This is a genomic window from Bacillus sp. AFS031507 (assembly GCF_002584635.1).
Taxonomy (GTDB): Bacteria; Bacillota; Bacilli; order Bacillales; family Cytobacillaceae; genus Neobacillus.
The window spans coordinates 230,687-288,357 of record NZ_NUOW01000003.1 but is presented as its reverse complement, the minus strand read 5'-3'; the positions used below and the strand labels follow the sequence as shown (position 1 = coordinate 288,357).

63 protein-coding genes (1 of these 63 cut by a window edge) are annotated in these 57,671 nt (G+C 37.3%); 7 read left to right on the top strand and 56 right to left on the bottom strand.

Annotation, left to right across the window (positions count from 1 at the left end):
• Positions 1-104: 104 nt before the first annotated feature.
• The 4 genes from COE25_RS05350 to COE25_RS05335 form a co-directional block, all read right to left on the bottom strand.
• Positions 105-662 carry an SLOG family protein gene (locus tag COE25_RS05350; RefSeq protein ID WP_098931679.1) on the bottom strand — a complete coding sequence of 186 codons (558 nt, stop codon included), beginning with the start codon at positions 660-662 and terminating at the stop codon, positions 105-107.
• A gap of 130 nt (positions 663-792) precedes the next feature.
• Positions 793-1,182 carry a CotD family spore coat protein gene (locus tag COE25_RS05345; RefSeq protein ID WP_098931677.1) on the bottom strand — a complete coding sequence of 130 codons (390 nt, stop codon included), beginning with the start codon at positions 1,180-1,182 and terminating at the stop codon, positions 793-795.
• Between the two features lie 448 nt (positions 1,183-1,630).
• Positions 1,631-2,887, bottom strand: coding sequence for a ribonuclease H-like domain-containing protein (locus tag COE25_RS05340; RefSeq protein ID WP_088088757.1), 1,257 nt, complete (start codon positions 2,885-2,887; stop codon positions 1,631-1,633).
• A 17-nt stretch (positions 2,888-2,904) separates the two neighbouring features.
• On the bottom strand, positions 2,905-5,181 hold the full coding sequence (locus tag COE25_RS05335; protein ID WP_098931675.1) for a DEAD/DEAH box helicase: 2,277 nt from the start codon (positions 5,179-5,181) through the stop codon (positions 2,905-2,907).
• A 211-nt stretch (positions 5,182-5,392) separates the two neighbouring features.
• Here COE25_RS05335 and COE25_RS05330 point away from each other — a divergent pair, with 211 nt between their 5' ends.
• Positions 5,393-6,091: a Crp/Fnr family transcriptional regulator gene (locus COE25_RS05330; protein ID WP_098931673.1), complete on the top strand. Its 699-nt coding sequence runs from the start codon at positions 5,393-5,395 to the stop codon at positions 6,089-6,091.
• 44 nt (positions 6,092-6,135) lie between these two features.
• Here the strand turns inward: COE25_RS05330 and hcp are convergent, their stop codons facing one another.
• Complete coding sequence (gene hcp / locus COE25_RS05325) at positions 6,136-7,434, bottom strand: hydroxylamine reductase (protein WP_098931671.1); 1,299 nt, start codon at positions 7,432-7,434, stop codon at positions 6,136-6,138.
• Between the two features lie 191 nt (positions 7,435-7,625).
• Here hcp and COE25_RS05320 point away from each other — a divergent pair, with 191 nt between their 5' ends.
• Positions 7,626-8,108: an Hsp20/alpha crystallin family protein gene (locus COE25_RS05320; RefSeq protein WP_088088761.1), complete on the top strand. Its 483-nt coding sequence runs from the start codon at positions 7,626-7,628 to the stop codon at positions 8,106-8,108.
• Between the two features lie 54 nt (positions 8,109-8,162).
• Here COE25_RS05320 and COE25_RS05315 read toward each other — a convergent pair whose 3' ends face one another.
• Positions 8,163-8,726: a YppG family protein gene (locus COE25_RS05315; protein ID WP_180247416.1), complete on the bottom strand. Its 564-nt coding sequence runs from the start codon at positions 8,724-8,726 to the stop codon at positions 8,163-8,165.
• 191 nt (positions 8,727-8,917) lie between these two features.
• Here COE25_RS05315 and yppF point away from each other — a divergent pair, with 191 nt between their 5' ends.
• Positions 8,918-9,127, top strand: coding sequence for a YppF family protein (gene yppF, locus COE25_RS05310; RefSeq protein WP_098931669.1), 210 nt, complete (start codon positions 8,918-8,920; stop codon positions 9,125-9,127).
• A gap of 33 nt (positions 9,128-9,160) precedes the next feature.
• Here yppF and COE25_RS05305 read toward each other — a convergent pair whose 3' ends face one another.
• The 3 genes from COE25_RS05305 to COE25_RS05295 form a co-directional block, all read right to left on the bottom strand.
• The gene (locus tag COE25_RS05305; protein WP_088088764.1) at positions 9,161-9,517 is read right to left on the bottom strand and encodes a DUF1798 family protein; all 357 of its coding nucleotides are present in this window, start codon (positions 9,515-9,517) and stop codon (positions 9,161-9,163) included.
• A 167-nt stretch (positions 9,518-9,684) separates the two neighbouring features.
• Positions 9,685-9,960, bottom strand: a complete 276-nt coding sequence (locus COE25_RS05300; protein ID WP_088088765.1) for a hypothetical protein — start codon at positions 9,958-9,960, stop codon at positions 9,685-9,687.
• Positions 9,961-10,311: 351 nt separating this feature from the next.
• Positions 10,312-11,289: a DUF2515 domain-containing protein gene (locus tag COE25_RS05295; protein WP_098931666.1), complete on the bottom strand. Its 978-nt coding sequence runs from the start codon at positions 11,287-11,289 to the stop codon at positions 10,312-10,314.
• Positions 11,290-11,485: 196 nt separating this feature from the next.
• On the opposite strand from COE25_RS05295, the gene recU reads away from it, so the two are divergent.
• Together recU and COE25_RS05285 are read left to right on the top strand one after the other, a co-directional pair.
• Positions 11,486-12,094, top strand: a complete 609-nt coding sequence (gene recU, locus COE25_RS05290) for a Holliday junction resolvase RecU (protein ID WP_098931664.1) — start codon at positions 11,486-11,488, stop codon at positions 12,092-12,094.
• A gap of 29 nt (positions 12,095-12,123) precedes the next feature.
• A complete protein-coding gene (locus COE25_RS05285; protein WP_098931662.1) occupies positions 12,124-14,781 on the top strand; it encodes a transglycosylase domain-containing protein in 2,658 nt (885 codons plus the stop codon).
• A gap of 24 nt (positions 14,782-14,805) precedes the next feature.
• On the opposite strand, the gene COE25_RS05280 is transcribed toward COE25_RS05285, so the two are convergent.
• From COE25_RS05280 to COE25_RS05195, 18 genes are all read right to left on the bottom strand, one after another.
• The gene (locus tag COE25_RS05280; RefSeq protein ID WP_098931660.1) at positions 14,806-15,168 is read right to left on the bottom strand and encodes a YpoC family protein; all 363 of its coding nucleotides are present in this window, start codon (positions 15,166-15,168) and stop codon (positions 14,806-14,808) included.
• Positions 15,161-15,823 carry an endonuclease III gene (gene nth, locus COE25_RS05275; RefSeq protein ID WP_088088770.1) on the bottom strand — a complete coding sequence of 221 codons (663 nt, stop codon included), beginning with the start codon at positions 15,821-15,823 and terminating at the stop codon, positions 15,161-15,163. The genes COE25_RS05280 and nth overlap by 8 nt, the downstream gene beginning before the upstream one ends.
• Positions 15,824-15,884: 61 nt before the next feature.
• Positions 15,885-16,586, bottom strand: coding sequence for a DnaD domain-containing protein (locus tag COE25_RS05270; RefSeq protein ID WP_179195912.1), 702 nt, complete (start codon positions 16,584-16,586; stop codon positions 15,885-15,887).
• Positions 16,587-16,701: 115 nt separating this feature from the next.
• Positions 16,702-17,898 (bottom strand): pyridoxal phosphate-dependent aminotransferase, encoded by a 1,197-nt coding sequence (locus COE25_RS05265; protein ID WP_098931978.1) that lies wholly within the window; start codon positions 17,896-17,898, stop codon positions 16,702-16,704.
• Positions 17,899-17,931: 33 nt separating this feature from the next.
• The gene (locus COE25_RS05260) at positions 17,932-18,405 is read right to left on the bottom strand and encodes a cell wall elongation regulator TseB-like domain-containing protein (protein ID WP_088088771.1); all 474 of its coding nucleotides are present in this window, start codon (positions 18,403-18,405) and stop codon (positions 17,932-17,934) included.
• A gap of 15 nt (positions 18,406-18,420) precedes the next feature.
• The gene (locus tag COE25_RS05255; protein ID WP_088088772.1) at positions 18,421-18,591 is read right to left on the bottom strand and encodes a YpmA family protein; all 171 of its coding nucleotides are present in this window, start codon (positions 18,589-18,591) and stop codon (positions 18,421-18,423) included.
• Positions 18,592-18,708: 117 nt separating this feature from the next.
• Positions 18,709-19,563 carry a ComEC/Rec2 family competence protein gene (locus COE25_RS05250; RefSeq protein WP_098931657.1) on the bottom strand — a complete coding sequence of 285 codons (855 nt, stop codon included), beginning with the start codon at positions 19,561-19,563 and terminating at the stop codon, positions 18,709-18,711.
• Between the two features lie 78 nt (positions 19,564-19,641).
• A complete protein-coding gene (dinG, locus tag COE25_RS05245; protein ID WP_098931655.1) occupies positions 19,642-22,443 on the bottom strand; it encodes an ATP-dependent DNA helicase DinG in 2,802 nt (933 codons plus the stop codon).
• Between the two features lie 359 nt (positions 22,444-22,802).
• On the bottom strand, positions 22,803-23,186 hold the full coding sequence (panD, locus tag COE25_RS05240) for an aspartate 1-decarboxylase (protein WP_098931653.1): 384 nt from the start codon (positions 23,184-23,186) through the stop codon (positions 22,803-22,805).
• Between the two features lie 29 nt (positions 23,187-23,215).
• Positions 23,216-24,064, bottom strand: coding sequence for a pantoate--beta-alanine ligase (panC, locus tag COE25_RS05235; RefSeq protein ID WP_098931650.1), 849 nt, complete (start codon positions 24,062-24,064; stop codon positions 23,216-23,218).
• Positions 24,061-24,897 carry a 3-methyl-2-oxobutanoate hydroxymethyltransferase gene (gene panB / locus COE25_RS05230; RefSeq protein ID WP_098931648.1) on the bottom strand — a complete coding sequence of 279 codons (837 nt, stop codon included), beginning with the start codon at positions 24,895-24,897 and terminating at the stop codon, positions 24,061-24,063. Before panB ends, panC begins: the two co-directional genes overlap by 4 nt.
• A gap of 241 nt (positions 24,898-25,138) precedes the next feature.
• Complete coding sequence (locus tag COE25_RS05225) at positions 25,139-26,116, bottom strand: biotin--[acetyl-CoA-carboxylase] ligase (protein WP_098931646.1); 978 nt, start codon at positions 26,114-26,116, stop codon at positions 25,139-25,141.
• The gene (locus COE25_RS05220; protein ID WP_098931643.1) at positions 26,101-27,300 is read right to left on the bottom strand and encodes a CCA tRNA nucleotidyltransferase; all 1,200 of its coding nucleotides are present in this window, start codon (positions 27,298-27,300) and stop codon (positions 26,101-26,103) included. The genes COE25_RS05225 and COE25_RS05220 overlap by 16 nt, the downstream gene beginning before the upstream one ends.
• A gap of 11 nt (positions 27,301-27,311) precedes the next feature.
• The gene (gene bshA / locus COE25_RS05215; RefSeq protein WP_088088780.1) at positions 27,312-28,439 is read right to left on the bottom strand and encodes an N-acetyl-alpha-D-glucosaminyl L-malate synthase BshA; all 1,128 of its coding nucleotides are present in this window, start codon (positions 28,437-28,439) and stop codon (positions 27,312-27,314) included.
• A 2-nt stretch (positions 28,440-28,441) separates the two neighbouring features.
• The gene (gene bshB1 / locus COE25_RS05210; protein ID WP_098931641.1) at positions 28,442-29,152 is read right to left on the bottom strand and encodes a bacillithiol biosynthesis deacetylase BshB1; all 711 of its coding nucleotides are present in this window, start codon (positions 29,150-29,152) and stop codon (positions 28,442-28,444) included.
• Positions 29,145-29,561, bottom strand: coding sequence for a methylglyoxal synthase (mgsA, locus tag COE25_RS05205; protein WP_088088782.1), 417 nt, complete (start codon positions 29,559-29,561; stop codon positions 29,145-29,147). Before mgsA ends, bshB1 begins: the two co-directional genes overlap by 8 nt.
• 11 nt (positions 29,562-29,572) lie before the next feature.
• Positions 29,573-30,376, bottom strand: coding sequence for a 4-hydroxy-tetrahydrodipicolinate reductase (dapB, locus tag COE25_RS05200; protein ID WP_098931638.1), 804 nt, complete (start codon positions 30,374-30,376; stop codon positions 29,573-29,575).
• A 5-nt stretch (positions 30,377-30,381) separates the two neighbouring features.
• Positions 30,382-30,726 carry a nucleotide pyrophosphohydrolase gene (locus COE25_RS05195; protein WP_098931636.1) on the bottom strand — a complete coding sequence of 115 codons (345 nt, stop codon included), beginning with the start codon at positions 30,724-30,726 and terminating at the stop codon, positions 30,382-30,384.
• A gap of 196 nt (positions 30,727-30,922) precedes the next feature.
• Here COE25_RS05195 and COE25_RS05190 point away from each other — a divergent pair, with 196 nt between their 5' ends.
• A complete protein-coding gene (locus tag COE25_RS05190; protein ID WP_098931634.1) occupies positions 30,923-31,795 on the top strand; it encodes a YitT family protein in 873 nt (290 codons plus the stop codon).
• 45 nt (positions 31,796-31,840) lie between these two features.
• Here the strand turns inward: COE25_RS05190 and ypjB are convergent, their stop codons facing one another.
• The 28 genes from ypjB to COE25_RS05050 all read right to left on the bottom strand — a co-directional run bounded on the left by ypjB (position 31,841) and on the right by COE25_RS05050 (position 56,641).
• Positions 31,841-32,635: a sporulation protein YpjB gene (ypjB, locus tag COE25_RS05185; protein ID WP_251032678.1), complete on the bottom strand. Its 795-nt coding sequence runs from the start codon at positions 32,633-32,635 to the stop codon at positions 31,841-31,843.
• A 66-nt stretch (positions 32,636-32,701) separates the two neighbouring features.
• Positions 32,702-33,295, bottom strand: coding sequence for a lipoprotein heptaprenylglyceryl N-acetyltransferase LhaT (gene lhaT / locus COE25_RS05180; protein WP_098931632.1), 594 nt, complete (start codon positions 33,293-33,295; stop codon positions 32,702-32,704).
• An 81-nt stretch (positions 33,296-33,376) separates the two neighbouring features.
• On the bottom strand, positions 33,377-34,150 hold the full coding sequence (locus tag COE25_RS05175; protein ID WP_098931629.1) for a menaquinol-cytochrome c reductase cytochrome b/c subunit: 774 nt from the start codon (positions 34,148-34,150) through the stop codon (positions 33,377-33,379).
• Between the two features lie 63 nt (positions 34,151-34,213).
• On the bottom strand, positions 34,214-34,888 hold the full coding sequence (qcrB, locus tag COE25_RS05170) for a menaquinol-cytochrome c reductase cytochrome b subunit (protein ID WP_026563914.1): 675 nt from the start codon (positions 34,886-34,888) through the stop codon (positions 34,214-34,216).
• Positions 34,889-34,890: 2 nt separating this feature from the next.
• Positions 34,891-35,397, bottom strand: a complete 507-nt coding sequence (locus tag COE25_RS05165; protein WP_088088788.1) for a QcrA and Rieske domain-containing protein — start codon at positions 35,395-35,397, stop codon at positions 34,891-34,893.
• A 143-nt stretch (positions 35,398-35,540) separates the two neighbouring features.
• Positions 35,541-36,005 (bottom strand): YpiF family protein, encoded by a 465-nt coding sequence (locus tag COE25_RS05160; RefSeq protein ID WP_098931627.1) that lies wholly within the window; start codon positions 36,003-36,005, stop codon positions 35,541-35,543.
• Between the two features lie 124 nt (positions 36,006-36,129).
• Positions 36,130-36,696, bottom strand: a complete 567-nt coding sequence (locus COE25_RS05155; protein ID WP_098931625.1) for a ReoY family proteolytic degradation factor — start codon at positions 36,694-36,696, stop codon at positions 36,130-36,132.
• Positions 36,697-36,728: 32 nt separating this feature from the next.
• Positions 36,729-37,994, bottom strand: a complete 1,266-nt coding sequence (locus tag COE25_RS05150) for a tetratricopeptide repeat protein (RefSeq protein WP_098931623.1) — start codon at positions 37,992-37,994, stop codon at positions 36,729-36,731.
• Between the two features lie 21 nt (positions 37,995-38,015).
• Positions 38,016-38,918 carry a hypothetical protein gene (locus COE25_RS05145; RefSeq protein ID WP_098931621.1) on the bottom strand — a complete coding sequence of 301 codons (903 nt, stop codon included), beginning with the start codon at positions 38,916-38,918 and terminating at the stop codon, positions 38,016-38,018.
• Positions 38,919-39,058: 140 nt separating this feature from the next.
• Positions 39,059-40,348, bottom strand: coding sequence for a 3-phosphoshikimate 1-carboxyvinyltransferase (gene aroA / locus COE25_RS05140; RefSeq protein ID WP_098931619.1), 1,290 nt, complete (start codon positions 40,346-40,348; stop codon positions 39,059-39,061).
• 27 nt (positions 40,349-40,375) lie between these two features.
• Positions 40,376-41,482, bottom strand: a complete 1,107-nt coding sequence (locus COE25_RS05135; RefSeq protein WP_098931617.1) for a prephenate dehydrogenase — start codon at positions 41,480-41,482, stop codon at positions 40,376-40,378.
• Between the two features lie 27 nt (positions 41,483-41,509).
• Positions 41,510-42,607: a histidinol-phosphate transaminase gene (gene hisC / locus COE25_RS05130; RefSeq protein ID WP_098931615.1), complete on the bottom strand. Its 1,098-nt coding sequence runs from the start codon at positions 42,605-42,607 to the stop codon at positions 41,510-41,512.
• A gap of 54 nt (positions 42,608-42,661) precedes the next feature.
• Entirely contained in the window at positions 42,662-43,033 is a 372-nt protein-coding gene (gene aroH, locus COE25_RS05125) for a chorismate mutase (protein ID WP_098931612.1), read from the bottom strand.
• A 13-nt stretch (positions 43,034-43,046) separates the two neighbouring features.
• On the bottom strand, positions 43,047-44,117 hold the full coding sequence (gene aroB / locus COE25_RS05120; protein ID WP_098931610.1) for a 3-dehydroquinate synthase: 1,071 nt from the start codon (positions 44,115-44,117) through the stop codon (positions 43,047-43,049).
• Complete coding sequence (gene aroC, locus COE25_RS05115) at positions 44,117-45,289, bottom strand: chorismate synthase (protein ID WP_098931976.1); 1,173 nt, start codon at positions 45,287-45,289, stop codon at positions 44,117-44,119. Before aroC ends, aroB begins: the two co-directional genes overlap by 1 nt.
• A 176-nt stretch (positions 45,290-45,465) precedes the next feature.
• A complete protein-coding gene (gene ndk, locus COE25_RS05110; RefSeq protein WP_098931608.1) occupies positions 45,466-45,912 on the bottom strand; it encodes a nucleoside-diphosphate kinase in 447 nt (148 codons plus the stop codon).
• Between the two features lie 99 nt (positions 45,913-46,011).
• On the bottom strand, positions 46,012-46,974 hold the full coding sequence (gene hepT / locus COE25_RS05105) for a heptaprenyl diphosphate synthase component II (protein WP_098931606.1): 963 nt from the start codon (positions 46,972-46,974) through the stop codon (positions 46,012-46,014).
• A gap of 42 nt (positions 46,975-47,016) precedes the next feature.
• The gene (locus COE25_RS05100; RefSeq protein ID WP_098931604.1) at positions 47,017-47,721 is read right to left on the bottom strand and encodes a demethylmenaquinone methyltransferase; all 705 of its coding nucleotides are present in this window, start codon (positions 47,719-47,721) and stop codon (positions 47,017-47,019) included.
• A 7-nt stretch (positions 47,722-47,728) separates the two neighbouring features.
• A complete protein-coding gene (locus COE25_RS05095) occupies positions 47,729-48,550 on the bottom strand; it encodes a heptaprenyl diphosphate synthase component 1 (protein WP_257208696.1) in 822 nt (273 codons plus the stop codon).
• A 213-nt stretch (positions 48,551-48,763) separates the two neighbouring features.
• Positions 48,764-49,000 carry a trp RNA-binding attenuation protein MtrB gene (mtrB, locus tag COE25_RS05090; RefSeq protein ID WP_088088801.1) on the bottom strand — a complete coding sequence of 79 codons (237 nt, stop codon included), beginning with the start codon at positions 48,998-49,000 and terminating at the stop codon, positions 48,764-48,766.
• Between the two features lie 31 nt (positions 49,001-49,031).
• Positions 49,032-49,598, bottom strand: a complete 567-nt coding sequence (gene folE, locus COE25_RS05085) for a GTP cyclohydrolase I FolE (protein ID WP_088088802.1) — start codon at positions 49,596-49,598, stop codon at positions 49,032-49,034.
• Positions 49,599-49,750: 152 nt separating this feature from the next.
• The gene (gene hbs / locus COE25_RS05080) at positions 49,751-50,023 is read right to left on the bottom strand and encodes a non-specific DNA-binding protein Hbs (RefSeq protein WP_024030636.1); all 273 of its coding nucleotides are present in this window, start codon (positions 50,021-50,023) and stop codon (positions 49,751-49,753) included.
• Positions 50,024-50,418: 395 nt separating this feature from the next.
• A complete protein-coding gene (gene spoIVA / locus COE25_RS05075) occupies positions 50,419-51,897 on the bottom strand; it encodes a stage IV sporulation protein A (protein ID WP_098931601.1) in 1,479 nt (492 codons plus the stop codon).
• Between the two features lie 286 nt (positions 51,898-52,183).
• Positions 52,184-52,894, bottom strand: a complete 711-nt coding sequence (locus COE25_RS05070) for a hypothetical protein (RefSeq protein ID WP_098931599.1) — start codon at positions 52,892-52,894, stop codon at positions 52,184-52,186.
• A gap of 34 nt (positions 52,895-52,928) precedes the next feature.
• Positions 52,929-53,114, bottom strand: coding sequence for a DUF2768 domain-containing protein (locus tag COE25_RS05065; RefSeq protein WP_098931597.1), 186 nt, complete (start codon positions 53,112-53,114; stop codon positions 52,929-52,931).
• A 305-nt stretch (positions 53,115-53,419) separates the two neighbouring features.
• The gene (locus COE25_RS05060) at positions 53,420-54,475 is read right to left on the bottom strand and encodes an NAD(P)H-dependent glycerol-3-phosphate dehydrogenase (protein WP_098931595.1); all 1,056 of its coding nucleotides are present in this window, start codon (positions 54,473-54,475) and stop codon (positions 53,420-53,422) included.
• Positions 54,476-54,499: 24 nt separating this feature from the next.
• Positions 54,500-55,810: a ribosome biogenesis GTPase Der gene (gene der / locus COE25_RS05055; RefSeq protein WP_088088807.1), complete on the bottom strand. Its 1,311-nt coding sequence runs from the start codon at positions 55,808-55,810 to the stop codon at positions 54,500-54,502.
• A 222-nt stretch (positions 55,811-56,032) separates the two neighbouring features.
• The gene (locus COE25_RS05050) at positions 56,033-56,641 is read right to left on the bottom strand and encodes a YphA family membrane protein (protein WP_098931593.1); all 609 of its coding nucleotides are present in this window, start codon (positions 56,639-56,641) and stop codon (positions 56,033-56,035) included.
• A 108-nt stretch (positions 56,642-56,749) separates the two neighbouring features.
• Here COE25_RS05050 and COE25_RS05045 point away from each other — a divergent pair, with 108 nt between their 5' ends.
• The gene (locus COE25_RS05045; protein ID WP_088088809.1) at positions 56,750-56,890 is read left to right on the top strand and encodes a YpzI family protein; all 141 of its coding nucleotides are present in this window, start codon (positions 56,750-56,752) and stop codon (positions 56,888-56,890) included.
• 44 nt (positions 56,891-56,934) lie between these two features.
• On the opposite strand, the gene fni is transcribed toward COE25_RS05045, so the two are convergent.
• On the bottom strand, positions 56,935-57,671 hold the 3' portion of the coding sequence (gene fni / locus COE25_RS05040) for a type 2 isopentenyl-diphosphate Delta-isomerase (protein ID WP_098931591.1). The gene runs 322 nt beyond the window's last position; 737 of the gene's 1,059 nt are visible here — the last part of the coding sequence; its start codon lies beyond the right edge, outside the window; the stop codon is at positions 56,935-56,937.

The following is a 57,671-nucleotide window of genomic DNA, read 5'->3' as shown; positions in this document are numbered from 1 at the left end:
TCAAAAATATGTAGTTTTGTCAATTTTCATTTGTTTTGTTAAATTTATGATTTGATAAATCATTTCAATATATGGATTTGTACTTAAAAAAATGACTAATAAAGTTAAAAGTCAGCGAGTTTCATTTGTTCTTCTTCGACAATCATTTGCAAATCATAAAATGTAATCAGCTCAATCGGATATAGATGTTTTTTTTGGTATTCAAGAGCCATTTCATATAGATATTTTGGGCTCCCATCTCTTTCCTGATCGTAAAGGAGGAGGAGTCCCTCACTTTTTTCTATAAAAAATTGATTTTTCAGCTTAAATTGCCACGGTTTTTCATATCCCTTTTTCGTAACAGAATCAATGAAATCAGCTTGTGCTAAAACTGACTCATACCATTCCTGATTATTTTCCTTCCAAGTCGCTTGCTGATCTAAAAATGGCGTTATTACTGCTAGTTTTAAATTTGGAAATTCCATTTGCAATTCAAATACAACCTCAGCTGCCCACAGTTCCACACCTAATTGGCCACTTATCAGCACCCACTCTAGTCCTTCGTCTATCATTGGAATGAGTGATTTTTTAATTGCAGCCTTGAGATATAATACAGATGGATGGTCATTTTTAAAAATTCCTAATTCATAGGGTTTATAACCTGAAATGGCCAGAACTTTCATAAAGAATGTTCTCCTCACCAAGAAATTTTTTTAAAATGGACAAACATTTGAATGAAACGAGCATATCATATTAGTAAATAAAAATTAAAAAACAAGGGCTAAAAAGCCCCTGCAATAAACATTACTCCAATTAACGTCTAGGACCCATAAATGGTCCTGGTGCAAAGCCTGGGCCTCCTGGGCCGAAACCTGGGCCTCCTGGACCGAAACCTGGGCCTCCTGGGCCAAACCCTGGGCCTCCCATTCCTGGTGGTACATTTGGTAAAGCATTAGCTGCTGGCATAGCTACTGGCATGGCGGTTGGTGCACATGGGTTACAGCAATCAATATGCTGATTGCAACAATCCTCAGCACACGATGCTGTATGCGGGCAGTAATGTTTATGTTGATACATATGGTGATTCACCGTTGTTGTGTGGACAGGGTGAATATGGGGAACCACTGTTGTTGAAAACGTATGGTTCACAATTTGTTTAGTCGGATGAATGACTGGCGGCATAAAATTAGTTCCAAGATACATATAATAGTCTCCCTTCAAATAGTTGTTTACATTACAGCCTATGTTGAAGGGATTACTCTTGTACTAATGAAAATACCTATTTTTTTGGTTTAATACGTTCATTGCTATGTTTTCAATATTTATATATGTTCAGATATGCCTAGTTTTGCTCAAAAAAGGGCTGCCCACCCTAGACATATGTTTCATTTATAAAAAAGAATAAAAGCTATCTTTTAAACTCGTAAAAATAACTGCAGTCAAACAAACGACAATAAAAAATAAGAATAAAATCGCTTTATACATGTTACCAGCTCCAAATGTTTTGTTAGTCGTTTTTTTTCTCAATCCAATTTCAAATTTTACCTCTTTCAACTATGATAAACAATATGGAAATGCTGGTTTTTTAAATTAATTTTCACTGATTTTGTGGCAATTAGATGAACTTTACAAAAAACAATAGTCAGACCGGTTATTTTGCATTTTTTCGCTCTATCCGGCTATGACGAAATTTGAGTTGTTCTAAGCTTTTTTGATCTGTAATTTTAGGTGGTTTTTCAAATTGGGATACGATCATAATTGCCTTATGACAATAATCCAACGCAAGTTGATAATCTTTTAGCCTATGTTCATGGATCTTGGCTAGCTCCAGGCATGCATCTAACATCATTGGTTTATCACCCGAATCAACAACATCCGAAAACAATTTCCGTGCTTTTTCCCAGTCGCGTTCTTTTTTATGTTGTATAGCTAAAGCATGCTTTGCTTGATAGGAAGTAAAATCACTTCCATTTGCAAGCTTGGTCAAAACTTTTTCTGCTTCATTTTGTTCTCCTAATGAAGCAAACCAGCGCCCTACCTCAAAGGACTCGGGTCTGGTTTGAGAAGTATCTGTTCCACATAGTTGAAAGGTTATATGTGTATACAAGGTAACAAGCGATAAAATATCAATTTCATTATGTTTTAGAATACCAAGCATTCCATTAGGCTGTTTACTATCAATAAACTCAAAGTAAATCATCGGAGCCAAAAAGCCAGGAATGTCATCTACCCTTTCTACGCCAAGGACCTCTTTCTCCACAACAGCTAACTTTAAACGGTCTAATTTATGCTTCCATAGCCTTCTAGCCGCATGAAATAAATCGAAATGCCCAAACTGCGGCAGCTTTGGCACATGTTCTCTTACGAGCGTATGCCTTGTTTTTACCTGCGGCCAATCAAATGACTTCCCATTATAAGTAACCAGCGTTTTATAATTCACTTTTTCTAGAAAGCTTTGATATAAAGGGACCTCTGCCCCTGGATTCGGTAAAATATGTTGTCTTAAGATAAGGGAATCACCAGAAATGCTCGCATAGCCGAGTAAAAAAATCGTGTTTCCGACCCCACCGCCAAGTCCAGTCGTTTCAGTATCAAAAAAGAATAATTCTTCCGCTTGATGCCCTTCTGCTGATAAAGGATGATTTACGGGCTGTTTGTTCCATATATCTACTGCGGTTAGAAAATCACGAAAACAGTAATGACCATGCTGATATGAGAGTGGATATTTCACTTCTCTGATTAAACAGTAATTTTGATCCATAAAATATGGAAAAACGTTTTCTTGCTCCCATTGTTCCTTGAAAGGAACCTCAATGTTAACCGCTAAAGGAGGAGTACTAATTTTTTCAGATTGAACGCCAACAGAAAGATGTGGTTTTAAACGATTTAATTTATTTTTTAACGACATCGCTAATCTTCCTTCTCCTATATTGAGGGTTTTAAAAAGGCTTCAATAATTTTTAAGGTATCATTTTTTGCTGTATCACTAACGGTGTCTGTACCAATACATGAAGGGCAGCCAAATCCGCATTGACAGCGAGTAATCATTTTCTTTGTTTCCTCAAATACTTCCGACATACCTGTGTGTATTTTCTCGCTTAATCCTATCCCACCTGGGTAGCGATCATAAAAGAAAATGGTTGGCTTTTCGTTATGGTCTGCCTTTACTTGCGGAATGACATGAATATCCTGAGGGTCGGCCATTACGAATAAGGGAGCTATATGGTTTAGTGCATGCGCAGTCCCGACAAGACCCTGTTCGAGTCGCTCATGGCCCATTTCTGATATCGGCTGGTTTAAGGAAATCCAGGCCGCATTTGTATGAAGCTCCTCTTCCGGTAATTGGATCGGTCCAGATCCTATATTTTCGTGGGTTTCGAATTTAATTTTCTTAAAAATTGTGGCCATCGCCCTTACACTAACATCCCCATAACCGAATTCAGCATCATCTTTTGATTCAAGTTTGTCTACTTCCAGTACTTTTAATTGAACCGCTAAATTGGCATCAGTATAATAGTCTACATCGACTTCCCTAACGAACGCCTTTTTCTCTTCCCAATCAAGCTTTTCTACCTGGAATTGAGTCCCTTGATGTAAATAAATTGCTTCATCATGGAGAAGCGTCATCGCTGAAAAACGGTCCATTTCGCCAATTACTTTTACATTCGCAACATCTGACTGATCAACGATAATCACGTTCTCTTGTGATGCAGACCTTAAACTAATGTTATGTGCTGGAAAAGAATCATTCATCCAATACCATTTCCCGCCATTATGATAAAGGACACGTTCTTCTGTTAAATATTCTAGTAGTTCCTCTGTTTCTACACTTCCAAAATGCTCACCCGCTTTAAAAGGGAGTTCATAGGCAGCACATTTCATATGATCGATTAAAATAATTAAATTATCAGGATTAATCCTTGCTGTTTCAGGGCTATTGTTAAAAAAGTAATCCGGATTCTGGATGATGTATTGATCTAGGGGACTGGAGCTTGCTACCATAATGACTAGGGCTTCTCCATGCCTTCTTCCCGCTCTTCCAGCCTGCTGCCATGCGCTGGATATCGTACCAGGGTAGCCTGTCATGATACACACTTGCAACTGCCCAATATCCACTCCTAGTTCAAGAGCATTCGTACTGACCACACCGTATATATCACCTGAACGAAGCCCTTTTTCAATCTTCCTTCGTTCGGTTGGGAGATACCCGCCCCGATAGCCCATTATGGATTTTGCTCCCAACTGATTCTTCACTAATTCCTGCAAATAGGTCAAAATGATTTCAACTCTAACTCTGCTTCTCGCAAAAACGATAGTTTGAATTTTATTTTTTAAAAGTTCACCCGCAATTTTCCGAACCTCAAGTGTGGCACTTCTTCTAATGTTTAATGGTTTGTTTACAATAGGTGGATTATAGAATAGAAAATGCTTTGTACCACTAGGGGCCCCATTATTATCAATCAGGTTCATCTTTTCTTCTGTTAGGGTCTCTGCGAGTTCAAGTGGATTAGCAATGGTTGCTGACGTGCAAATAAATACAGGGTTACTCCCATAATACTTACAAATACGTTTTAATCTTCTAATCACATTGGCCACATGACTGCCAAAAACACCTCGATAGGTATGAAGTTCATCGATGACAACAAATTTAAGGTTTTCAAACAAAGAAACCCATTTGGTATGATGTGGCAGGATGGCTGAATGGAGCATATCTGGATTAGTAATAACCACATGCCCCGCTTGTCTCACTCTTTGACGAATATTTGCAGGTGTATCCCCATCATACGTGTAGCTGTTTATATCTACACCCGCTGCTTGAATTATCTCATTGATTTCACTCTTTTGGTCCTGTGCGAGTGCTTTCGTAGGAAACATATAAAGAGCCCGTGTACTTGGATTAGATAGAATCGATTGCAAAACTGGAAGATTATAGCACAGGGTCTTTCCTGAAGCTGTAGGGGTAACAGCGACGATACTTTTTCCCTCAATAATTTTTTCATAGGCCGATTTTTGATGTGTATAAAGTTGTTCAATTCCCTTGCTCTTTAGAGCAGACTTTAAAATCGGATGAAGGTCTCTTGGCATCGGGACTGTTTGGGCCGGCTTTTCCTCGATGGTGTGCCATGTAACGATATTTCCCTTAAATTGATCATTTATTTTTAAGTCTGACAAAATTTCTTGCAGGCTTTTTCTTAGCCTCATGCTTCCTCACCTCATTACTTCTATTTTAACGAATGAACGTTCGTAACAAAAGAAAAAACGACTTTTTTATTTTTTAAATACCTAGTATTTTTTTCCAATGGTAAGAATAACTTTAAATTCTACTTAAACAATAAATATCAATAACATTAAACTATTACTAGAATTTTTGTTACAATAGATAGTAACGGAATCTATATTTGAAGGTGATTGGATGAAAATTGAAGAAATTAAAAGGGTGCTCGCTGATTTTACCCTTTTTCGTGAATTAAATGATTTTGAAATAACAAAAATCTCTGACATTGCTATTGCTAGGGAATGGAAAAAACATAGTCATGTGTTTCTCCAAGGTGACCCGCTTGAAAATGTCTATTTTATTAATGACGGAAAAATTAAAATTTATAAAAGTGACATTAATGGCAAAGAACAAATCGTCGCCATTGCTAAAAAAGGTGAGATGTTTCCCCATGTAGGGTTTTTCAGAAAAGGCGATTACCCAGCCTATGCAGAAGTACTTGAGTCCTCAACACTTATTGCTGTTCCAATTTCAAAATTTGAAACTGTACTGATTGAAAACCCTGAACTATGTATTAAAGTTTTTAAAGTATTAGGAGAAAAAATCGTTGATTTGCAAAATCGTTTAGAAGAACAGATTCTCAATAACACATACGAACAAATTATTAAACTACTGATTCGGCTCGCCCAGAAGCATGGTAAAGAACAAGAAGATGGTACGATCCTATTAAAATCCGAATTCACGAATAAGGATCTTGCCAATATGATCGGCACGACAAGAGAAACCATAAGCAGGACGCTAACAAAAATGAAAAAAGATGAATTAATAGAAGTAGATGAAGAAGGCAACATGATCGTAGGTGTTGAAATTCTCATGGAAGAAATTAATCTAATCTAAAACACTAAAAACCGCAGCAAATCTATGCTGCGGTTTTATTATACTTATATAATTGAGACCTGTAGCATATCTTCCATGTCTTCTTTAGCTGTTCCAATCAATTTTAGATTAAAGGTGTCCTGAAGGACCTGTAATACCCCCTCAGAGATAAATTCAGGCGGCTTCGGGCCAATGCGGATATCCTGGATCCCTAAGCTAAATAAACCAAGCAAAATAGCAACTGCTTTTTGTTCAAACCAAGATAACACGATGCTGACTGGAAGTTCATTCACTTCACATCCAAATGCATCTGCAAGTGCTAAAGCAATCTTAACAGTTGATCCAGAGTTATTGCATTGACCTAAATCTATATACCGTGGAATATTAGTTCCCGGAACCACACCATAATCCACGTCATTAAAGCGGAATTTCCCACAAGAGGTTGTTAATATAACAGTCTCAGGCGGTAGTGAAGTGGCAAGTTCACGATAATAATTTCCGCCAGGGCCCGGTGCATCACAGCCTGCGATAACAAAGAAACGCTTGATTTTACCGGCTTTGACTGCATCAATTACTTCAGGTGCTAAGCCTAGAACCGTTTCATGATGGAACCCTGTTAACAATGTTTCTTCGGATTCAATTGCTGCTTCAGGAAGCTCTAAAGCTCGGTTAATTAATGGTGTAAAATCATCATTAATAATTTTCTCTACATTTTCAAGACCTGCTACTTCATATGTATACATCCTGTCTGCATATGACCCTTTAATTGGCATTACACAGTTGGTCGTTGCTAGAATCGCTCCAGGGAAATTTTCAAAAAGTCGTCGCTGGTCGTACCAAGCTTTTCCGATATTCCCTTTTAGATGAGTATATTTCTTCAATGCTGGATAGCCGTGTGCAGGTAGCATTTCAGAGTGCGAATAGATATTGATACCCTTTCCCTCTGTTTGCTTTAATAGTTCCTCTAAAGCAAATAAGTTGTGACCTGTAACAATAATACATTTTCCTTCAATTTTGTTTTGGCTGACCCGGATTGGCTCAGGGATGCCTAAACGCTTTGTATGAGCTTCATCTAGCATTTCCATTACGCGGACTGCTGATTGGCCAACTTTCATCGCCATGTCGATATGTTCTTGAACATTAAAATTTGAATTCGTTAAAGTCATATAAAGGGCTTCATGAGTGGTGGCATCGACAAAAGGATCTGTATATCCTAATTGATTAGCATGGGTTCGATAGGCCGCAATTCCTTTTAATGCAAAAATAATCGTGTCTTGTAAGCTAGCAATGGTTTCATCCTTACCACACACACCGATGACATTACAGCCGCCAGATGGAGTTTGTTCACATTGATAACAGAACATTTTAGTTCCTCACTTTCGATTTTATTTCTGCTTTACTATACTAATCGCCCTAAAAATTTAATGTGATTTACATCACATTTAAAGCAACTGTAATAAATCGTTCATAAAATTATTGCCATACGATGACGGCACCTACCCAGTTTATCCAGCATATAATAGCGAGTGAAATATTGGAAAGCGAGGGGAACTTAATGTCATCTAAGGTACCGAGTGATAAGAATGACCCTAAAAAGCCGAAAACAGAAGCTTTTGGCGAGTTAATGAAATCGATGAACGACTTTTTCAATGAAAAACCAATCAAAGGCTTTCTACAATCAATCGATGATTTTTTTAAAAGTCCATTTCCATCTGGATCGAGCTTTCATGTTGACACGATTGAAACAGGTGGGGAATACATCATCTCTGCAGAACTGCCAGGGATAAAAAGAGAGCAAATTCATTTAAACATTTCTGGAAATTATTTAACTATTTCTGTAGAAAATAACGAACTTGAAACCGAGGAAGACGAAATCAATCATTTATATCGACGTAAATACTTACGCCAAAAATCATCAAGAACGGTTTCACTTCCGCATACGATTAATGAAGAGAAAGTGAAAGCATCCTATCGTGATGGTTTATTAAAAATCCGCATTCCACAGGAAAAGGGGAAAATTATTGATATCGAAGACTAAATTCCATTTCCCTTCCATATGAAAAGACGGCTAGTAAAAAAGCCGTCTTTTTTATTACGCTTTAAATATTCCACCAAATCCCTTTACAAGTGATGATACTTGGTTAACAGCATTCATCATTTGACCTGCTGTATTCACCATTTTATTTATATCCACCGATCCATCTTGGGACTTGAAGGAATTCATAAACGTTTGGACTCCTCCTGGCTGTTTTGGGGTTGCACTTTGCTTAGGATAAGGGTTCATCACTGGATAACCATTCATGGGCATATACTGTGGTTTTTGAACTATTTCATCCTGTGGCTGTAAAGGGTTCTGGAATAGGAATTGCGAATCCTTTTGCGAAAATGGCTGGCTATTGTATGGCGTATTTTGAGAAACGTAGCCAGGTTGATAGTTTTGCCCATATTGCTGGTACACTGGCGGGTAATAAGGAATTTGTTGATTGGGTTGTTGGTAAGCGGTCCAATCATAGTTTTGGGGCTGAGCTTGGTAATGGAAGGGTTGATTACTATTAATAAGCTGCTGATTCCTGATCTGACCAACTGGACCTTGCTGCATCATTTGCCCCGAGTATTCATAATTGAGGTAATTAGCCGGCCTTTTTTTGCCAAACATGGGCAAACATCTCCTCCGCTTTTTTATCTACTACACATTATGAAGGAGAGAGAGGAAAGGTGATTCTTTTGAAAAAGAATTATAATGTCAAAATGACGAGAATTTTGTCTGAAGTTTAAATATTTTAAAAACTAGGAATCCCTTATTTTCGTGATACGATAGAAAAAAGGATGAAGGAGGAGCTAATAGATATGGACATTCGCGAATTAAAAAGCAAATTTATTCAAAGTCGGGATTATACACCAGATGATGTTAATACATTAATGGATTTTGCTAAGAAAGCGTATATTCAAAACGATATTAACATTAAAGAATATCGTCTTCTTGTCCGTGAACTTGAAAAACAAGGCGCGGTTATACCTGAAACGGATAATGAAAACTCCCTCATCGAACATTCTTAATAATAATTAAAGAGATGCAGCTGCATCTCTTTTCTATTTTTTAATCTCTTTTAATATTTCCAAGAGGAAAAATTCAACTGTACGATTTGCATTTAAAAATCTCGTTTTGCTAGTTTCCGGGAAAAAGGATTGAATTGACAACTGGTCAATATGTTCAGATGTCGTGTCGATTTGCTTTAAATGAAGATGTTTATGGTCCGTTTCAGACAGCCATTTCTTCATGGCATGTTTCCATTGGTCATTTATTTCCTTAACTTCATTTGCAAATGGCTTAATCACTTCATGAAAATCATGCTTGAGCCCTGACTCCCTTCCCTCTAGATAGTACTTCATGAATAAACTATTATAAGCTAAAAGTTTTTCCGTTAATTGGATAATTTCTTCAGACATTTTTAATAAACCCTTTCTTTAAAAAATGGCTCTGTTATACTTGGCTGTTGATTTCCGCTCCAATCAACTTGTGCCAAAATCAACAATAAGCTTTAACATAGCCTAAAAAATAAAAAGTAGCAAAGATCTTTATGCTACTTTAATCGTTACTATTATTTTATAGGCAATTAATAGCCCAATTCAAGTTGTAAGGCTCTAGACACATGATTTGGATTGGCACAGGCAATCTCTAAATTAGAAATGGAGTTTACTTTATCAATACTCCGTTCAAGTCCCATTAGTTTTTGTTTTGATACGATTAACTTAGCCTGCTCTTTCTTGTCTAAACTTTTGCGCAGGTCTGAGAAGGATGCTCCAAGCACCACTTCCAATTCTTCTAATTGATCGTATATTTCTGACAGCATTGAAATCAACTTTTCCTTATCGGACAATGGCTTATTCATCTATTAAACCCTCCCAGCATTTTCTATTAAGTATAATTATTCTCTTTCTTTTTTCGGCTTCCTTCTACCCTGACAAAACTAGAAGCTATTCGTCAAAGGTAGTGGGAAAATGGCATTTTCCCCCATGTAATTCGACATCGATTAAACCCTGCATGAAAAAATAAAAAAGCGCACAAGCTATTGTTGGAGGTGTTTTTTAATGTCAAAAAATAATAAACAAAACAAAAAGCAGCAAACAGTTCAATCAGATGCAGCAACAAAAACAGGCTACGGTGATAAAAAGCTTGTGGGAGAAAATCGACCTGCCGAATAACAACTAACCAAAGAGCAAGGGACACTTCCCTTGCTTTTTTATTTCCATTTTTTTAGCTGCAAGGTCTTTTGGAGGGCCAACATTAATTGAAGTTGGTTGGATTTAGCAAAGTACCAATCAGTAAGGTGAATGGGGTGACGATGTCGTGCAGGAAGATGCAACCAGGTGGGGGATACTCTGCGTTGCATACTCCAATCCTCATATTTATGTTGATTATGCTTAATAACTGGGAAGCTCACTCGCAAAATCGGGGTTTTCAGGCCAGTTTTTATTTTAAAATATTGTTCATAATCATTTCTTGAACCAGTATGCGGCGTTTTTTCAGCGAATTCATAAAAATATGGAAATAGCCGTGGATGAAAAAGTATGCTAGCTAGTCTTTTACCCAAGTTGATTCTTTTTGAAAGTGATTTGAAACCATTTGCACTTGCCCCATATACTTCTCCCCCACAGGTTGGAAATAGTACACAACTGAAATGAAACCAATCTTGAAAAGAAAAAAGCTTCGATTGGAAAACCTTTTTCTTATATAGAGGGTGATCAATAACCGGTGTTTGAATGACATTTTGTTCATTTATGATTAATGAAGTGGTTAGTCTGTTCTTATCATTTTCTTTCCAATATCGAAACCATTCTTTTTGGATAAACGTAGAAACATGAAAATAAGGGAGTAAATGAAACATTTTTCGATTTAATTTCGTCGAATATTGGTAGACCAATAACTGGGGATAGACATCATGGAAAATCAACCAATTTGCCCGCTCAAATGTAAGGAAAAGCTGCTTTCTCGTCAAGTCCGTTAGTAATTGAGGAAATATTGACCCTTGGAGGTCACACATATTCCACCCCCCATTCCTAGATACCATGCTTGCTAAGAAAGACCAAATGATATCTGGATGTTTTTTAAAAAAAGAAAAGTATGCTTCAGTCCTTGAGATATTATCGACATTTTTTTTATTGGTTTCATCTTGAATTTGACGAATGATTGTTCGTTCCTGTATTGTAAGATGATTCATATTCATCTTCCCTTAAGTTTTTTTAATAGATTATTAGTACTATGATTGAGTTTAAATCCTTTTATGAAAAATGCATCATGTATAAATTTAGCATTCTCAGTACAATTGTTATTAGAGTGTGTATGCAAATGTATTTTATACACCCCTTTCTCGTCAAGATTTGATATGATAAGGAAGAGTTTGAGAGGTGTAAAACGTGAACTTTAACTATCCAAACGGAAAAAGGTATGTACCAAGAGAACAGAACACAGAAAATATCAATAAAAAAAAGAAAAATGGCTCTTATAGTAACAGAGGAATGACACTTGAGGAAGACTTAAATGAGACAAATGAATATTACCGTGCGAGAAAAGTAGCTGTTATTCATAAAAAACCAACGCCGGTCCAAATTGTCCAGGTTGATTATCCGAACCGTAGTGCTGCTGTAATTAAAGAGGCATATTTCAAACTAGCCTCCACCACGGATTATAATGGTGTTTATAAAGGAAAGTATATTGATTTCGAAGCTAAAGAAACACAGAACCCTTCCTCTTTTCCATTAAAGAATTTCCATCAACACCAGATACAGCATATGGAAGAAGTACTGGATCAAGGAGGTATTTGTTTTGTTATCCTTCGTTTTACAAGATATGAGCAGGTTTTTTTACTCGATGCAAAACACTTGTTAACATTTTGGAAACGAATGAATAATGGCGGCAGAAAATCGATAACCAAAGAGGAAGTGGAACAACAAGGACATCAGATCCCACTTGGTTTTCAACCGCGAATTGACTATATTAAAATTATAGATAAGTTTCATAATTGAGAGAAGGCTCGAAAGGAAGGAATATTACCATGTCAGAACAGTACCAATCAAGAGAGGAGCGCCGAAAGAAACTCCAAACCAAAGGTAAACCAAAAACCAAGAAAAAATCCGGTGGATTAATAAAGAAAATTTTTCTAACATTAGTGGCCCTTGGTATTATTGGAATACTTTCGGGAGTGGGGACTTTCGCCTACTTAGTAAAGGATGCTCCCGTACTTGACCCAAAATTATTAAAAGATCCAATCCCTTCGAAGATTTTAGATAAAGATGACAAGTTGATTACTGAAGTAGGTGCAGTTAATCGGGAATATGTAAATTACAAAGACATACCACAAGTAGTTGAAAATGCCATTTTGGCAACCGAGGATTACCGTTTCTACAAACACCATGGTATTGACCCGATTCGATTAGGCGGTGCTGTGTTAGCTAATATCCAACATGGATTTGGTTCTGAAGGTGCCAGCACCATCACACAACAAGTGGTTAAAAACTCATTTTTAACTCCTGAAAAAACCTTAAAGCGGAAAGTCGAAGAAGCCTGGCTCTCTTATCAGCTTGAACAGCAATATACTAAACACCAGATTTTCGAGATGTATGTAAATAAGGTTTATGTTTCTGAAAATAGCCATGGTATTGCAACTGCAGCAAAAATCTTTTATGGAAAAGAATTAAAAGATTTAACATTATCAGAGGCTGCCCAAATTGCTGGGATGCCGCAAAGTCCTAATAATTATAATCCTTTTGATCATCCAGATTTAGCTGAAAAGCGACGAAATATCGTCTTAACATTAATGCATCAGCATGGTTATATTTCAAAACAAGAAATGGAAGATGCGAAAAAGGTTTCTGTTAAATCAACTGTATTAAATGAAAAGCAGCGTCAAGTAAAAGAAAAACCATTTGATTCCTTTGTTGATGCTGTTATTGATGAAGTGAAAGAAACGTCTGATTTTGATATCTTTACAGATGGTTTAACGATCCATACGACTCTGGATCCAGATGCGCAATCATATGTAGAAGACATTCTTAATAAATCAGACATTATTGATTATCCAGATGATGAATTCCAAGCTGGGGTTGCTCTCCTTGATACAAAAACTGGAGAAATTCGGGCAATTGGAGGCGGAAGGAACCAAAAAGTAAAACGTGGGTTTAACTATGCCATCGATACACAACGTCAACCAGGTTCAACAATCAAGCCTGTGCTTGATTATGCTCCCGCGATTGAATATTTAAATTGGGGAACTTTTGAAATGATTGAGGATAAACCAATAACCTATTCATCCGGGAAAAAGTTTGGGAACTGGGACCAAAGCTATAAAGGACCGATGACGATTAGAACAGCACTGCAATTATCACGAAACTCACCAGCGGTTCAGGCTCTACAGCAAGTTGGTCTTGATAAAGCCAAAGACTTTGCAATTGGTTTAGGTATTCCTTTAAAAGAAATTTTTGAATCCTACGCAATTGGCGGTTTTAAAACGGGGGTTTCCCCACTTGAAATGGCTGGTGCCTATAGCGCCTTTGGCAATAATGGCATTTATACAAAACCACATGCTATTAGAAAAATCAAGTTGCGTGATGGAACCTTTATTAGCACGGAACCTGAACCAAAAGTGGTAATGAAAGATTCGACCGCTTTTATGATTACCGATATGTTAAAAAGTGTCCTCTTATCTCCTGGGACAGGAACAAGGGCGAAAGTTCCCGGACTTCCAATCGCCGGTAAAACCGGTACAACGAATTATACTGATGAGGAAATACAAAAATGGGGTATTCCGAGCAGCAGGTCCGTTCCTGATGCCTGGTTTACTGGATATACAACTAATTACACTGCGTCTATTTGGACAGGATACAAAAACCGAAGTACACCCATCAACGCGGTCGGAAATAATCAACGTTTAGCCCAATTAATTTTTAAAAACTTAATGGAACATGTATCAAAGGATATAGATACACCTGACTTTACAATGCCAAACAGCGTTCAAAGTGTAAGTATTGAAAGAGGCTCGATGCCGCCGGTATTGGCAAGTAAATATACCCCTGGAAGTCAAGTTATTACTGAGTATGCTGTGAAGGGACATGCACCTAAGCGTGTCTCCCAAAGGTATGACAAGCTGAATGCTCCAAAAAAACTAAATGCCAAATATGATGAAGTAAATAAAAATATTAACTTAACATGGGATTACAATAATTCCAACAATGCAAATGTTACTTTCTCTGTAACGGTAAATAGCGGGACTGGTCAAAAGCAATATAATCAAGCAGGAACATCTTTAAGCATACCTGCGGTACCTGGTACTAAATATTCTTTCACGATTGTAGCAATCAGTGGTGATCGAACAAGTGACCCAGCAACGGCATCTATTGACATACCACTACCTATTCAAGAAGAAAACCCAGGTAATACCAATCCTGGCAATGGTACAAATCCTGGTAACGGTAACGGCAATGGAAACAATGGGAATGGGAATGGGACCGGTAACGGCAATGGAAATAGTACTGGTACTGGGAATGGCAACGGTACTGGTCCTGGTCCTGGTCCTGGTACTGGCGATGGTAACGGTACGGGTAATGGAACAGGAACTGACAACCAAGATGACGGCGTTACTACTCCACCAGATACCCCAGTCGACAATGGGACAGTAGATGGAGCAAATTCAGGTACATCTACAACATTACCCTAACTAAAATGAATAGTAAAAAAGCGTCTAACCTTTAGGTTTAGACGCTTTTTTTAGTATACTTCTTTTCGAATACAGCTTTTCTTGCTCCACCATTAACTCTGATAACTGGCGATAGGAATGATATAGATTAGGTCTAGACATGATAAACCCTAACCGTTCTTCCACATTAACAGGTTTAAACTCAAATTTATTAGAGTTAAAAGGTTCATCCAGAGTTGCAGGCACTTCATTTGACCAAGCCAAGAACTGAATAAAAATTAGAATTCCCTTTTCCATCAGCACTTTTGCATTTTCATAATCTCGTTCACGAAATAAAGCTTCGAGTTGGACCTTACTATTTTCCCATTCCTTCAGTAGGTTGGAAATGTTCTCAACCTTTTTATCCATTGATAGAAACCTGACCTTTCATCCGCTTTTTGCCCTCCCTACATAGCTCTACTAGTGGGCAGCTTGGACATTGTGGATTTTGGGCTTTACAATGATAGCGGCCGAAAAATATCAAGCGATGATGTGTAACTGACCATTCGTCTTTTGGAATCTTCCTCATTAATGTTTTTTCCACTTCGAGTACAGAATCCTTCCATCGGCAAATCCCTAGACGCTTACTCACTCTTTCAACGTGAGTATCTACTGCTATAGCAGGTACATTAAAAGCAACGGACACAACTACATTTGCTGTTTTCCTGCCCACACCAGGCAGCTTTGTTAACTCATCACGATCCATTGGGATTTCACCTTTATACTCTTCTAATACCATTCGGGAAAGGCTTTGAATGTTTTTAGCTTTATTTCGGTAAAGGCCAATCGAACGAATGTCGTTTTGTAATTCTTCTAGTGAAACCTCAAGATAATCCTCAGGTGTTTTGTATTTTTCAAATAACGATTTAGTCACTTTATTTACGAGCACATCGGTACATTGTGCCGATAAGGCCACAGCAATGACTAGTTCGAATGGATTTGAATGATTTAATTCACAGTGTGCCTCTGGAAACATCACACCCATTTGATCAAGGCAATAACGGATTTGGGTATTATTCAACATTACAATCACCTACTACTATTAAAATGAATAAAACGAGAGATAATTCCCTCGTTAATCAAGACTATTGTTCTAACCAATTGTAAAAGGGCACAGTCGGTTGATGTGTTTCACCCTTCACAGTTCCTTTAGGTGTTTGCTTTTGACGAAATTTAAGTCCATGGGTTTTCGCTTGCTCTATCGTTTTTATCCCATTTTTCTTCCACTCAAAAAGAATTCTATCAATATACCGGAAGTTTAATTTTCCAGACATTACAGCTTCCCGTAAGGCTGCTTTGATAATAATTGGGTCGTGATGATCATCATCCATCCACATGGCTAGGGATTCACATTCAAATGGAGATAACGGTCGGCCAAATTCCTTCTCAAAACAAGTATAAAGGTCGGTTTCGTCAGCCTTCTTATCAATTTCCTTGTTATCTTTATTATTTTTCAAGAAATGTTCGACAAGTCTTTCCCATAAAGGGATGACAGAATACTTTTCATATCGGATGCCTTCGTTCGTATATTCATCGGTAATTTCGATAAAACCTCTTTGGATCAACCTTCTAAGCATTTCATTACATTCCGAAATGGATATCGTCATTCGTGCAGATAACTCATCTGGTGTAGGAAATTCATGCCCCTTTTCTAAAAAGGTTAGTATATTTAATAAAAGAACTAGTTCATATTCATTTAAATTTAGACTGCGGTATTCAGAAAATAATAATGTTGGAACGGTGATATTACCTTCTTGAATCCATGCTAAAAAGTTTGTTTTCATCATTTGGACACCTCCAGTTAAGTATACCATGAACAAATTATCGGAGTAAGAGATTTAGGCATCCATCTTTGGTAACTAAAAGCAAAAAGCCTGCAGACCTTAGCAGACTTTTACGCTTTTAATTATTGACAATGCTTGATTTGGATGTAACAAATTGGTGGATTCTCTCCACTGCTTTTTCCAATAATTCTAAAGAAGTTGCATAGGAAAGTCGAATGTTATCAGGAGTCCCAAATCCTGAACCAGGGATAACAGCGACCTTAGCATCGACCAGCAAGGCTTCAACAAAAGCATCAACATTTTGATATCCTGTCAATTCAGCAGCTTTCTTTACATTTGGATAAAGGTAAAATGCTCCTTGCGGTTTCACACATGTTACACCGGGAATCGCTACTAGTTTATCAAAAATAATTGATAATCTTTTTTCAAATGCCTGGCGCATATCTTCTACTGGCTGTTGAGAGCCATTGTAAGCAGCGATTGCTGCATACTGGGCTGTAGTTGTCGGATTAGATGTACTATGGCTTGCGAGGTTTGTCATCGCCTCAATAATTACTTTATTTCCACCCGCGTACCCGATTCTCCAACCTGTCATCGAATGTGATTTAGAAACACCATTAATTACAATGGTTTGGTCTTTAAGTTCAGGAGAAAGTTGTGCGATCGAAACATGTTTATTTTCCCCATAAACTAGCTTTTCATAAATTTCATCTGAAACAATGAGAATATTTTCCTCAAGACAAACTTTGCCTAACTCATAAAGTTCTTCTGCTGTATACAACACACCCGTTGGATTGCTAGGTGAATTTATTATAACAGCTTTTGTATTTTTCGTAATGGCGCTCTTTAATTGTTCTGGGGTTACTTTAAATTGATTTTGCTCTAATCCTTCGATATACACAGGAACGCCGCCTGCTAATTTGACTTGCTCTGGATAGCTGACCCAATATGGAGTAGGGATTATAACCTCATCACCATCATTTAATAGGACTTGAAATAATGTATAAAGAACGTGTTTAGCTCCATTTCCTACAATGATTTCATTCAGTTTATATGTTAACCCTTGGTCCGCTTCAAATTTCTTAATAATTGCTTTTTTTAATGCAGGTAAGCCTGCTGATGGGGTATACTTCGTATGCCCTTCATTCATGGATTGTGACGCAGCATCTAAAATATATTGTGGAGTATTAAAGTCAGGTTCACCTGCTCCCAAACCGATAACGTCTTCCCCTTGCTCCTTTAATTCCTTTGCTTTTGCAGTAATTGCTAATGTTGTTGAAGGTGTAAGTGCCTTCACTCGATTTGCTAATTCCATTACCATAAATATTTCCTCCATTCTCCATCACATCTATAGGTTTTCGATTTTCTTTAGCCATTCACCTGTGTCAAAGTGAACATAGTAATAATTTATTAAATTATTATTAGAACGATAATATATTTCCCACAAGGGGATATTTTTTTCCATGCCAAGTCGCACTGAAATAACCTTTTTAGGACTTTTTTCTTGTAAAAGTTTCTGAATGGCTTCTTCTTTCGATAACCCATCCTTTGCTTTTTTCACGTAAACTTTTTTACTTTTTTCAGGAATCCAAACGATGATTTTTTCACCTTTTTTATTTTTTCCCTCAATGACATTAACAGTTTCTATGCCATTATATATATGAAAATCCTCAACTTCTTTTATAGATATTTCCTTGTTGGCTAGTGCAACCGCTTTTTTCTCTGCAGCTTTAACAGGATCCACAGATGTGAAATACACTTTTATTAATAAACCAAAAATCACTACTATAAATATTACTATAAATATAATCCACTTTTTCATTAAGCACTCACTTCTTTATGTACGATAAATGGTAAAAATCGCTGTATTTTTATCTTCTTGATCAAGTGCCAGTCCAAACATAAGATCTTTTTGCTTCAAGGTTCGATTAAGGGCATCAACAATTTTATACAAATCCGGACTGTGCTGGATTTTTACTGTTGATAACACTTCAATTTTACTTTCCATCCCTTTTCCTCCAATATTTTCCTATTTCTCTACAATAATTGATAAATCTCAACCATTATTATAACAGGTGGAAGCAAAAAGCGGGTCAGTGATTATATGAATTTTTCTAATTTTTTCTTAGTTATCCTCTTCAACAGGGATCGTTATTACTTCATAGTTTGAATCAGTGAATTTTATCGTGACGGTACCATGTTTTTTGGTAGTATAGATTTCTGACCAAGTTTCATGGAGATCGACAAGAATGTCAGGGTCATGCTCCTCTTCTTCTGGTGCAAATAGAATGGAAATTTGCGGATTTAAATACTGGATTAATTTTTCAGATAAAGAGTCATCCATTGCACAATTAGGAATCTTAAAAACATTAATATTCTCCAAATTCTTCTTCATCAAGGTTTCCTCCGCATGTGGTGTAAATGAAGTCATAAGGAAAATGCGGTGATTAAAAAAATCCAGTGTCAAATCCATGCCCTCATTGGGTTCATTTCCAACAAATTCGACCACTGCAGTCAATTCCGGAAGAATGGTTTTTTTTGTGCCCTCACCCCAGGTGACGACTGCAGGTTTATTTGGTAAGCTTAGTTTATTTGTTATTTGGGTAGATAACTCCGGTGTTGTGATAATTTCTTTAATATTATACTTCGTTATTAGCCTATTCATTTGTTTTTCTGAAAGCTCTAGTTCGTTCTTTGTAAGAATTAGCTTCGAAATTTCCTTCACATCGTAAAGATAAAGCCATCCTTCCAATTCTGCATCCGTCTTTTTCTTACCGGCATTTACCAAGATATTTTCACCATTTGAGCCTTGAATAAGGGTTGAATCACCTTCTGACAGGCCTAAAAAAGTAACAGCAACTTCATGATCCTTAATATTTAAATCAATGTTTTCAATATTATTTAAAGTAGTCGTCTTTGATGCCTCTACCATGAGTGTCGATTGAATGAATATGGCCATTATTAATAGTAAGGTTCTCATGACACACCTCCCATAATATAGGATGTGTTTTTTACCAAATATTATCCAGTATATTAAATAATTGGTCCAACTGATTTATTATAACCAAGAGTCAATAATTTCAGCTAAATCAACCATCTTACCCTTTTTTATAGGAACATTGGGAATTGATTTCAAAAAGGCCTTCCCATACTTGGTCGTTACAATTCTTTTATCAAAAACCACAATAATTCCACGGTCATTTTCCGTACGAATTAACCGACCAAATCCTTGTTTAAATCTAAGGACCGCTTCTGGTAGTGAGTATTCAGAAAAAGCATTACCCCCGCGTTTTTCGATTAACTGACATTTTGCCTCTGTTAAAGGTTCATCAGGGGGGCTAAATGGGAGCCTAACAATTACAAGGCAGGATAAGTCCTCACCAGGTATATCTACCCCTTCCCAGAAACTACTTGTCCCTAGCAATAATGCCTTATCATACCTCTGGAAATTTCTAGTAAGCCTAGTTCGGCTGCCACTGGTTATCCCTTGGGCAATCATTGCATAGTCATGCAAAAAACCACTTTCTTTAATTAGTTCATAAGTTTTCTTTAGCATGTCATAGGCGGTAAATAGAAGCAGCATTCTTCCTTTTGTTGCCTCTGCAATTGTGATGATATGCTCAGTAATTGATATGACATAATCTTCTAACGATACCGTGTTTATTTCTGGTAGGTCTTCTGGTATTAAGAGTTGAACCTGTTGATTATATTCAAATGGCGAAGGAATGTTCAACTGTATCGTTGAAACTGGATCAAGTCCAATTTCCTTCATGATATAGTCAAATGATTTATTCACAGTCAAAGTAGCAGAAGTGATCACTACCGCTTTTTTAAGTTGAAAAAATTGTGCATTTAGTTGGTCGGCCACAGATGCTGGCTGAGCTATAAAGGTTGTAACATTTTGCGGTGAACGAATATCTATTTCAATCCATTTAACATCGTTCGTTTTTTTAATAAAGGAATGAATAACCGTGTCCCTTAATTCCGATAGATCATTTAGAAAGGATTGAATTTCTTCCATTTTATTTTCTTGGGAACGTGTTAACAAATTACTTTCCCTTTTGATCCATTCGAGTCGTTCAATAATGACTGAATGAAGATCCTTAAGTAAAAAGGCAAACCTTTCTGCACTGTGTACAAGTGCCTTTTTTTCTTTTACCTCGTCTTGAAGAGAAAAGCGCACCTTGGCACGGTTAATTCCTCTTTTATTTGTAAGCTTGGCTTTTGCAAAAATAGCAATCAATTGAAAAAATTCGTCTGTTTCAAAAGCAAGGTCAACATTTATTTGATTTAACTTAGTTGCAGGTGTAATCACCTCAGGTTTCCTTGGTACAGAAGCAACTAGCTTCTCCAATTCATAAAAAAGCTGTTTTTGTTCTAAAACACCAAATTGCCCCAATAAGAGCCGGGTGGATAAGTAATCTAATGTATGACCAAAAAACTGACTTGCTACTTTTTCAAAATGATGTCCTTCATCAATGATAGCAAAAGAAAAATCGGGCAAAATTGTGCCTTCTCCTTTAATATCACTTAATAGCAAAGAGTGATTGGTAATAATAATATCGGCAGTTTGCACATTTCTTTTGGCCTTCAAATAAAAATCTCTTTCTTGCCAAGCTTGGTTCTGCATAAACATAGCGGGTTCGTTCTTAATTTTATTCCAGAATATTTGCCCGCCGCTTGATAGGTTTAACTCATCCCGATCCCCTGTTTCTGTTTCAATCAGCCAAACAAGAATTTGCATTTTGGTTAACCCTGTATCGTAATTATCATTATCATCTGCAAGTGTCTGATTAAACTTTTCTAAACTAATATAATGATTCCTCCCCTTGAGGAGCACAGAATTAAGCTTAAAGGGCAAAATTTTATCTAAGATTGGGATTTCATTTTTTAAGATTTGTTCTTGTAACTGAATGGTATGCGTGCTCACTACAATAGGAAGCTCTTTTTGCCTTGAAAAGTAGGCAATCGGCAGCAGGTACCCAAGTGATTTTCCGACACCGGTTCCAGCTTCAATCAATGTATGGTTTTCATTTTGAAAGGATTGATACACAGTATCCATCATGTTAAATTGGCCTGTCCTCTTCTCAAAGGCTGCAAAGGCTTGTTTTACTAACTCGGTTTTTTCATCCTCACTTGCAGGATATTGATATTCTTTACCTTTATTCATCTTTCCTGACTGCTCAGGAAGCCTTTTTAAGGCTATCCCCTTAAAAATCTCGAACGACTCCGAAAATTGTTCAATCGTGTCATCTTTGTTTACGAGTATTTCATCAAGAAACTGCTGTAGATCACTTTTGAGACCGCCAGAAAGATGTGCAAGCTGTTTTAGCGTTACTCTAGGTAAGGATGTCAAACGATCTAAAAGAATTAAGAAAAGCTCAGCAGTTACCTGTGCATCACTATCAGCTTGGTGGGGGCGATCATGATTAAGATTTTCTTTCTCTGCTAAATCCGATAACTTATAACCATCAGCTGTCGGATAAAGTATTCTTGCCATTTCCACCGTATCAAGGACAGGGCCAAAGAACCCTTCCTGACCTGATTGGATTAATTCTTCCTGAAGAAAAGACAAGTCAAATAAAACATTATGTGCAACAAAATAAGCCCCATCCAGTAAAGTCATGACCTTTTCTGCTATTTCCGAAAATAGGGGAGCATCCTTCACCATGTCATCATTTAAGCCGGTCAATTCTTCAATAAATATTGGAATGGATTTTTTCGGATTTATTAATGACGAAAATTTTTCTGTGATTTTTCCATTTTCAATGACCACAGCAGCGAATTGGATGATTTTGTCACCCTTTTTTGGAATGTTTCCCGTTGTTTCCAAATCAATTACGACGAATTTATTTATCATTTCATTAACACCCCAAACCTTCGTTCATTAAAACGGTATCACATTATCTTCAAAAGAAAAAGTAAACACTACTAGGATGCTTCCCATTCTACCATTATCTTTACGATCTTTTTTATATTTAGGTTATGTCAAACTTGCCTGTTGATTTCCGCTCCAGGCGCTTCGCTTTCCGCGGGCGGGATCGGGGAGCCACCTCGTCGCTTAAGCGACTGCGGGGTCTCCCTTGCCCCGTATTCCCGCAGGAGTCTCGCGCCTTCCTCTCCAATCAACAGGGTGCCAAATTAACTAAGAGCTTTAACTAAGCGTATATTTATTATATTAAACTGTCCATAAAAAAGAAAAATCCCCAAAATTGGGGATTACATGATGGTTAGGGCTGGTTCTGCATTGATTAGTTCTTTAACCCGATTGTCTTCATCCATGATCGCTACTTTTGGTTTATGTGCTGCTACCTTTTCTTCAGCAATAAGGGCGTAGGAAATGATAATAACGATATCACCTTTTTGAACCAAGCGGGCAGCTGCACCATTTAAACAAATGACTCCACTGCCTCTCTTGCCAGGAATTATATAGGTCTCTAGACGCGCACCATTGTTATTGTTAACAATTTGCACCTTTTCATTTGCAATCATTCCAACTGCATCTAATAAGTCTTCATCAATCGTGATACTACCTACATAATTTAGATTAGCCTCTGTAACAGTTGCTCGATGGATTTTTCCGTTCATCATGTTGCGAAACATTATATTCCTCCCCCGTTCTCTTTTTTCTATCAATCTATATTCGTAATGTAATTGTCTATTAATCGTACCTTCGTAAATTTTACAGCCAGTGCAATAATAATTGTACCCTCTAATTTTTCCAGTTGCTTTAATTGTGGATAGGAGTAGATTTGGACATAATCAATTGTACCCGTTGATTCATTGGTAATCATTTCACTAATCATACTAATTAATTTCGCTGGATTCCGCTCACCTTCATTAATTGCTGCCACTGCAGCTTGAAGGCTGTGATACAGTACAGGAGCTTCTTGTCTTTCCTTTGGCAGAAGATTAACATTCCGAGAACTCTTAGCAAGTCCGTCATTTTCACGAACGATATCGACTGCAATAAGTTCCACAGGAATATTAAAATCAGAAACTAACCCCTCAAGAACTGCCACCTGCTGGGCATCTTTTTTTCCAAAATAAGCTCTTGTTGGCATGATAATGTTAAAGAGCTTTGTTATTACTGTAGCAACGCCATCAAAATGGCCTGGACGGGATTTCCCACATAAAACATCCGTGCGATCACGGACGTTAACTTTAACTGAAGGTTCGTTTGGATACATTTCCTCAACGGATGGATGGAAGAGAAAATCGACCATTTCACTTTCAGCCAAGACGCGATCACGATCAAAATCACGCGGGTATTCAGCATAGTCCTCTTTTGGTCCAAACTGTAATGGGTTAACAAAAATGCTTAGGACAACGATATCATTATCTTGTCTTGCTTTATTTAAAAGTGTTAAATGACCTTCATGCAGAAATCCCATCGTTGGTACAAAGCCAATTGATTTTTCTTGGAGTTTATGTTTATTTATGATAGCCTGCATTTCCATAATGGTTGTGATAACCTTCATTTCGTACCTCCATAAAGCCCTTTCAGTTCCTGTTCCTTCATTGTGAAAGAATGTTTTTCTTCAGGAAACCGTTCATTTTTAACGTCTGCTGCATAGGCTTGAATTGATTCAATCATAAATGGATTGACAGCATGATATTGTTTGACGAACTTCGGTACGCGATTAACGCCATAGCCTAGAATATCATGATAAACGAGAACTTGGCCATCGACCGCAACTCCGGCTCCAATACCAATAACTGGAATAGAAATCAATTGGGCAACTTCCTCTGCCAGTTGTTTTGGGACACATTCAAGAACAATAGCAAAGGCACCGGCTTCTTCGCATTTCTTTGCATCTTGGATCAATTTCATTGCTGCTTGGGCATCTTTCCCTTGCACTTTGTATCCACCTAATATACCTACAGATTGAGGGGTTAACCCCAAATGGGCACAAACAGGAATACCGGCTCTGGTTAGAGCAGAAATTTTTTCAATAACATCATCTGCACCTTCTAGTTTAACTGCATGTGCACCCGTTTCTTGTATCAGTCTGGCAGCATTTAATAATGTATCCCGAACGGATAAATGATAAGTTAGAAAGGGCATATCAGCTAGAATAAATGTATCTTTTGCTCCACGTTTTACAGCTTTTGTATGATGGATCATGTCGTCAAGCGTTACTGGTATGGTTGAATCATAACCAAGGACTACCATCCCAAGAGAATCTCCCACCAATATAACGTCTACTCCCCCCTCTTCAGCTTGCTTAGCCGAAGGGTAATCATACGCGGTTAACATAACGATCTTTTCATTATTTTCCTTCATTTTCAAGAAATCTGTTGTTTGCTTCATCAACTTTCCCTCCTTTTATATGGGAGAGGGGATAAAAAGATTTTAAAAGAGCAAATAAAAAGATCCTTCTGAAGGCAGAGGATCCCAGTTACACTTTTAACATGCTTCATCCCTCTGTCCCGGTCCGCTATGCGGATCTAGGCAGAAACCTTTTTAATTGTTAGTTTCATAAAGGTGCAGTTCTCAGTGGATACTGCCCATTGGAATGAATTATAACAAATTTCAAGAAAAGTTCAAGCATTTATAACTCAATATCAGCAGAATAAATATGGTGGATTATACCAGCTTTATCCTCTAACTTTAGTACTCCATCATTTGTTATTCCTAGTGCTATTCCTTCAATCGTATTTGTAAGTGTTCTTGCTTTTATGTATTTACCTATACTGCCTGCATAACCCTCCCATAATAGTTTTATTGGAAGAAATCCTTGTTCTAGATACAGCGTATATAATTTTTCAAAGTGTTTGAAAATAGATCTTATTAACTCTGCTCTCGAAACAGTTTCTCTATCCTCGATAAATAGGGAAGTAGCTATTTCTTGAAGTTCTAACGGGAAATCTTCTTTCTTCTGATTCACATTTATACCAATTCCTATGATAATTGAATGAATACGGTCGGCCTCCGCTTGTAATTCCGTTAATATTCCCGTTACTTTCTTTTCGTTAATAAGAATATCATTCGGCCATTTTATTTCCGGAATAAGGTCCGTCATTTCTTCAATGGCTTGAACAATCGCAACTGCTGCGAGCAATGTCAATTGTGGCGCATTGCTAAGGGGTATATTCGGACGTAAAATCATGCTCATCCATATACCAGTATATTTTGGTGAATGCCATTTACGGGCCATCCTTCCCCTGCCTGACAACTGCTCTTCCGCGATAATGACCGTTCCTTCTGGGGCATCTTCTGAAGCAATGCGATGGGCAATTTTTTGGGTAGACTCCACACTTTCTTCATAATGGATATTTTTCCCTATAAAGTTCGTTGTTAAGCCAAATCTTATCTCATCGGCTGAAACTTTTTCTGAAGTTTTTAGAATTCGATAGCCCTTATTTCTAACAGCCTCTAATTCAAATCCTTCCTTTCTTAATTTCTCAATATGCTTCCATACTGCCGTCCTTGAGCAGCCAATGAGTTCTGCAAGATGCTGCCCTGATAAAAAGGTGTCACCTGCATTTGTAAAGGCATCAAGTAATTCTTTTCTTATTTCTGATTGCACTTCATTAGCCACTCCTTGATTTTTTCTTTGTCGTTATCTAGATTTCCGGCTAGGATATTTTCTTCGATGGTTAAAAGCGTCTCCTTAAGCCATGGTCCACCTCTTTTATTGAACCAATCCATTACGTCATTTCCAGTCACATTCATTTCTGAACGGTCTTTTATCGGCAGGGTTTCATACAGATTAATCCAATGTTCAATCGATTGAACTTCGTTGATCCCATTAATAACATAGTAGAGCTTTTCCGTTGATAGGATATGATCATGACCAGCAGAGTATAGATCATAAATGGACCAATCTTGTTCAAGTCTTTTTGCAAGGAAATGAACAACTTGTTGAATCTCTCTTATTTCCTTAAGTGCAAGCCGCCACTCTTTTAAAAATAACTCTATCTCTTTTTCTTTTAAATTTATACAGAAAATTAAGAGTGACCACATTTCACTTTTATTAAGATTCCCACTGTTAAAACTACGTAACTCCTCTAATTGCTGCTTTTTTCCCTTCAAACCTGGTAAATAAGAATAAATATTTGCTTCAAGGAGAATACTCAACGCTTTAGTCTTATTTTTACCAATTAAGAGTTTCTCAAACTCCGCCCTTTTTCTTTCTACAGCAATGTTATCAAGCAAGTGGACAAGCTTTGCTAATGCTTGAACCGTACCTCTTTCGATTTGAAAAGAGAGTTGACTTACAAACCTTACTGCTCTCATCATTCTTAAGGCGTCTTCTTGGAAGCGGTCATTCGGACTTCCAACTGTTTGAATTATTCTATCTTGAATGGCTATAAATCCATTAAATGGGTCAATTAATTTTCTATTCCTGTCCATCGCGATAGCATTCATTGTAAAATCTCTGCGCTGTAAATCCTCTTTTAAGTTGCGGATAAAGGTAACCTCTTTGGGTCTTCGAAAATCTTGATAGTCTGATTCGGTTCTAAAGGTGGTAATTTCATATCCTCCATTATTAACAAGAACGAGAACTGTTCCATGTTCGATTCCAATATCCACTGTTTTCGGAAAAATCCTTTTCACTTCTTCGGGGGTTGCGCTTGTTGCAATATCAACGTCATTAATCTCTCGTTTTAACAGATAATCTCTAACGGAGCCACCAACAAAATAGGCTTCAAAGCCAGCATCCTCCAGCTTTTTTAATACAGGACTTGCTGCTAAAAATGGGTCAATCATTTTACTTCACCTTAATTCAGTAAATTAAAATATATTTGTTCATATTGTTCAACAATTTGGTCAGCCTTAAATTTAGTTTTTGCTGTCTCCACAGATTGTTTGGAAAATTGCTGATGAAGGTTCTGATCAACTAAAATAGCTAATGACTTATTAGAGATATCGTCGATGTCGCCTACTTCACAAATAAATCCATTCATTCCATGATTAATAACTTCTGGTACACCTCCAACATTCGTACCGACACAAGGAACTCCACATGCCATTGCCTCTAATGCAACAAGTCCAAAGCTTTCCTTTTCCGATAATAACAGCATTAAATCACTGATGGAGTACAATTCCTCCAGGCTCTCTTGTTTACCTAAGAAAATAACTTGATCTTCTAGTCCAAACTCTCTGACAAGTTTACAGATGATGGTCATTTCAGGGCCATCACCGACCAATAGTAGCTTGGCTGGCATTACAGATGCAATCTTTGCAAAGGACTTTACTACATCTTGTACCCGTTTTACCGGACGGAAATTGGAAACGTGAATAATTACTTTTTCATCTTCTTTTATTTCAAATTCTGACTTTAAAGCACGTGCATCACTTTTTTTATAAATGCGGTCATCAATAAAGTTATACACTGTTTCAATTTGTTTATCTGGATTGATCAACTCATAGGTTTGGTCCACTAGAGCTTTGGAAACTGCTGTTACCACATCCGATTTTTCAATTCCAAATTTAATCGCATCTGTCAAAGAAGGATCATAACCCAAAACAGTTATATCGGTACCATGTAATGTCGTGACAATTTTAATATCTCGATGGCTCATTTGCTTTGCTAGTATTGCACATACAGCGTGAGGAATAGCATAGTGGACGTGGAGCAGATCTAATTTTTCCCGATTAGCCACTTCCGCCATTTTACTTGCTAAGGCAATATCGTAAGGTGGGTACTGAAATACAGAATATTGATTCACTTCAACCTGATGATAATAAATATTATGGTACATTTTATTTAATCTAAATGGAATACTTGATGAGATGAAATGAATTTCATGTCCCTTTTCAGCGAGCATTTTCCCTAATTCCGTCGCTACTACACCTGAACCACCTACTGTCGGATAGCAAGTAATACCAATTTTAAGTTTCCTCATGTTTATTCTCCTATCAAATCACGATTCAAAAGGATTGGAACTTTCGTTTTGAACCCTTCAGCAAATGTAACACCAACCAACTTACCAAACATTCTTTCCCTTGACTCAACAGTTTCAATATAACCATTTACAAGCGGAGTACTATAGCTTTCTTCTGTTTGCTCGAATTGGCTTTTGTACTCCCTCAATGCTTGGAGTTTTTTATCCATATATTGAGTAATATCAATGGTAAAATCTGGTTTATGAAAACCATTAATCATATAAAAATAAACTCTGTCCACCCGATGTGCAGGTTCATTACCTTCTGTTACATATTTTCTTATGGCAGATGAAAAAACAGCTTCCTCCACTAAACTAGCACAATGACCATGGTCAGGATGGCGGTCTTCAAAATAAGGTGCAAACACAATCTGAGGCTTGTATGTTCTAATAATCCTTGCAATCTCTCTTATGTATTCGTCTTTAAGAAATAATCCTCTATCTGGAAAACCGAATGATGTACGCATAGAGACGTTTAGTATCCCTGCAGCCTTTGCCGCCTCCTCTTTTCTTAGGGGTACATTCCCATTTGAAGAAAGGTCGGCATCTGTTAAGTCACAGATACCAACTTGTTTCCCTTGGGAGGTCAATTTAGCAATCGTTCCAGCCATGCCAATCTCGACATCGTCCGCATGTGCTCCAAAAGCAAGGACATGAAGGTGCTGATTAATCATTGATTCCACCATTCTCTTTATTTAGATTTCTCCACTCAATAAGCCCCAGTTCTAGGCCTCTTATTAATAATTCTGCAGTTCCCATATTAGTAGCAAGTGGAATCGAGTATACATCACATAGTCTAACCAATGCTGTTACATCTGGTTCATGTGGCTGTGATGTTAATGGGTCACGGAAGAAGAAAACAGCATCCATTTTATTTTGGGCAATCAATGCTCCGATTTGCTGGTCACCACCAAGGGGTCCAGATTGAAAACGAGTTATACTTAGACCCGTTGCCTCACTAATTCGCTGTCCAGTTGTCCCAGTCGCGAATAATGTATGCTTCGAAAATATATTTTGATAAGCAGTCGCGAATTGAACCAAATCATTTTTCTTTTTATCATGAGCTATTAAGGCGATATTCATATATTTACTCCCTATTCTAAAATATTTTCTAGTCCATAAACAAAAGAATTATGTGTCATTACAGATTCTACTGCCACTTTTACACCCGACATAAAAGAGCCGCGATGGTATGAATCATGCCTTATTGTTAGAGTCTGACCATCAGATCCAAATAACACCTGTTGGTGGGCAACAAGTCCAGGTAAGCGTACCGAGTGAATATGCATTCCATCGAACGTTGCACCACGCGCACCTTGAATCGTTTCTTTTTCATTTGGGTGCCCCTGATTTTTTTCCTCACGAACTGCAGAAATCATTTCTGCTGTTTTTACAGCTGTTCCTGAAGGAGCATCCAGTTTTTGATCGTGATGCAATTCAATAATTTCTATATCGTTAAAATATTTCGCAGCCATTTGGGAGAATTTCATCATTAACACAGCACCAATGGCAAAATTCGGAGCAATAATACATCCCAGTTTTTTCTCATGACAAATATGTTCTAATTCCTCTAAATCGCTTGCAGTAAAACCTGTTGTTCCAACCACCGGTCGAACATTGTTTGCAAGTGCAGTTTTTGCGTGATGCATGCCCACCTCAGGTGTGGTTAGATCAATCAAGACATCCGCATGGACATTTTGCAGGCATGTTTCGATATTTGCATAAACGGGTACGTTATGTATTGAATGAAAGCCTTCCAAGTCGCTAAGCATCATTCCATCATATTTATGATCCACAACAGCTAAAAGTTCAAAATGATCAATATTCGTTACTAACTTCACTGCTTCACTGCCCATTCGGCCGCGGGGACCAGCGATGATAATTTTAATTTGTTCCATAAAGTTCACTCCATTTTTTCTTCATTAATTCTTGTCCACCGATTTTGGTCTCTTGTCTTAAATTTTTCCATTACATAATTATGTGCATCTTCTAAGCTGATATTTAAAGAGTTAGCAAAACAAATTAATACAAATAAAAGATCACCAAGTTCTTCTTCGATGGCTTTTTCAGTTTCACTTGTTTTTTTGGGTTTCTCACCATAATAATGGTTTACTTCTCTAGCAAATTCCCCTAGTTCCTCTGTAAGTCTTGCTAGCATCGCAAGCGGACTGAAATACCCCTCTTTAAATTGACTAATGTACAAATCTACTTCTTGCTGAAGGTCTTTCATCGTCTTTTCTTTGGCCATGTATTTCACCTCATCAATAAGACTGATAATTATGTTCATATCCTTATTCTATTGTTTATGTTAGCTAAATTAACGCGGATTTACAAATGTTTTCATATATATTACCCTCTTTTTCTCTACTCATTGCTCTAACATTTTTTATTCGATATAATAAATACCGCCATATAAGAGAATTTATGGTAGAGGGGGGTTATTAATGTTACATGGTCTTAAAGTAAAAAACATATTATTTATCCTACTGGGAGCAGCGATAATGTCGTTTGGCCTTGTCAATTTTAATATGCAAAACAAACTGGCAGAAGGCGGCTTCACAGGCATCGCACTCCTATTTTATTTCTTGTTTAAATGGGATCCATCCTATTCAAATCTATTCTTAAATATTCCACTTTTTTTTATTGGATGGAAATTGTTAGGACGAAATACATTTTTATATACCATAATAGGGACAGTCGGGGTGTCCATTTTTTTATGGATATTTCAACGCTATTCCATTGATATGCCACTTCAAAGTGATTTAACATTAGCTGCATTATTTGCCGGAGTTTTTACAGGCATTGGTTTAGGCGTGATCTTCCGTTATGGAGGAACTACAGGTGGAGTCGATATTATTGCTAGGCTTGTCCAAAAATATGCAGGCTGGAATATGGGAAAAACAATGTTCTTGTTTGATGCATGTGTTATCGCTTTATCTTTGGTAACATACTTAAATTATAAACAAGCAATGTACACACTCGTAGCTGTGTTTATTGGCGCTAGAGTAATTGATTTCATGTTAGAAGGTGCTTATTCAGCGCGAGGAGCTATGATTATTTCGGAAAAGAACGAGCAAATTGCCGCTAAGATTATGGAAGAAATGGACCGAGGAGTAACAGTCCTAAAGGGATACGGCTCTTACACTAAAAGTGAGCGTGAAGTCTTATATTGTGTTGTCGCAAAAAATGAAATAGTCCGTTTAAAAAATGTAATTACTTCCGTTGATCCCCATGCATTTGTCTCCATCACGATTGTCCATGATGTCCATGGAGAAGGTTTCACACTCGATGAAAATAAAATGCCTTTAGTAGACTAAAAAAGCAATGTCCACTTTTGGACATTGCTTTTTTTAAATCTTAGATCAATCCTTTAAATCTCTCGAACGGTCTTTTTTCATATTCTTGTCACCTTGATACTTTCTCCAGCCAACATAGGATAATGTCATGATAATAATGCTTCCTGTCGAAATAATAACCCACCAAATGTTTGGATCTGCCTCATCCTCTTCCATGTTAGAAAAAAGATTAACTAAGTCCGTATCAAGTTTTTCCAACTCCTGTTGGCTTTTAGAATCATTTACAACTTGGGAACGGTATTCATTAATAAAATCTATCCGTGCGTCTAGTCTTTGAACATTTTCTACAGACACATCAATTTTCATACTCGGATAGATCACGTTATACAAGGATAAAAAGGAATTAAAGTTTGAATGAAAGTGCCCTGAATCACCCTTAATTGCCGCATCTTTTGCTTGATGAAAAGCTGTCATTATTTGATCTTCCATTTCAATCCATAATGGTTGGTGACTTGTTGCAATGGCATCAATGACAAGACGAAATTTGACTAATTTATTTATTCGTTCCTCATATTTCATGTTGGAACTAACTGCTGCTTCCACTGCTTCATCATGGGAGGTATTAATTATTCTTACCTCATCCATTGTTAGCGACGGTTCATTACCGGTAATGCTTGTGAATTGATCCGAAAAATAATCAAGCAGTCTTTTAGCATCTTCATATCTATGAAACTTCACCATTTGGAGAGCTTCATCTGATATATCATCAAGCTTCTCCATAGGCGATTGTTGTTCTGCATTTACAGTTATGGGAGTAAGCATCATGATAATTGCAAAGAAAAAAAACCATTTGTTTCTCAATCCTTGTCCCCCCTTTCATTACTAATAAAATGTATGTAGGGGTGGACAAGGTTAGACCATCTGGGATTATTTTATTTCAAGTTTGTAACTTTTGGGACGAATTGAAAAATAATAGGCTAGACCAATCGAAAGAATCGAAAGCCAGAAAGTAAAATAGCCAATTTGTGGTGTATAGCGATCTAGCATATGATAGCTTGGCAACATGAAAAAAACATAATCAATAACATCATTATGTAGTGTCCAAATAGCTGTTAGAATTAAATGCCACCATTTAAATCTGTAAAATGGAGCATATAAAATACCTTGAACAGCCATTGCGAAATGGGACAAGATTAACATATAGCCAACCGCATCTAGTTCCCCTTGAACAAAATAGACTAGGATATTCATTACTACTGCCCAAATTCCATATTTAAAGAGAGTGACAATTGCTAGCGCCTCTATTAAGGGCCAATTTTTCCGCAATAGAAATGCAACTAGAACAAAAACAAAAAATAAACTAGCTGTCGGGCTGTCAGGAACAAACAGGAGAAAAATTGCAGGTGTCTCCTTTAGCTGCCACCCATACCAGTAGTACCCATAGATTGTTCCGGCAATATTAACAATCAATAACAGCTTCATAATCGATCGATTTGCCAAGAGAGGATAGATCCAACGCACAAAAACTCTCCTTTTATGTTTGTTTTTTTATCATGAAGAAAAAAGCTGACGATCTTTCGTCAGCTTTTTATCATTCGATTATTACTTACCAAGGCCAGAGATAAATTCAGAAAGCGTTTTAAGTTCTTCGTCAGTCCCTTTGAAGATTCCGGCTGGCATTTTACCGCCTTTACCTTCTTTGGCAATCTTTGCAATTTCTTCTGGTTTTAAGCCTGTATCGACTAGTGCGGGTGCACCAGCACCGCCTGAAAGGTTTTCACCATGACAGGTAATACATGTATTGGCACTAGCTATTTTATAGCCGGCACTTGATTTATCAATATCTACTTTTGCAACAATTTTACCTTGGCGTTCAGCAGCTGCCCAATCATGTGTCGCAACAGATTGCCAAGTTAAATATACGGTAGCAGCTAGTGCCAATAGCATAGCTGCAGTTGCAATCGGACGCTTCATTGGACGTCGTTCCGGACCAGAATCGAGGAACGGAGCTAATAATAACCCTCCAAAAGCTAGTCCTGGTATAATCATTGCTCCGATAACTGTATACGGTCCAGATGCAAATGTATATTTCAATAATTGATACAAGAACAAGAAATACCAGTCAGGTAATGGAATGTACCCAGTATCAGTTGGGTCCGCTATCCTTTCAAGCGGAGCCGGATGGGCAACTGTTAAACATAAAAAGCCGATAAGAAATACTGCTCCTACCATCCATTCTTTCAAAAGGAAGTTAGGCCAAAACGCCTCTGTTTTACCAGGGTATTCAGAGTAATCTTTCGGAATCATTTTTTTTCGTTCTGAAGGTGCTAAAACACGTGAATCACCAACGAACTTTAAACCTTTACCGCGATGCATCGAGCAATCCCCCTCCTTTTTCCGTAGTTAATAGAAATAAACTGCGATTAAAATAAAACCGTTTTATAGTGGTCCGGAAATACCTTGTTTACGAATCATTAAGAAGTGAGCTCCCATTAGTCCAAGCAATGCACCAGGCAGGAAGAATACATGAATTGCAAAGAAGCGGGTTAATGTTTGAGCACCAACAATGTGTTCATGACCAGCAAGTAAAACCTTAACTTGAGTACCGATGAATGGTGTCGCTTCGGCAATCTGCAGACCTACTTTTGTAGCGAATAACGCTTTCATATCCCAAGGTAATAGGTACCCTGTAAAACCTAGGCCAAGCATTACGAAGAAAATAAGTACCCCGACAACCCAATTCAATTCACGAGGTTTTTTATAGGCACCTTGGAAAAAGACGCGTAGAGTATGTAAAAACATCATTACAAGTACTAAACTTGCACCCCAGTGATGCATTCCACGTACAATTTGTCCAAAAGCAACTTCATTTTGAAGATAATAAACAGATTCCCATGCGTTTTTAATATCTGGTACATAGTACATGGTTAGAAACATACCAGAAAGAATTTGAATTACGGTTACGAAGAAAGTAAGACCTCCAAAGCAATATACAAACGCTGAAAAGTGATGCGCTGGATTAACATGCTCAGGTACTTCATGGTCTGCGATATCGCGCCACAAAGGCGTAATATCTAAACGTTCATCTACCCAGTCGTAAATTTTGTTTAACATAGTTACGCCTCCTTCCGTGGTTGAGCTTTACCGAGATAAAGATAACCATCTTTTTCCTTGAATGGATATACATCAAGTGGTGCTAATGGCGGTGTTCCTGGAATGTTTTTACCGTTTTTCTCGTAGCGGCCATAATGGCACGGACAGAAGAATTGACCTGGATGTTCCTTGTCAGTATTCCAGTTAACAGTACAACCCAAATGTTTACAAGTAGGCGAAAGGGCTACAATTTTCCCCGCATCATCCTTATAAACCCAGGCAATATTCGTTACTTCTGACTCATACCAGGCATCCTTTTGTTTAAAGGTAAAGTCAACTTTAACTGGATCTTTTGTTAAATCAGATACCTTTTGCTTTGTAGCAACAAAATCGCCGCCTTCTTCAACCTTTAAAACAGGATCAACTGCAAATCTAACCATTGGCATTAGCATACCAGCCGCCATGAAGCCGCCTACCCCTGTTAGGGTGTAACTTAAAAATTGACGTCTTGAAACGCGTTGCTTACTCATGCTTATATCCCCCCCTCTATTCACGAAGTTAAGTCCATCGGACAATAATTTAACACATATAAAACTAGGACATAACAATGATATATCAATCTTCATGTTAGGTCAATATCATACTATTTTAAAAACATATATTATCGTTGGTTTTACTGATTTTCATGCCATTTTTGCGTAAAGAGAACTAAGAGCTGCTTAACTTGACTATCAATAACTCCTATTTTTTGCGAATCATTCATATGCTCAAGCGGGATTGATGGAAGCCAAATTACCGTGCCATGTAGTTCTTTTTCCCGTGCTCTCCACTCTATTTCTGATGTTATGTAAAAAATATGTTTAAACTCCCCCTTTGCTAGGCTAGCTTCCCAATCCTTCAAATCACTTAAGGTACTTTCACCATTTTTGGAATTCAGATATGTAAATGGCGGGATTAATATTAATCTTCCCGTAAATTGCCTTTCTAAATACCCTGTTAATAAAGTGATAAACTCTGCTGCTGCCGCTGACTGCCTTATCTCCCCCCCTATGGAAACTGAAATTAACGGAACAACAGCTGTGTCCACATACTCTTTGGCATTCAAATACGTCTCAATATCTTGAGGTATCCACTTCATATCTTTGCACCAACCTTTAATTTCACTATTAATATAATATCATTTTCCACATTAACAATAAAAGATAAAGAGGAATATTTAGTAAAATTCTTATGAAAGAAAAAAACAAACAAAAGGAAGCTGCTTATCGCAAACTTCCTTTTTGTTCAGTCATTGTCAAATTATTTAATTTTTGTGTTAAGTTTAGGAATGCTTTGCGATCGTGTTTATCTAGTGCCTCGTCAATCAATTGAAGAATTTTCTCACGTTGAAAGTGTTCGATGCTGTGCTGCAGTAATTGTTCTGCAACGATTCCATCCTTTTCATTTACTTGCAAATGTTTAGGAACGTATAAATTTTCTTCTAGTACAGCAGCATACTGGTGCGCCTGATTGGCAGCATGAAAGTTTAATTGGATAAAAATATCCTCGTCACGATTTAAACGAATATCGTGAAAGGATTTTTCTGCGTCCGTCGTCATCACATTTTCTTTATAGAATCGAAACGGAACTTTATCCACACAATGTGTAGACATAATCAAACCTCTCGGACAATACTGTGCTTGCTCAACGAAATGAACCTTTTCCATCAGTTGATCGTGGCTCATAAGATAGTTGAGGATCCATACGCATTCTCTTCTCTTTAATTGATAATGATTTAGAAACCAGCGAATAAAGTCCTTCTTCTCGTTGACAGAAACAGGGGTTGCCATGATAGTTTCCCTCCTCTGCAGAATCAGCTTTTTTAATCTTTCAACCCTGTAAGACGTTCAAGTAAATCCAAATACTCGACGTTTGTTGGATCTTCATTAAGCAGTTGTTTAAAAATTTCGGCAGCGCGGTCGGTTTTTCCTTCTTCAATTAAAAAATAACCGTAATCATGTAAAAATGTTTCATTTTTCTTAAAAAAAGTATATGCACTTTCATATTTGTCTAATGCGTAAGAAAATTTTTCTAACTTATGAAAGCTAAGTGCAGAATCCCATAAGAGCTGGGGTTCTTCATCTTCCTTAATGTCAAGTTGAGCAATTAACTCAATGACATCCTCATATCTTTCTTGGAGGAAAAAGAGCTTATTTAATGTTAGTGCAGCTTCTGTAAATCCTGGATCTAGGGCAATTGCCTCACGAAAATATTTTTCTCCTTCCTCCACTTTTCCTAACTTGATGGCAATTTTCCCACCAAAGAAAAATAGCTCTTTATTAAATTCATCTTGTTTTATGCCTTCTTGAATCGTGAGTAAACTATCCTCAAGCTCTTCCTCCCGTTCATAAGCTAACGCAAGATGTAAATAAAGTGAATGATACTCCGGATCTAGCGCTTTTAATTCAATGAATTTTTCTATAGCAGTTCGATTATATCCAGCCTGAAGAGCTGTAAAAGCGTATCCGAATAACGTGTTAATCTCTAATTTTTCATTAATTGCCTTCTCGTAATAAACCAGGGATTCCTCAAACATTCCAGATGCACTTAAAAGGTCTGCAATTCGTTGGTCAATATTCACTCCAGCTATTTCATTTACTTCTTTTAAAACCTTTTCATACGCATCCATTGCCTTTGATATTTCACCTTGTTCACTGTAAAGTTCACCTAATGCAAAATCTATGATAACTTCATCTGGCAATATCTCCTTTGCTTTTAAAAGCTTTCGTTCACAAACTTCATATAAACCCTGAACTTGATAAAGATCGGCTAACAAGAGTAATGATTGTCCAAAATTTGCATCATGTTCTGATATCTTTTCAAGGACAAGTATCGCTTCTTCATCTTCTCCAGCCTCGACTAATATTTCACCTAGCAGAACAAGGAGCTCACCTTCCTCAGGGAATATCTCTAACAAATTTTCAACTAATGCCTTTGCCTCATCAAGGAAACCATATTGATACATTTCTTCTCCTAGAAGGAATTTCTCATCTGGCATTCCACTTTTTAATACAACATTATATTCATTTAAAGCATCATTATGTTGGCCGTTTTCTAACATGTTAATAATTTTATTTACTCTTTCCATTGACACTTACCTCTCGTTCTCCTAGATTGACAGAGAAAAATAAGATGGGGTTTGCACCCTAACATGTTCTCCATTACCAGGTTTAAATATCACGTTATCACCTGCACGTTGAACCGTTCCCTTGTGAACAGTCACTACGAGTCTATCACCATGATAATGAAATAAATTCACTTCATCAATATTCTTGATCTCATTTATTTTTGTATATAGATTATAACTTACCTCAGTACCACTCATTAAACTAGCTTTTTGAGGGTATAAACCGATTTTATTTAATACAGTAATAGTCAATGGGTAATTTTCTTCTATTTCTTCGTATAGTGCAGGGATATTTTCTCTTTTCATGATACCTTTCCATTTCGACATAACTGTCTTCACTTCCTTCTTCTGGACGGAAGAAATTATTGGAATTAAAGGACTGTTGAACGGAAACATGGCTTCTTTAATCCAGCCCCAAGGTATTTTTTCTAATTCATCAAAGTTTTGCAGGTCAACAAAAATAGCTGGTATTTTTTCCTTCTTACATTTCCTAATAAACGATTGTGTTAACAATCGAATCGGTACTCTTACCCCTATTAAATAGTCAATAGGACTACTTAATAGAGCCGTTTTTAGTTCGGTAATTTTAGTGGTTAATTCATTTTCATAGGAAACATTAACATAGGTAAATAAGGTGGTACATCCTTTCAACATAAATTCCTTAATCAGACACCTTTTTAATTCTTGAAAGGATTTAATTTGTGGGATATTTGAATTAAAAAGGACATATGACGGGGTCATGATAAATGGACCAGCATTCATTTTTATCAGTCTATAATGACTAAAATGCGAATCAATTTTAGCTATACGGTTTTTACTAATTAATAGCGAACATGTTTTCAACTGCTTGTCTTTAAGGAGATTGGCATTTTCTATGATATACATCGTCCACCACCTTATTTTTTTCTTTGTAAGCTTTCACTTTATTTCCTTATGACAAGCTATGCCAAAAATCAAAAAACTATGACATTCTAACAAAATCAAATTCATTTAAAAATAAAAAAAAGCTGCATTAAAACGCAGCTTTACTTAATGAGACTGTTTAAATGAGCAAAGAAGTTAGGATAAGAAACTGAAATTGCTTCGGGATTCACTAGTTCTGCTTCATTTTTACATAGGAGTGCTGCTATTGCCAGCATCATCCCAATCCGATGATCGCCATGACTTGAAACCGTTCCGCCGCTTAATACGGATTTTCCGTATATAATCATTCCATCTTCAGTCGCTTCGATTTTAGCACCTAATTTTTTCAACTCATTAACCACTGTATCTATTCGGTTTGTTTCCTTAACTTTTAATTCCTCAGCATCTTTAATAATGGTCGTCCCTTCAGCTTGTGTTGCTAAAAGAGCAATAATTGGTATTTCATCAATTAATTTTGGAATTAAGTCACCTTCAATGACTGTACCTTTAAGACTGGATGTCTTTATAGTGAGGTCACCAAATGGTTCAAAAGAGGTTTCCTCATTTTGAACAATCTCCAAGTCTGCGCCCATTTTTTCCATTACCTCGATAATGCCCGTTCTGGTAGGGTTTAGGCCAACATTTTTCAGAACAATTTCACTGTCAGGAATAACAGCACCAGCCACAAGAAAGAACGCTGCAGACGATATATCCCCAGGTACATGAATCGACGTTGCTGTCAGCTTTTGACCACCCTTAACCATAATCTTTTGGTTATCCTTATGGATTTCTCCACCAAATTTTTTGATCATTCTTTCAGTATGGTCACGAGTTTCCTCTGGCTCAATAATAATACTTTGTCCTTCTGCTTGCAGTCCCGCAAGGATAAGAGCAGATTTTACCTGTGCACTAGCAACTGGGAGGTGGTAGTTTACAGGTTTTAGCCCACCACCACGGATGGAAATCGGAGTGAAGGAACCATCTTTTCGCCCATCTATTCTTGCACCTATTTCTGATAATGGGTTCGTAACCCTGGTCATTGGCCTTTTTCCAATTGACTCATCGCCCACAAGAGATGAGAAAAATGGTCTTCCAGCCAAAATACCCATTAACAAACGGATCGTTGTTCCTGAATTACCAACATCCAGTACTTCAGTCGGCTCAGTTAATCCCTCAAAACCTTTTCCAATAATGCGAAGTTGATTATCAGATTCCTCAATAGTAACTCCGAGTTTTCGAAAGCATGAAATTGTACTTAAGCAATCTTCTCCAGGCAAGAAATTAGTTACCTTGGTTTCACCATATGCGATCGAACCAAACATAACAGATCTATGCGAAATCGATTTATCCCCTGGAATTGTTATCTTACCATTTAAACCATTTATGTTAGTTTTAAGTTTTAATGACGTCATGAAAAATCACCTTTTATTCATATCATTTTAGGAACCAATAGATGTTGCAAAGTTGGAATAACTGCCAATACAGCGTTCAGCATTTTGCCGATCCTCTTCGGTTTGAAAACTAATCACTAAGACTCCATTAATATCTTCTCGTGTTTCTAGAATCCGAATATTTGTAATGCTAATTTCTTCCTTTGCTAAATAGCCAGTAATTTCCGAAATCACTCCCGGGTAATCTGGAACATCGACAAATAAATCATAAAATGCCGGAATCGCACCTTTTTCTTTCAGTGGCAAGCCATCACGAAATTGTTTTGCTTGCTGAAAATAGTCATAAATTGCAGAACTATTTTCATTTTCAAGTAATGTTTTAACCCCATTCATTTCTTCTAGCCATTGATCGAGTAATTCAATTAAGATTTCACGGTTGTGCAGGAGAATATCCTTCCACATCTTTGGGCTGCTCGAAGCAATCCTAGTTATATCCCTAAATCCGCCAGCTGCTAGTCGTGGAATAAGACTTTCTGCTTCTGCTAGTTTTTCCGTTTGGCGAACAATAGAGGCAGCAATGATATGAGGAAAATGACTGACAATTCCTGTGAGATAATCATGGTTTTCTGGAGTAATAGTTAAAAACTTGGCATTGGTGCCATATAACCATGCTTTTAATAATTCTACCTTTTTATTTTCTATATGTTCTTGCGGTGTTAACAGGTAAAAGGCATTTTCAAATAATATTTCTTTGGCAGCAGATACACCACTTTTATGGGAGCCCGCCATTGGATGCCCGCCAATAAAGGTGATTCCTCGGTCCTTTAGGCTCTTGGCACTTCCGACAATCTTGCTTTTTGTACTACCTGTATCTGTCACGATTACCTCTGGATGGAGAGGTAGGCCCGCTAGGAACTGAATAATTTCCTCTGTTTCATTTACAGGTGCAGAAATAATAATTAAATTAGCGTCAATTGCACCACTGTAAATATCTTCAGCTATTTCATCAATGACCCCAAGCATTTTTGCAAGCCTTGCTTGTTCACTATTAATATCAAATCCTACAATAGTTACATCCTTATGCTCCTTTTTTATACAAAGGGCTAGGGAACCGCCAATTAATCCTAAGCCAATTACAAATACACGGCCTTTCAATGATAACTCCCCCTAAACAACAAAGCACTACTCTGTTTTACTAATAGCTAAGGATTCTCCAAGTGCTTTTAGGACACCGACATTTTGTTCATAGGAGCCTACTGTAATTCTAACACCGGTTGGAAAACCAAGAGCTTTTCCGGAACGGACGATATATCCTCTCTCCAATAAATGTTGGAAAACCTGATCACCATCCATTTTACAATCAATTAAAATAAAGTTAGTTTGTGATGGATAAAAATCAAGTTCATTCTCACCACAGAATTGATAAAACTGTTCAAGCCCCTGCCTATTTTTTTCTTTGCAGACTTTTATAAATTCCTGGTCCTTGATTGCTGCAGATGCTGCTAATTGACCTAAAGAATTAACATTAAACGGCTCCCTCGCAGGTTCAAGCGCTTTTATAATCGAGCGATTGGCAACCCCATATCCAATTCTCAAGGCAGCAAGTCCATATATTTTAGAAAAAGTTCTTAGAACAATTAAATTTTCATACTTACGAGCTAGGTTAACGGAATCATAGTAATCATCAGCAACAACATATTCATAATAGGCTTCATCCAATACAACCAGAATATCTGATGAAACTTTTTCTAGAAAAGCAATTAATTTATTTTCTGGTATATATGTACCGGTAGGGTTATTTGGGCTGCATAGCCAAATAACATTGGTCTGTTCATCAATAGCTGCAAGCATTGCATCTAAATCATGTTCTCCGTTTAGTAGCGGCACTTCCTTACTAACTGCCCCTTCAATAACAGCATTATGCTTATATTGTGAAAAGGTAGGTGTCGCCATAATTGAATTGGCGTTCGGATGTAAAAGTGCCCTAGAAATTATTTGGATAAGATTATCAGAACCATTACCGAATATTAATTCATCCTCGTCAACCTGTAAAAATGAAGCAAGTGTCTCTCTTAAATTTGTAGCGTACCCATCAGGGTAAATTGCTAAACTTGTTTGATTCGATTGAAGAGCGGTTAACACCTGTTCTGAACATCCAAAAGGATTTTCATTTGATGCTAGCTTAACAATTTGGTCGAGTTTATATTGCTTCTTTACTGCCTCTATTGATTTTCCTGGTTGATAGGGAGTCAGTGTTAATAACTGCTCTTTCCATCTCATATTTATACACTCCATTCTTGTAGACTTATTCTATCTTCCAAAAAGAACCTCCCATTACGCTAAACTATTGCTTAGGTCGGGTCTAAGGACTTTAGCCCCTTTTAAGTATACATGGTTAATTTCTTCTTGAGATTGTGTTGTATTTACATGCATCATGATTCTAACACACATTTTCAAGGAATCTGGAACAGGCATTTCTTGCATACACATGACAGGTACGTAAGTCCACCCCTCAAATTTACGCAATGCCTTTGCCGGGAATACTGCATTAATATCCTCTGTTGTTGAAATGAAAACAGATGCAACTAATTCAGGTTGGATATGGTTTTCCTCAATTATCTTCTCCAACAGTTCTTCTGTGGCAGTAATAATTGCTTCCTCTGTGTTTTGATTAACTGTGATTGCTCCCCTCATCCCTCTTATCAAGACAAGACCCCCTTTAAGAACTTTTTAACTCTTCAAATAAAACTGTTTCTGATATTTCCTTTAGGACTGGCTGACCCAATTGTTCGAGTAATACAAAACGAATCGAATGCCTAACAGATTTTTTATCCTGCTTCATTTTATTAATTAAATTTTCATGAGATAGATTTTCAGGTATTTTCGATGCATACCCAAGTCCTTCAATCCAGTTGGTGAATTCTTCTAAATCGAATGAAAGCCCTAGTAATTTTTTACTTACCTTTAATGCAAAAATCATCCCTACCATTACTGCTTCCCCATGAGTAAAATTCCCATAACCCATTTCTGATTCAATAGCATGACCTAACGTATGACCTAAATTCAAGTAAGCCCGAATTCCAGTTTCTTTTTCATCCTGACTGACGATTTTTCCTTTTACCTTTATCCCTTTGATTAGGGATTCCGATAACAACTCCATTGGTAAGGTTTGAAGGTCTTCCACATTTTCTTTCAGCCAATCAAAAAAATCGGAATCATCAATAAGTGCATGTTTAATAACTTCTGCAAATCCCGAACGAATTTCATGAGCAGGAAGTGTTTTTAAAAATTCTAAATCATAAAAGACGGCTTCTGGCTGATGAAAGGCTCCTATCATATTTTTCCCGAGTGGATGATTGATCGCTACCTTTCCGCCAACAGCACTATCATGAGCTAATATGGTAGTTGGGACTTGAATAAAAGGTATACCTCTCATAAAAGAGGCGGCAACAAATCCTGACAAATCTCCTACTGCACCGCCGCCAAATGAAAGAATAACAGATTTGCGGTCAAGTCGGTTTTCAAGAGCAGTTGAAAGCGCAGAATAATAAACTTCAAAGGTTTTTGCCTTTTCGCCACTAGGGGCAGTAAAAATTACGGGATCAAACGATTTAAGCTCAAACAATAATTTTTCTAGATGCAGCTTAGCAACTGTTTCATCTGTAATAATTAATATTCTGGTTAGACCCTCAAAATGATTCTCCAAAAAAGGGCCAAGCTCCTTACTTACACCTTCCCCCACAAATACATTATAGTTTTTTGACGCTGTTTGGATTTGAATGGTTTCCATTAAAACTCCCTCGCATATTCTCTCTGCCTTTTTATTTCAGTAGCAAAAGCATCAAAGCGGTCGCTGTAAAATTGTTCAATCAGGGCGTTTGCAAGTTCCCATGCAACAGCATTCTCTGCAACCACTGCAGCAGCAGGTACAGCACAACTGTCTGAGCGTTCAACACTCGCAGCAAATGGCTCCTTAGTATCAATATCTACGCTCATCAGTGGTTTATATAATGTGGGGATTGGTTTCATCACACCTCTGACAACAATTGGCATGCCAGTCGTCATTCCACCTTCAAAGCCACCCAGTCTGTTGGTCTTGCGGTAATAACCTTTTTCTTGATCCCAAGCTATCTCATCATGGACTTCGCTTCCCGGTTTGCTAGCGGCCTCAAAACCAATGCCAATTTCTACACCCTTAAACGCATTTATACTCATAATGGCAGCAGCTAATTTTCCATCCAATTTACGATCATAGTGCACGTAACTCCCAACTCCAGCTGGCATACCTTTCGCAATCACTTCCACGACTCCGCCGATCGAATCACCATTTTTCTTAGCTTCATCAATAGCAGCCATCATATCCTTTTCCACATTAGGGTCAGCACATCGTACAGGAGAATTTTCTGTCTTGTCCTTTAATGCCTCAAAAGTAAGAGAATGATCAGCATTAGCTTTTATTCCACCGATTTCAACGACATGTGAAACTAGTTCAACTCCTACCAATGATAAAAGTTTCTTGGCAACAGCACCTGCAGCAACTCTAACAGTTGTCTCACGGGCAGAAGAGCGTTCAAGGACATTTCTCATATCCCTATGTCCATATTTAATCGCACCATTTAAATCCGCATGACCAGGACGGGCACGAGTTACTTTACGTTTAACTTCATCCTCCTGGCCTTCATCTAGGGGCTCCGCTCCCATAATCTTCGTCCAATGCTTCCAGTCATTGTTTTGAACTACTAATGCTATTGGAGAGCCAAGAGTGTAGCCGTGACGGACTCCCGAAACGATTTGGGCTGTATCCTTTTCAATTTGCATTCTTCTTCCACGGCCATATCCTTTTTGGCGTCTGGATAATTCCTCATTTATATCTTCTAATAATAATGGCATTCCAGCAGGGAGGCCTTCTAAAATTGTTGTTAATTGCGGCCCATGGGATTCTCCTGCTGTTAAGTATCTCATCCCCATACTCTTTCCCCCTTCAACTCATTAAAGAATTTTTTTATCAATATACCATATAGCGCCCAATAAACATAGTATAACTATTCAGATAAAAGAGAATAAATTTTGAATAAATTTATTTTTCTAAACAAAAAAGGCACTTGTAAATTGCTATACAAGTGCCTCTTCTTATTTAATTAATATATCCATTCGTTAACTAGTTTATTGTATTCTACAACACCAGAATCTTTAAAAAATAAACCAATTTCACGCTCTGCACTCGCAGGTGAATCTGAGCCATGTATAACATTTTTACCAACCGTTAAACCAAAATCACCGCGAATAGTACCTGTTGCAGCATCTTTTGGATTGGTAGCACCCATCATTTGACGGGCAGTAGCGATGACATTTTGACCTTGCCAGACCATTGCAAAAACAGGACCAGAAGTGATGAAATCTACTAATTCACCGAAGAAAGGACGCTCCTTGTGCTCACCATAATGTTCTTCAGCTAGTTCATTGGGAATGCTCATTAACTTTGCACCAACCAATTGAAAGCCCTTTCTTTCAAAACGTGCGACGATTTCTCCAATTAGGTTACGCTGTACACCATCGGGCTTTACCATTAAAAATGTTTTTTCCATGAATTCCACTCCTAAAAATTAATTATTATGTATATTGATTGTAATTAAGATACAATCCATGAAAAATATTATCATTTTTTTGAAAATTTAACAAGGTGTTTAGAATTTTCGTTTCCCAATAACCTTTGCAATATCTTTTAGGGTTTTTTTTGCTTTATTCGCAGGTATCCCCTCTAGTTCAGCTAAAGCTTTTTGTAAGTAAAGATCGCTAAGTGCGAATGATTTTTCGATTGCTCCTGATTGCTTAATTAACGAAATAATCTTTGTTATTTCATGAGCATCCATTTCCTCATTGACCTTTTCTATTTCATTACGGATTTCATCATTTTCCATTGCGTAAAGAGCCGGGGCAGTAACATTCCCCTGCACTAGGTCTCCGCCAGCAGGCTTCCCAAGTTCCTTCTCAGTTGAGGTAAAGTCTAAAATATCATCAATTATTTGGTAAGACATTCCGACGTAATACCCGAACCGATAAAGTTTTTTATGGATGGATTCTTCAACCTCTGCAGCTATAGCTCCTAATTGGCAGCTAACTGCAATTAACAGGGCAGTTTTCCTCTTAATTCTGCGGAGATAATCTCGCAGATTTTGATTAAAGCGATATTTATCTTTAATTTGTTGAATTTCACCTACTGACACTTCAACTATCGTATTGGCTAAAATTTTATGGGCTTCGGGATTTTCGATATTAGTCATCAATTCGATCGCAAGAGCAAAAACAAAGTCACCGGTATACATGGCAATTTTGTTATCCCATTTGGATTTCACGGTAGGCTGGCCACGGCGAAGATCAGCATCATCGATCACATCATCATGGACGAGTGATGCCATATGAATTAATTCAAGAGCAACAGCAACATTCTTCATCACATGGATATCATATTTACCAAATTTTCCAGCAAGCAAAACAAAAACAGGACGAATTCTTTTCCCGCCGGCTTGTAATGTATGCATAGAAGCCTGTCTAAGCAGAAGGGAATCTGCCTTTATAGTCTCTTCTAACTTTTTTTCAATCAAGTTAATATCCGAATTCAAAAATGAATACATCATTTTTAATTTCATTTGAATTCACCAGCTTTTCATCCTGTCTTCGAGTTCAATAAATTATTTTTTTTTACCAATATGTACAGCTGCAGCACCGCCGCTATATGGTTTGTATTTCACATCTTTGAAGCCGGCTTGCTCAAACATTTTAGCAAGCTCCCTCATCCCTGGAAAATCACGTGCTGACTCGTGAAGCCAAGCATACTCTCGATAGCTTTTTGCAAGCAATTTTCCAAACATCGGCATAATAAAGCGAAAATAAAAATAATAGAGCTGTTTATAGCCAATTAGTGTAGGTTGTGATGTCTCTAGACAGACAGCGATTCCACCTGGCTTTACTACTCGGTGCATTTCTTTTAACACTTGCAGGTAATCAGGGACATTCCTTAAACCAAAGCCAATCGTTACATAATCAAAACTATTATCTGGAAAAGGGAGTTCCATTGCATTCCCATGTACTAACTTGACCTGTTTTAACCCGAGTTCTTTAACCTTATCAATACCCACATTGAGCATGTTTTGGCTAAAATCCAATCCAGTAACTTCACCTGTTGGACCAACCGCTTCTGCTAAGGCTATTGTCCAATCAGCAGTACCACAGCAAACATCGAGAGCTTTTGAACCATGCTGCACATTCATTTTTTTCATCGTGTCTTTCCGCCACTTGATGTGCTGTTGAAAACTGATAACAGAATTCATTTTATCGTAGTTATCAGATATCTTTTCAAACACATTGTGAACTCGCTGTTCTTTCGATTCCTGCATGTTTTTATTACCCTTCTTCCACAAAAGTTTTTGCATTTGGCTGGTATTGGCTTAAGATTGATAAAATCCTTTTCTCAAGTAATTCATTTAAGTATGGCAACTGTTCTAATCCCTTTTCAATAACTTCTTTTGACCTTTCAAGATGATGGTCGCAACACAGAAATAAGTGATTTTGCTGTTCCCTAGACAACTCTTTCGCCTTATTATTATTGATTGGGAAAACAATTGTTTTTAGGGCTTCGAACAATACGGAACTTCCAGTTTGTAAAAATTGACGTTTTTCATGAAGTAAACGTTTAAATAAAAGCAGGTTTTCTAGAAAATCATTCCATAAATCCACTTTAAAATATTCGGAAAGATGGGCAAGTAAGGAACTTTCAATCATCCCAATACTTGTCATTAGCTCTTCTATGTCTAAAATTTCATTTTGATATACAGAAATTTTATTTTCATTGATTTCTTTAATTCCTCTAGAAAGTGCCTTGATCATCATTATATCTTCAGAATCTGCTAAAAGCTTATAATATAAGCCACTAAAATAATCGCCTGCTAGAACGGTTAGTTGACGATTTTTTTCCTCTACAGATGCATCTGTAATATGTTCATGGGTATCAAGGGCAATTTGAATTAACATTGTTGACAAGGCGTAGTTCTGCATATCACTGTATGACAATTCGAGGCGATCCATTATTGAGACTAGAAGAAGCAGTTTATCTTCGTCAATAATCGGAATTTCAATATAATTAAGCAAGTATGTGTCACAAACTCTTTTTTCGACCTGCTCTCTAATATTTGTGAATTTTTGTCGAATGTCCAGCAATTTAATCACCCTTGCTTCCCCGAAGTAATGTCTTTATGTATTCTTATTTCCTATTTGCATAGTAAAATTCATGCCGTTTAATAAAGAAAAGCCTAACCATTCTCTAAAAACAAGGCAGACACCATTATATCATAAAAGGTTTTCTTTAGGCAGAAATTCACAAAATAATCATTTACGCTCATATGAAATAAGATGAAAACAATGTGATTCGAACTGATTATCTTATTTTTTCAATTCACTTTCTACTTCACCCAGATGAGTAAGAATTTTCGCATTTCCCCTGATTTTAATAGCAGAAGTATGCTCAGTAAATTGAGCAATAAGCACTTCTCCTTTATCCAGCTTCTCAGAATGATGAAATTTTGTATCTGTGCCCCTTGTTAAGCCGATAACACTGACACCATCATCAATCGCTTTAATAACTACATACTCACTATTTTGTGGATAGCGTTTTTCCATTTGATCACCTCAAATACTTTAGGAAAATAGCCTAATATTTTATTAAAGATAGCACCTCAGCCCGAGCAATCGCATCGTCAGCTAGAACACCGCGGACTGCAGTGGTTACTGTTTTAGACCCTGGCTTTTTTACACCGCGCATGGTCATACACATATGCTCTGCTTCGACAACCACCATCACTCCGTGCGGTTCTAATTTTTCCATCATGCTTTCAGCAATCGTGGAAGTAATCCGTTCTTGGAGTTGAGGTCTTTTTGCTACGGCTTCTACAGCTCTTGCCAATTTACTCAATCCAGTAACACGACCATTTTTCGGGATGTAGGCTACATGTGCTTTACCAAAGAAAGGAACGAGATGGTGTTCACACATAGAATAAAAAGGGATATCTTTAACCAATACCAATTCTTCGTGATCTTCACTAAAGATGGTTTCAAAATGCTTCTTCGGATCCTCATTTAATCCACTAAAAACTTCTTCATACATTTTTGCTACCCGTTTGGGTGTATCAAGCAGTCCTTCACGGTTTGGGTCTTCACCGATTGCTTCTAATATTAAACGTACCGCTTCTTCAATTTGGGCACGATTCACTTGTGACATATTAAAATTCCCCCTATTGTTCAGTCAAGTATATATGACAAATACATATTAGCACAATCTTTTTAGTTCAAGCAAAAAAGTAGAAAAAAGGCCATGGACTTTACCATGACCTTTTTACTTAAGCATTCGCCTCTAGCAATAAATTTATGTAATTATTTTACTGCGTCTTTAAGCGCTTTACCTGGTTTAAAAGCTGGAACTTTGCTAGCAGCGATTTCGATTTCCTCACCTGTTTGAGGGTTACGACCTTTACGAGCTGCACGCTCACGTACTTCAAAGTTTCCAAAACCGATTAATTGTACTTTATCACCATTTTTTAAAGCATCTAAAATCGCATCAAAAACAGCATCAACTGCTTTAGTAGCGTCCTTTTTTGAAAGCTCGCTTGCTTCAGCAACTGCATTAATAAGTTCTGTCTTGTTCATGCCATTCACCTCCTCCCAAAGAAATTATCAAGATTCGTAAATAAGATTACTTATCTACATTTCTAAACAATTTTTCTGATTTCTATACGTCATAGCTCGGTTTTATTACCAAAGTAACCATAAATAACTAAATTGGTAACTCAAATCTATTTTTTTAAGGAAAACCCTTATGAAATAAGGGTTCAAACACTATAACGTAATTCAGTTTAAAGATTATCATAATCAATTCAGCATATCAAGAAGATTTCATTAAATAATGGTAATCTTTTCTTTTGTTCAACAAAATTCTACATATTTTGCCCATTTTGGTAGATTTTTCCCACTAATGTCCATGAAAACCAAAAATACTTCACCCTCATTTCCACAAAAAAAAGACCCCGATTAGGAGTCAGAGTCTATAGAATAATGGCAATTAAGCCGCCTGAGCCTTCGTTGATAATTCTCTCTAACGTTTCTTTAAGTTTATATCTTGCATTTTCTGGCATTAAGCTCAGCTTTGCTTGGATCCCCTCACGAACAATGGAGCTTAAGCTGCGGCCAAAGATGTCTGAATTCCAAATGGATAACGGGTCATCTTCGAAATCCTGCATTAAGTATCTTACAAGCTCCTCACTTTGTTTTTCCGTACCAATAATTGGGGCGAATTCAGATTCTACATCCACTTTGATCATATGAATCGATGGCGCTACTGCACGAAGCCTTACGCCAAACCGGGCACCTTGACGAATAATTTCCGGCTCTTCAAGACTCATATCAGAAAGTGTTGGTGAGGCAATTCCGTAACCCGTTTGTTTCACCATTTTTAAGGCATCAGCAATGTGATCATACTCTGCTTTGGCATGGGCAAAATCCTGCATTAATTCGAGCAGATGATCTTTCCCGCGGATTTCTACCCCAACGATTTCTTTTAATATATCATCATACAATTCATCTGGGGCAATTAAATCAATTTCAGCAACCCCTGAGCCCATTTCAATTCCTGCTAATCCAGCTCTTTCAATAAATTCAAACTCACTAAAATGTTGGACAACTCGATCAACATCTCTTAATCTCTTGATATCTTTTACAGTTTCCTTGACAGCATCTTGATAGCTTTCACGAAGCCAATGGTTTTCTCTTAGAACCATAACCCAGCTTGGCAAATTCACATTGACTTCAAGTACAGGGAACTCGTAAAGTGCTTCACGAAGGACATTCAGAACATCGCTGTCGCGCATACTTTCAACACTCATGGCAATTACCGGGATATCATATTTTTCTGCTAAACTCGATCTTAGCGTTTCAGTGCTTGGATGGTAGGGCTGCGCACTGTTAACAACCATGATGAACGGTTTGCCAACTTCCTTCAGTTCGTTAATAACTCTTTCTTCTGCCTCAATATAGTTACTTCTTGGAATCTCACCTATTGTCCCATCCGTTGTAACAACCACACCAATAGTGGAATGCTCCTGAATGACTTTCCTAGTGCCAATTTCAGCAGCTTCATGGAAAGGAATTGGTTCCTCATACCATGGAGTAGTAATCATTCTTGGTCCATTTTCATCCTCATAGCCTTTAGCACCTGGCACTGTATAACCAACACAATCAACTAGCCTAATATTGACATTTAATCCATCATCAACATGAACAGTTGCTGCTTGATTAGGCACGAATTTCGGTTCAGTTGTCATAATTGTTTTTCCTGCAGCGCTTTGAGGCAGTTCATCCAGTGCCCGTGACCTCTCAGCTTCACTGTTTATATTCGGTAACACGACCAGCTCCATAAATTTTTTAATAAATGTAGATTTTCCAGTCCGTACTGCTCCTACTACCCCTAAATAAATATCACCGCCTGTTCTTTCGGCAATATCTTTAAAAATATCAACCTTTTCCAAGTGATCCCCTCCCGATCATAGAGTAAAGTGGGATTAAACATCCATTTTAGGTATTTTTGGACAGTATATGTTTATGACGTTGTCCTATAGTGTTATGACACTTTTCGAAAACTTTTTTACCCCCTTATTAAAAATTCACTAGGTTCTCTTGTATCTGTAGTGTCTGAACATTTGATATAATGGAGGGTTTCAATATATGTTTTTCTTTGGCATAAGCAAAAAAAACCCTTCTCCTACAATATATTTCATAGGAAAAGGGTTATGACTAAATATAAGAATAAGCACATTATTCTTCTAAAAATACTGGTTCTTTCGTCTTAGAATCCCAAGTATACGGCAAGGAATAGGCAGGCACAAACATTGAATCATTTACTAAAATTGAGCGAATATCCTCCCCTGATTTTACCCTCTCGTCCGTTTTTTTCATTGCTTGGTATAAATCCGGGCGATAATCTACATATACTTCTGCACTCCCTGTTATGACAAAAGATAAATTTTGATTAGAAAACGGACTGACAATGAAAGGATCTTTTTTATATCCTAGCTGTTTAAAATCAAGGGAAAAAACATTTTTAGCAATTTGCTTTTTATAGGGTGGATACCCTTTTGTTTTAATTCGTAATTTAATATCTCGTATCACATCTGTTATTCTTAAATCAAATAATTTTACAGTCGGCTTGGTCTCCACATCTACAAGTACATATTGGAAGACCCCCCCATTTTCATAAGCATTTCCTGGTGGCTCCGCGATATATTTTGGAGTGATTTTTTTAAATTCAATTGGATACTTCTGATAAATCGGCGTTTCTGCTTCTTTTGTTTTTATTGGAAGGATTCCGCTATTCTCCTCTCTAAAGGCATCCACAGCGGTTTGAACAGCTTGGATTTGATCTTGATAAGGGATTTGATTCTTCGCTAGTTCCTCTTGAGGATACATGCATCCTGCCAGTAAAAAAGCGGTTAAAGCTAGAAAACAACCGAGCACATTCCATTTCATTTGATCACCACTTTATTTATGTATTTAACCCCGATTATGTTAAGAAAACAATAAGAAGCGTTAGTCCAGAAACAATCATTAATACGTAAGCGATAATTGCTGTAATAATTCGAAATACTCCTTTTAACTTATATCTGCTGAAATAAATTGTCATAATCGCTAGGAACATAAACCCCATTCCAGCAATCGACACCCACATTTTAAACATTGCTGGTGACACACTAAACTCCCCCTTTTTCGAAAATTAATTATATCACAAGCTATAACTTTTCTAGAAAAATTTTAAACTAAAAACTTTCATGTTCTCTTCCTCACCAAAAAAAAACTGAAGTAAAGAGGGGCGAATTCTTTACTTCAGCTTTAAAGACTAAATAACCCATACTCCAGCGTCAAACTACCAGGTTGCTTCGTTGCATTGTATGCAATCTAGACACAAAGCGCCTCTTCAGAACGCCCATTTATTAATAAAAATATTCATGAGCAGTAACACTGCCCGCCCCTATTTAATTCCATTTGGGACATTTTTTAGTCTTCAATATTCCTTTCATCTAAAACATTAACCAAATCTTCCATTTCGTGGGTCTTTCCACGTGCCATTAATACATCTACAGCGTCTATTGCGTTCTTCCCGTTAAATAAGACATCATATAGCGCAAAGGTAATTGGCATGTTTACATCATACTTTTTCGCTAACTGATAAGCCGCTTTGGTGGTTCTCACACCCTCTACAACCATCCCCATGTTATCTAAAACCTCATTAAGGGTTTTCCCTTTACCTAAGAGGTTTCCCGCTCTCCAGTTCCTTGAATGGACGCTTGTACATGTAACAATTAAATCACCTATTCCAGCTAGGCCTGAAAAAGTTAATGGATTGGCTCCCATTTTGGTACCTAGACGAGCAATTTCAGCTAATCCTCGTGTCATTAAGGCTGCTTTTGCATTATCACCATAGCCAAGCCCATCTGTAATACCCGCTGCAAGTGCAATAATATTTTTTAATGCACCACCTATTTCAACACCGATGATATCTGAATTCGTGTACACTCGAAAATTGTTGTTGATGAATAAATCCTGTACTTTTTCTGCAGCAGCCATATTTTCTGAAGTAACGGTTACCGTTGTTGGGTGACGAAGGCTTACTTCTTCAGCATGACTAGGACCAGACAGAACAACGACATCTTTTAGCAATTCTTTGGGCATTTCTTCTCTTATTATTTCTGATATACGCATTAATGAATCAGGTTCGATTCCTTTACTTACGTGTGCGATCAAAATCGGACCAGCTTGGACGGCACGAATTTTTCCAATTACCTCACGTATTGCTTTCGTGGGAACAGCTAATATAATTGTATCCACTCCCGCTAATGTATCACTTAATGAAGCATACCCCACAATTAATTCTGAAAGAACGATCTCAGGCAAATATTTCTTATTTGTGTGCTCTTCATTAATTTCTTTCACCTGAACCTCGTTATGGCTCCAAAGACGGACTTCATGTCCATTGTCTGCAAGGACCATTGCCAATGCGGTTCCCCAGCTTCCTGCTCCGATAACAGCTATTGCAGTTTTAGTAGCATTCAATTTAAATCACACCCACCTTATCTTTTATTTTCTTTCTCTTGCAAAAATTTTGATAGGAGTTCCTTCAAATCCAAAAGCATCTCTAATTCTGTTCTCTAGGAAGCGCTCATAGGAAAAGTGCAATAATTCAGGTTCGTTTACAAACACAACAAAGGTCGGCGGTTTAACAGCCACTTGGGTTGTATAATATAATTTTAAGCGTCTGCCATTGTCTGTTGGGGTAGGATTCATTGCTACTGCGTCCATGATGACATCATTAAGCACACTTGTTTCAACCCTCATCGAGTGGTTTTCACTAGCAGTGTTGATCATTGGTAGAAGTGTATGGATTCGTTTTTTTGTTTTTGCGGATAAAAACACAATTGGAGCATAACTAAGAAATAAGAAATGTTCCCTAATCTTGTGTTCAAGTTCCTTCATGGTCTTCTCATCTTTTTCAATAGCGTCCCACTTATTTACTACAATAACGATAGCCCTGCCGGCTTCATGTGCATACCCAGCTATCTTTTTGTCCTGTTCAATGATTCCTTCTTCGGCGTTAATAACAACAAGAACAACGTCAGAACGTTCAATTGCCCTTAGTGCACGGAGGACACTATATTTTTCCGTACTCTCATATACCTTCCCTTTTTTCCTAATTCCTGCTGTATCAATTATGACATATTTTCCCCCATTAAATGTATATGGAGAATCAACTGCATCACGAGTTGTACCGGCAATATCACTTACGATTACACGTTCTTCGCCTAATATAGCATTTACCAATGAGGATTTCCCTACATTTGGCCGCCCAATTAAGGAAAATTTGACTACATCTTCACCATATTCAATAGGCTTGTTTTTTGGAAAATGTCTTGCTGCCTCATCCAATAAGTCACCTAACCCTAGTCCATGTGCCCCTGAAATTGGAATCGGCTCACCAAACCCTAATGAATAAAAATCATAGATATCTTCACGCATTTCAGGATTATCTATTTTATTTACAGCTAATACAACCGGTTTTTTAGACTTATATAATATTTTTGCCACTTCTTCGTCAGCTGCTGTTACCCCTTCTCGTCCATTTGTTAAGAAGATAATAACATCAGCCTCATCAATCGCCACTTCCGCTTGCTGGCGGATTTGCTCTAAAAAAGGTTCGTCACCAATATCTATACCTCCAGTATCAATAACGTTAAAGTCATGTGTTAACCACTCACCTGAACTATAAATACGATCTCTTGTAACTCCTGGAATGTCCTCAACAATGGAAATACGTTCACCGACAATTCGATTAAAAATAGTTGATTTTCCTACGTTGGGCCGTCCTACAATGGCAATAACAGGTTTAACCAATTACAATCGCCATCCTTTCTTTTCTATAATCAAATACAATTTAGTATGTTAGCATAGAGTGAAACTTCCTTCAGTGGGGGTCTTACTTCCCGTTAATGCGGGATAATTCCCTATAGTTCTTATTAAGTAAAGAAACCCTTCTGTCATCTAGAAGGGCCTAACTATATTATATTATCAATGATACTCCTTTCCCGCAATGGGGAAGCTTGACAAGATTCTAAATTACGAGGATTTTTGCTTTCCTTTTTCAAAGAAATGAAAATGATTTTGCAATATTGTTCCTGCGTTTTCCAATGTACTCCATCCTGCAAGCAAAAGTGCCGTTAACGAACAAACATCTAAATAGGCAAATTCCCCAATCAAATAGGGAAATTGGAATTTATTTAATATATAAGCATATAAAATCTCTCCCTGCATACCACCTGCAAAAATTATGATCAATCTCCCTTTTAAAGTTTTTTGCAATAGTATGGCTAAATACCATAATGCTATACCCATCATCCATTCCTTCTTAAAAACGATCCAAATTGGATCAAATATCTCAAATAAATGGAAGGTTACATATGCGATTGTTATTATGAATGAACAAATAAAAAAGTAAACTATTCCTCCTCGTTTTTCCTGGCTTATGAATAAATAACAGATACATAAAATAAATAATCCACTTGCTTGTATTTCAAATTCACCTACCATAAATTGAATATTAGATAATATTAGTGCAATTAAAACGATAGCAGCAAGTTTAACTCGAAATGGGTTTTGTTTTTCTAAAATAAATGTTAAGTAAATCCAAAAGGCCCAACAGCTCCAATAAAAGATTAACCCTTCCAACTCATACACCTCCTATTATTTTCATTATTGGTAATCTTTATGTAGTTTCATACTTCCTTGAATAATATTTCCTGTGTGAATCATCTTATTAAGAGGAGGTGTGTAGGAATGGGAAAAGACCGACAAGAAAAAAAGTTACGCGAAAGCAGAAGAGTGGAGTCAGATCGTGATCAGGCTTTGCACTACCCAAGTGCTACTAAGCTATCAAGCCCGGAAGAGGCACGGGGATTAAACGATGGAAAAAAATAACTGTAGAAAATAACTACAAAAAGCTCCCGCAGTTGCGGGAGCTTTTAATTAATGGAACGCTTTGCATATTGTTTTGTATCTATGCCTCTTTGATTTAACCAATGATAGGTTTCGCCAGATATTATTAGTGGTGCATTTTTTAAATCTGAAACAGTTTTTGTACCTAAAGCAGTCATAATCATTTTTAATTCCTCATGAAGGGTTTCGATTTCTTTCTGTAAAGATTCTATCCCATCTTTAACAAGAATTTTCAAGAAATAACCTGCCATGCCAACCGCATCTGCTCCTATCGCTATTCCTTTTGCAATATCATGCGCTGACATAAATCCTCCCGAGCCAATGATGGATAGATGATTAGAAACTGACGTTGCTTCAAGAATAGATACACCCGTCGGGATTCCCCATTGATTAAAAAAAGACAGAGATTTTTCCCTGCGCTTATTTTCAATTTCAGCAAAATTTGTTCCCCCAGAGCCGCCCACATCAACCACTTTAACGCCAATTGACGAAAGTGAATGAACAGTTTCCTTTGCCATTCCGAAACCAACTTCTTTCACAATAACAGGGACTGTTAGCTCTTTAACAATGGATTCAATTCTTTTAAGTGCACCAGAAAAATCCCGATCTCCCTCTGGCATAGTTAATTCTTGAATTACATTTAAGTGTATTTGCAGGGCATTTGCTTCAACCATCTCGATAGCAGCTTTCGCGTCGTCTGGTGAGGCTTCACTTCCTAAATTTGCAATAATAACACCTTTGGGATTCTCTTTACGGACAATTT

Bases quoted from the DNA above. Each gene is read 5' to 3' on its own strand.
- COE25_RS05255 (WP_088088772.1), bottom strand. From the start codon at position 18,591: ATGGAAAGTAAAATTGAAGTGTTATCAACAGTAAAAATCCAGCACAGT.
- COE25_RS05190 (WP_098931634.1), top strand. From the start codon at position 30,923: ATGTTACATGGTCTTAAAGTAAAAAACATATTATTTATCCTACTGGGA.
- COE25_RS05220 (WP_098931643.1), bottom strand. From the start codon at position 27,300: ATGATTGACCCATTTTTAGCAGCAAGTCCTGTATTAAAAAAGCTGGAG.
- COE25_RS05175 (WP_098931629.1), bottom strand. From the start codon at position 34,150: ATGCATCGCGGTAAAGGTTTAAAGTTCGTTGGTGATTCACGTGTTTTA.
- aroC (WP_098931976.1), bottom strand. From the start codon at position 45,289: ATGAGATACTTAACAGCAGGAGAATCCCATGGGCCGCAATTAACAACA.
- COE25_RS05315 (WP_180247416.1), bottom strand. From the start codon at position 8,726: ATGTTTGGCAAAAAAAGGCCGGCTAATTACCTCAATTATGAATACTCG.
- COE25_RS05345 (WP_098931677.1), bottom strand. From the start codon at position 1,182: ATGTATCTTGGAACTAATTTTATGCCGCCAGTCATTCATCCGACTAAA.
- dinG (WP_098931655.1), bottom strand. From the start codon at position 22,443: ATGATAAATAAATTCGTCGTAATTGATTTGGAAACAACGGGAAACATT.
- COE25_RS05300 (WP_088088765.1), bottom strand. From the start codon at position 9,960: ATGAATAAGCCATTGTCCGATAAGGAAAAGTTGATTTCAATGCTGTCA.
- COE25_RS05165 (WP_088088788.1), bottom strand. From the start codon at position 35,397: ATGAGTAAGCAACGCGTTTCAAGACGTCAATTTTTAAGTTACACCCTA.
- hbs (WP_024030636.1), bottom strand. From the start codon at position 50,023: ATGAACAAGACAGAACTTATTAATGCAGTTGCTGAAGCAAGCGAGCTT.
- aroA (WP_098931619.1), bottom strand. From the start codon at position 40,348: ATGACGTCATTAAAACTTAAAACTAACATAAATGGTTTAAATGGTAAG.
- COE25_RS05350 (WP_098931679.1), bottom strand. From the start codon at position 662: ATGAAAGTTCTGGCCATTTCAGGTTATAAACCCTATGAATTAGGAATT.
- COE25_RS05295 (WP_098931666.1), bottom strand. From the start codon at position 11,289: ATGAATCATCTTACAATACAGGAACGAACAATCATTCGTCAAATTCAA.
- COE25_RS05260 (WP_088088771.1), bottom strand. From the start codon at position 18,405: ATGAAAAAGTGGATTATATTTATAGTAATATTTATAGTAGTGATTTTT.
- COE25_RS05160 (WP_098931627.1), bottom strand. From the start codon at position 36,005: ATGAAGTGGATACCTCAAGATATTGAGACGTATTTGAATGCCAAAGAG.
- nth (WP_088088770.1), bottom strand. From the start codon at position 15,823: ATGTTGAATAATACCCAAATCCGTTATTGCCTTGATCAAATGGGTGTG.
- panD (WP_098931653.1), bottom strand. From the start codon at position 23,186: ATGTTTCGCAACATGATGAACGGAAAAATCCATCGAGCAACTGTTACA.
- COE25_RS05195 (WP_098931636.1), bottom strand. From the start codon at position 30,726: ATGGCCAAAGAAAAGACGATGAAAGACCTTCAGCAAGAAGTAGATTTG.
- COE25_RS05320 (WP_088088761.1), top strand. From the start codon at position 7,626: ATGTCATCTAAGGTACCGAGTGATAAGAATGACCCTAAAAAGCCGAAA.
- COE25_RS05150 (WP_098931623.1), bottom strand. From the start codon at position 37,994: ATGGAAAGAGTAAATAAAATTATTAACATGTTAGAAAACGGCCAACAT.
- COE25_RS05155 (WP_098931625.1), bottom strand. From the start codon at position 36,696: ATGGCAACCCCTGTTTCTGTCAACGAGAAGAAGGACTTTATTCGCTGG.
- hisC (WP_098931615.1), bottom strand. From the start codon at position 42,607: ATGAGATGGAAAGAGCAGTTATTAACACTGACTCCCTATCAACCAGGA.
- ndk (WP_098931608.1), bottom strand. From the start codon at position 45,912: ATGGAAAAAACATTTTTAATGGTAAAGCCCGATGGTGTACAGCGTAAC.
- COE25_RS05070 (WP_098931599.1), bottom strand. From the start codon at position 52,894: ATGAAATGGAATGTGCTCGGTTGTTTTCTAGCTTTAACCGCTTTTTTA.
- COE25_RS05340 (WP_088088757.1), bottom strand. From the start codon at position 2,887: ATGTCGTTAAAAAATAAATTAAATCGTTTAAAACCACATCTTTCTGTT.
- COE25_RS05335 (WP_098931675.1), bottom strand. From the start codon at position 5,181: ATGAGGCTAAGAAAAAGCCTGCAAGAAATTTTGTCAGACTTAAAAATA.
- COE25_RS05285 (WP_098931662.1), top strand. From the start codon at position 12,124: ATGTCAGAACAGTACCAATCAAGAGAGGAGCGCCGAAAGAAACTCCAA.
- COE25_RS05330 (WP_098931673.1), top strand. From the start codon at position 5,393: ATGAAAATTGAAGAAATTAAAAGGGTGCTCGCTGATTTTACCCTTTTT.
- dapB (WP_098931638.1), bottom strand. From the start codon at position 30,376: ATGGAACAAATTAAAATTATCATCGCTGGTCCCCGCGGCCGAATGGGC.
- COE25_RS05270 (WP_179195912.1), bottom strand. From the start codon at position 16,586: ATGATGAAAACAAACTTTTTAGCATGGATTCAAGAAGGTAATATCACC.
- panC (WP_098931650.1), bottom strand. From the start codon at position 24,064: ATGAAGGTTATCACAACCATTATGGAAATGCAGGCTATCATAAATAAA.
- COE25_RS05145 (WP_098931621.1), bottom strand. From the start codon at position 38,918: ATGTATATCATAGAAAATGCCAATCTCCTTAAAGACAAGCAGTTGAAA.
- yppF (WP_098931669.1), top strand. From the start codon at position 8,918: ATGGACATTCGCGAATTAAAAAGCAAATTTATTCAAAGTCGGGATTAT.
- hepT (WP_098931606.1), bottom strand. From the start codon at position 46,974: ATGAAATTAAAAATGATGTATTCATTTTTGAATTCGGATATTAACTTG.
- bshA (WP_088088780.1), bottom strand. From the start codon at position 28,439: ATGAGGAAACTTAAAATTGGTATTACTTGCTATCCGACAGTAGGTGGT.
- COE25_RS05305 (WP_088088764.1), bottom strand. From the start codon at position 9,517: ATGTCTGAAGAAATTATCCAATTAACGGAAAAACTTTTAGCTTATAAT.
- folE (WP_088088802.1), bottom strand. From the start codon at position 49,598: ATGTCACAAGTGAATCGTGCCCAAATTGAAGAAGCGGTACGTTTAATA.
- aroB (WP_098931610.1), bottom strand. From the start codon at position 44,117: ATGGAAACCATTCAAATCCAAACAGCGTCAAAAAACTATAATGTATTT.
- COE25_RS05045 (WP_088088809.1), top strand. From the start codon at position 56,750: ATGGGAAAAGACCGACAAGAAAAAAAGTTACGCGAAAGCAGAAGAGTG.
- mtrB (WP_088088801.1), bottom strand. From the start codon at position 49,000: ATGGAAAAACGCTATCCACAAAATAGTGAGTATGTAGTTATTAAAGCG.
- COE25_RS05250 (WP_098931657.1), bottom strand. From the start codon at position 19,563: ATGAGAACCTTACTATTAATAATGGCCATATTCATTCAATCGACACTC.
- panB (WP_098931648.1), bottom strand. From the start codon at position 24,897: ATGAAGCAAACAACAGATTTCTTGAAAATGAAGGAAAATAATGAAAAG.
- COE25_RS05265 (WP_098931978.1), bottom strand. From the start codon at position 17,898: ATGGAATTAGCAAATCGAGTGAAGGCACTTACACCTTCAACAACATTA.
- COE25_RS05280 (WP_098931660.1), bottom strand. From the start codon at position 15,168: ATGGATAAAAAGGTTGAGAACATTTCCAACCTACTGAAGGAATGGGAA.
- COE25_RS05100 (WP_098931604.1), bottom strand. From the start codon at position 47,721: ATGCAGGAATCGAAAGAACAGCGAGTTCACAATGTGTTTGAAAAGATA.
- mgsA (WP_088088782.1), bottom strand. From the start codon at position 29,561: ATGAATATCGCCTTAATAGCTCATGATAAAAAGAAAAATGATTTGGTT.
- qcrB (WP_026563914.1), bottom strand. From the start codon at position 34,888: ATGTTAAACAAAATTTACGACTGGGTAGATGAACGTTTAGATATTACG.
- bshB1 (WP_098931641.1), bottom strand. From the start codon at position 29,152: ATGATTAATCAGCACCTTCATGTCCTTGCTTTTGGAGCACATGCGGAC.
- hcp (WP_098931671.1), bottom strand. From the start codon at position 7,434: ATGTTCTGTTATCAATGTGAACAAACTCCATCTGGCGGCTGTAATGTC.